Source organism: Paenibacillus sp. VCA1 (genome assembly GCF_031583795.1).
Taxonomy (GTDB): domain Bacteria; phylum Bacillota; class Bacilli; order Paenibacillales; family Paenibacillaceae; genus Paenibacillus_AQ; species Paenibacillus_AQ albilobatus.
Genome location: NZ_JAVLSX010000011.1, coordinates 113,222 through 170,892 on the forward strand (window position 1 = coordinate 113,222; position 57,671 = coordinate 170,892).

The 57,671-nt window shown below is 52.0% G+C and carries 53 protein-coding genes; 44 read left to right on the forward strand and 9 right to left on the reverse strand.

Going from position 1 to position 57,671, the window contains the following annotated elements; all coding sequences use genetic code 11:
• Positions 1-5 precede the first annotated feature (5 nt).
• Both recQ and RJP21_RS23535 read left to right on the forward strand, forming a co-directional pair.
• Positions 6-1,871, forward strand: coding sequence for a DNA helicase RecQ (gene recQ / locus RJP21_RS23530; protein ID WP_310861478.1), 1,866 nt, complete (start codon positions 6-8; stop codon positions 1,869-1,871).
• Positions 1,872-1,889: 18 nt separating this feature from the next.
• Entirely contained in the window at positions 1,890-3,671 is a 1,782-nt protein-coding gene (locus tag RJP21_RS23535; protein WP_310861479.1) for a B12-binding domain-containing radical SAM protein, read from the forward strand.
• A 105-nt stretch (positions 3,672-3,776) separates the two neighbouring features.
• Here RJP21_RS23535 and RJP21_RS23540 read toward each other — a convergent pair whose 3' ends face one another.
• The 4 genes from RJP21_RS23540 to mnmL form a co-directional block, all read right to left on the reverse strand.
• Positions 3,777-4,712, reverse strand: a complete 936-nt coding sequence (locus RJP21_RS23540; RefSeq protein ID WP_310861480.1) for an alpha/beta hydrolase — start codon at positions 4,710-4,712, stop codon at positions 3,777-3,779.
• Positions 4,713-4,800: 88 nt separating this feature from the next.
• On the reverse strand, positions 4,801-5,772 hold the full coding sequence (locus RJP21_RS23545) for a type I phosphomannose isomerase catalytic subunit (RefSeq protein WP_310861481.1): 972 nt from the start codon (positions 5,770-5,772) through the stop codon (positions 4,801-4,803).
• Positions 5,773-5,914: 142 nt separating this feature from the next.
• Positions 5,915-6,499: a tRNA 5-(aminomethyl)-2-thiouridylate-methyltransferase MnmM gene (gene mnmM / locus RJP21_RS23550; RefSeq protein WP_310861482.1), complete on the reverse strand. Its 585-nt coding sequence runs from the start codon at positions 6,497-6,499 to the stop codon at positions 5,915-5,917.
• Positions 6,500-7,453: a tRNA modification radical SAM protein MnmL/YtqA gene (gene mnmL / locus RJP21_RS23555; RefSeq protein ID WP_160042453.1), complete on the reverse strand. Its 954-nt coding sequence runs from the start codon at positions 7,451-7,453 to the stop codon at positions 6,500-6,502.
• 271 nt (positions 7,454-7,724) lie between these two features.
• Here mnmL and RJP21_RS23560 point away from each other — a divergent pair, with 271 nt between their 5' ends.
• Both RJP21_RS23560 and trmB read left to right on the forward strand, forming a co-directional pair.
• Entirely contained in the window at positions 7,725-7,913 is a 189-nt protein-coding gene (locus tag RJP21_RS23560; RefSeq protein ID WP_160042806.1) for a hypothetical protein, read from the forward strand.
• Between the two features lie 206 nt (positions 7,914-8,119).
• Positions 8,120-8,860, forward strand: coding sequence for a tRNA (guanosine(46)-N7)-methyltransferase TrmB (gene trmB / locus RJP21_RS23565; RefSeq protein ID WP_310861483.1), 741 nt, complete (start codon positions 8,120-8,122; stop codon positions 8,858-8,860).
• A gap of 265 nt (positions 8,861-9,125) precedes the next feature.
• Here trmB and RJP21_RS23570 read toward each other — a convergent pair whose 3' ends face one another.
• Positions 9,126-10,262 (reverse strand): MGDG synthase family glycosyltransferase, encoded by a 1,137-nt coding sequence (locus RJP21_RS23570; RefSeq protein WP_310861484.1) that lies wholly within the window; start codon positions 10,260-10,262, stop codon positions 9,126-9,128.
• Positions 10,263-10,314: 52 nt separating this feature from the next.
• Complete coding sequence (locus RJP21_RS23575; protein WP_310861485.1) at positions 10,315-10,842, reverse strand: phosphatase PAP2 family protein; 528 nt, start codon at positions 10,840-10,842, stop codon at positions 10,315-10,317.
• Between the two features lie 720 nt (positions 10,843-11,562).
• Between RJP21_RS23575 and RJP21_RS23580 the strand changes: the two genes are divergently transcribed.
• From RJP21_RS23580 to RJP21_RS23620, 9 genes are all read left to right on the forward strand, one after another.
• Positions 11,563-12,801, forward strand: a complete 1,239-nt coding sequence (locus RJP21_RS23580) for a glycosyltransferase family 2 protein (protein ID WP_160042445.1) — start codon at positions 11,563-11,565, stop codon at positions 12,799-12,801.
• Positions 12,802-13,071: 270 nt separating this feature from the next.
• Positions 13,072-13,569, forward strand: coding sequence for a translation initiation factor IF-3 (gene infC, locus RJP21_RS23585; protein ID WP_310861486.1), 498 nt, complete (start codon positions 13,072-13,074; stop codon positions 13,567-13,569).
• Positions 13,570-13,587: 18 nt separating this feature from the next.
• Positions 13,588-13,788, forward strand: a complete 201-nt coding sequence (gene rpmI / locus RJP21_RS23590; RefSeq protein WP_036708474.1) for a 50S ribosomal protein L35 — start codon at positions 13,588-13,590, stop codon at positions 13,786-13,788.
• A 31-nt stretch (positions 13,789-13,819) separates the two neighbouring features.
• Positions 13,820-14,179, forward strand: a complete 360-nt coding sequence (gene rplT / locus RJP21_RS23595) for a 50S ribosomal protein L20 (protein ID WP_036708477.1) — start codon at positions 13,820-13,822, stop codon at positions 14,177-14,179.
• Between the two features lie 432 nt (positions 14,180-14,611).
• A complete protein-coding gene (locus RJP21_RS23600) occupies positions 14,612-15,646 on the forward strand; it encodes a BMP family ABC transporter substrate-binding protein (protein WP_310861487.1) in 1,035 nt (344 codons plus the stop codon).
• Positions 15,647-15,767: 121 nt separating this feature from the next.
• Positions 15,768-17,303: an ABC transporter ATP-binding protein gene (locus tag RJP21_RS23605; protein WP_310861488.1), complete on the forward strand. Its 1,536-nt coding sequence runs from the start codon at positions 15,768-15,770 to the stop codon at positions 17,301-17,303.
• A complete protein-coding gene (locus RJP21_RS23610; RefSeq protein ID WP_160042429.1) occupies positions 17,303-18,382 on the forward strand; it encodes an ABC transporter permease in 1,080 nt (359 codons plus the stop codon). The genes RJP21_RS23605 and RJP21_RS23610 overlap by 1 nt, the downstream gene beginning before the upstream one ends.
• Positions 18,383-19,345: an ABC transporter permease gene (locus RJP21_RS23615; RefSeq protein ID WP_310861489.1), complete on the forward strand. Its 963-nt coding sequence runs from the start codon at positions 18,383-18,385 to the stop codon at positions 19,343-19,345. It abuts the gene before it with no gap.
• Positions 19,346-19,614: 269 nt separating this feature from the next.
• A complete protein-coding gene (locus tag RJP21_RS23620; RefSeq protein ID WP_310861490.1) occupies positions 19,615-19,926 on the forward strand; it encodes a hypothetical protein in 312 nt (103 codons plus the stop codon).
• Positions 19,927-20,011: 85 nt separating this feature from the next.
• Here RJP21_RS23620 and RJP21_RS23625 read toward each other — a convergent pair whose 3' ends face one another.
• Positions 20,012-20,458 carry a GNAT family N-acetyltransferase gene (locus tag RJP21_RS23625; RefSeq protein ID WP_373309224.1) on the reverse strand — a complete coding sequence of 149 codons (447 nt, stop codon included), beginning with the start codon at positions 20,456-20,458 and terminating at the stop codon, positions 20,012-20,014.
• A gap of 784 nt (positions 20,459-21,242) precedes the next feature.
• Between RJP21_RS23625 and ilvB the strand changes: the two genes are divergently transcribed.
• The 3 genes from ilvB (at position 21,243) to ilvC (ending at position 24,644) form a co-directional block, all read left to right on the forward strand.
• The gene (gene ilvB, locus RJP21_RS23630) at positions 21,243-22,988 is read left to right on the forward strand and encodes a biosynthetic-type acetolactate synthase large subunit (RefSeq protein ID WP_160042423.1); all 1,746 of its coding nucleotides are present in this window, start codon (positions 21,243-21,245) and stop codon (positions 22,986-22,988) included.
• Positions 22,989-22,990: 2 nt separating this feature from the next.
• Positions 22,991-23,476, forward strand: coding sequence for an acetolactate synthase small subunit (ilvN, locus tag RJP21_RS23635; protein ID WP_160042421.1), 486 nt, complete (start codon positions 22,991-22,993; stop codon positions 23,474-23,476).
• Between the two features lie 175 nt (positions 23,477-23,651).
• Positions 23,652-24,644: a ketol-acid reductoisomerase gene (gene ilvC / locus RJP21_RS23640; RefSeq protein WP_160042411.1), complete on the forward strand. Its 993-nt coding sequence runs from the start codon at positions 23,652-23,654 to the stop codon at positions 24,642-24,644.
• A gap of 129 nt (positions 24,645-24,773) precedes the next feature.
• Here ilvC and RJP21_RS23645 read toward each other — a convergent pair whose 3' ends face one another.
• On the reverse strand, positions 24,774-25,754 hold the full coding sequence (locus RJP21_RS23645) for an aldo/keto reductase (RefSeq protein ID WP_310861491.1): 981 nt from the start codon (positions 25,752-25,754) through the stop codon (positions 24,774-24,776).
• 243 nt (positions 25,755-25,997) lie between these two features.
• On the opposite strand from RJP21_RS23645, the gene leuB reads away from it, so the two are divergent.
• The 5 genes from leuB to RJP21_RS23670 all read left to right on the forward strand — a co-directional run bounded on the left by leuB (position 25,998) and on the right by RJP21_RS23670 (position 31,350).
• Positions 25,998-27,077 (forward strand): 3-isopropylmalate dehydrogenase, encoded by a 1,080-nt coding sequence (gene leuB, locus RJP21_RS23650; RefSeq protein ID WP_310861492.1) that lies wholly within the window; start codon positions 25,998-26,000, stop codon positions 27,075-27,077.
• Positions 27,078-27,459: 382 nt separating this feature from the next.
• A complete protein-coding gene (locus RJP21_RS23655) occupies positions 27,460-28,008 on the forward strand; it encodes a peroxiredoxin (protein WP_160042405.1) in 549 nt (182 codons plus the stop codon).
• 282 nt (positions 28,009-28,290) lie between these two features.
• Positions 28,291-28,698: a hypothetical protein gene (locus tag RJP21_RS23660; RefSeq protein WP_160042403.1), complete on the forward strand. Its 408-nt coding sequence runs from the start codon at positions 28,291-28,293 to the stop codon at positions 28,696-28,698.
• Positions 28,699-29,081: 383 nt separating this feature from the next.
• Entirely contained in the window at positions 29,082-30,194 is a 1,113-nt protein-coding gene (locus tag RJP21_RS23665) for an ATP-binding protein (RefSeq protein ID WP_310861493.1), read from the forward strand.
• Between the two features lie 214 nt (positions 30,195-30,408).
• The gene (locus tag RJP21_RS23670; protein WP_310861494.1) at positions 30,409-31,350 is read left to right on the forward strand and encodes a serine/threonine protein kinase; all 942 of its coding nucleotides are present in this window, start codon (positions 30,409-30,411) and stop codon (positions 31,348-31,350) included.
• Here the strand turns inward: RJP21_RS23670 and RJP21_RS23675 are convergent.
• Positions 31,313-33,418 (reverse strand): VWA domain-containing protein, encoded by a 2,106-nt coding sequence (locus RJP21_RS23675; protein WP_397386266.1) that lies wholly within the window; start codon positions 33,416-33,418, stop codon positions 31,313-31,315. The genes RJP21_RS23670 and RJP21_RS23675 overlap by 38 nt on opposite strands.
• Positions 33,419-33,812: 394 nt before the next feature.
• On the opposite strand from RJP21_RS23675, the gene RJP21_RS23680 reads away from it, so the two are divergent.
• The 23 genes from RJP21_RS23680 to RJP21_RS23790 all read left to right on the forward strand — a co-directional run bounded on the left by RJP21_RS23680 (position 33,813) and on the right by RJP21_RS23790 (position 57,215).
• Positions 33,813-35,981, forward strand: coding sequence for a transcriptional regulator (locus RJP21_RS23680; RefSeq protein ID WP_160042395.1), 2,169 nt, complete (start codon positions 33,813-33,815; stop codon positions 35,979-35,981).
• Positions 35,982-36,210: 229 nt separating this feature from the next.
• The gene (locus RJP21_RS23685; RefSeq protein WP_160042393.1) at positions 36,211-36,645 is read left to right on the forward strand and encodes a membrane-associated protease 1; all 435 of its coding nucleotides are present in this window, start codon (positions 36,211-36,213) and stop codon (positions 36,643-36,645) included.
• A gap of 60 nt (positions 36,646-36,705) precedes the next feature.
• Positions 36,706-37,227 carry a J domain-containing protein gene (locus RJP21_RS23690; protein ID WP_310861496.1) on the forward strand — a complete coding sequence of 174 codons (522 nt, stop codon included), beginning with the start codon at positions 36,706-36,708 and terminating at the stop codon, positions 37,225-37,227.
• 31 nt (positions 37,228-37,258) lie between these two features.
• A complete protein-coding gene (locus RJP21_RS23695; RefSeq protein WP_310861497.1) occupies positions 37,259-37,801 on the forward strand; it encodes an FHA domain-containing protein in 543 nt (180 codons plus the stop codon).
• Positions 37,802-37,850: 49 nt separating this feature from the next.
• The gene (locus tag RJP21_RS23700; RefSeq protein ID WP_160042389.1) at positions 37,851-38,366 is read left to right on the forward strand and encodes an FHA domain-containing protein; all 516 of its coding nucleotides are present in this window, start codon (positions 37,851-37,853) and stop codon (positions 38,364-38,366) included.
• Between the two features lie 14 nt (positions 38,367-38,380).
• Complete coding sequence (locus RJP21_RS23705) at positions 38,381-39,295, forward strand: PP2C family protein-serine/threonine phosphatase (protein ID WP_310861498.1); 915 nt, start codon at positions 38,381-38,383, stop codon at positions 39,293-39,295.
• A 77-nt stretch (positions 39,296-39,372) separates the two neighbouring features.
• A complete protein-coding gene (locus RJP21_RS23710) occupies positions 39,373-41,187 on the forward strand; it encodes a serine/threonine protein phosphatase (RefSeq protein ID WP_310861499.1) in 1,815 nt (604 codons plus the stop codon).
• Complete coding sequence (locus tag RJP21_RS23715) at positions 41,184-42,470, forward strand: normocyte-binding protein (RefSeq protein ID WP_310861500.1); 1,287 nt, start codon at positions 41,184-41,186, stop codon at positions 42,468-42,470. The genes RJP21_RS23710 and RJP21_RS23715 overlap by 4 nt, the downstream gene beginning before the upstream one ends.
• Positions 42,461-43,162 (forward strand): iron-dependent peroxidase, encoded by a 702-nt coding sequence (locus RJP21_RS23720; protein WP_310861501.1) that lies wholly within the window; start codon positions 42,461-42,463, stop codon positions 43,160-43,162. Before RJP21_RS23715 ends, RJP21_RS23720 begins: the two co-directional genes overlap by 10 nt.
• A gap of 31 nt (positions 43,163-43,193) precedes the next feature.
• A complete protein-coding gene (locus RJP21_RS23725; protein WP_310861502.1) occupies positions 43,194-45,845 on the forward strand; it encodes a molecular chaperone in 2,652 nt (883 codons plus the stop codon).
• 26 nt (positions 45,846-45,871) lie between these two features.
• Positions 45,872-46,405, forward strand: coding sequence for a hypothetical protein (locus RJP21_RS23730; RefSeq protein ID WP_310861503.1), 534 nt, complete (start codon positions 45,872-45,874; stop codon positions 46,403-46,405).
• Between the two features lie 28 nt (positions 46,406-46,433).
• Positions 46,434-46,997 (forward strand): RDD family protein, encoded by a 564-nt coding sequence (locus tag RJP21_RS23735; RefSeq protein ID WP_310861504.1) that lies wholly within the window; start codon positions 46,434-46,436, stop codon positions 46,995-46,997.
• A 62-nt stretch (positions 46,998-47,059) separates the two neighbouring features.
• A complete protein-coding gene (locus RJP21_RS23740) occupies positions 47,060-47,830 on the forward strand; it encodes a DNA and RNA helicase (protein ID WP_397386267.1) in 771 nt (256 codons plus the stop codon).
• Between the two features lie 30 nt (positions 47,831-47,860).
• The gene (locus RJP21_RS23745) at positions 47,861-48,457 is read left to right on the forward strand and encodes a hypothetical protein (RefSeq protein ID WP_310861506.1); all 597 of its coding nucleotides are present in this window, start codon (positions 47,861-47,863) and stop codon (positions 48,455-48,457) included.
• Entirely contained in the window at positions 48,454-49,866 is a 1,413-nt protein-coding gene (locus tag RJP21_RS23750; protein WP_310861507.1) for a contractile injection system protein, VgrG/Pvc8 family, read from the forward strand. The genes RJP21_RS23745 and RJP21_RS23750 overlap by 4 nt, the downstream gene beginning before the upstream one ends.
• Complete coding sequence (locus RJP21_RS23755) at positions 49,863-50,486, forward strand: hypothetical protein (RefSeq protein ID WP_310861508.1); 624 nt, start codon at positions 49,863-49,865, stop codon at positions 50,484-50,486. Before RJP21_RS23750 ends, RJP21_RS23755 begins: the two co-directional genes overlap by 4 nt.
• Positions 50,486-51,010 carry an imm11 family protein gene (locus RJP21_RS23760; protein ID WP_310861509.1) on the forward strand — a complete coding sequence of 175 codons (525 nt, stop codon included), beginning with the start codon at positions 50,486-50,488 and terminating at the stop codon, positions 51,008-51,010. Before RJP21_RS23755 ends, RJP21_RS23760 begins: the two co-directional genes overlap by 1 nt.
• A 49-nt stretch (positions 51,011-51,059) precedes the next feature.
• A complete protein-coding gene (locus RJP21_RS23765; protein WP_310861510.1) occupies positions 51,060-51,455 on the forward strand; it encodes a DUF4280 domain-containing protein in 396 nt (131 codons plus the stop codon).
• Positions 51,456-51,542: 87 nt separating this feature from the next.
• On the forward strand, positions 51,543-54,140 hold the full coding sequence (locus RJP21_RS23770; RefSeq protein ID WP_310861511.1) for a contractile injection system protein, VgrG/Pvc8 family: 2,598 nt from the start codon (positions 51,543-51,545) through the stop codon (positions 54,138-54,140).
• Between the two features lie 2 nt (positions 54,141-54,142).
• Positions 54,143-54,661 (forward strand): hypothetical protein, encoded by a 519-nt coding sequence (locus tag RJP21_RS23775; protein ID WP_310861512.1) that lies wholly within the window; start codon positions 54,143-54,145, stop codon positions 54,659-54,661.
• Between the two features lie 247 nt (positions 54,662-54,908).
• Entirely contained in the window at positions 54,909-55,919 is a 1,011-nt protein-coding gene (locus RJP21_RS23780; RefSeq protein WP_310861513.1) for a hypothetical protein, read from the forward strand.
• A 193-nt stretch (positions 55,920-56,112) separates the two neighbouring features.
• Positions 56,113-56,751 carry an HNH endonuclease gene (locus tag RJP21_RS23785; protein WP_310861545.1) on the forward strand — a complete coding sequence of 213 codons (639 nt, stop codon included), beginning with the start codon at positions 56,113-56,115 and terminating at the stop codon, positions 56,749-56,751.
• Positions 56,748-57,215 carry a DUF6985 domain-containing protein gene (locus RJP21_RS23790; protein WP_310861514.1) on the forward strand — a complete coding sequence of 156 codons (468 nt, stop codon included), beginning with the start codon at positions 56,748-56,750 and terminating at the stop codon, positions 57,213-57,215. The genes RJP21_RS23785 and RJP21_RS23790 overlap by 4 nt, the downstream gene beginning before the upstream one ends.
• Positions 57,216-57,671: the final 456 nt, after the last annotated feature.

The window sequence follows — 57,671 nt, forward strand, 5'->3', positions numbered from 1 at the left end:
AATATATGAGTGTAGAAACGATGACGATGGAACGGGCGCAGCAGCTGCTGCAAACCTATTACGGGTATCCGGATTTCCGGGAAGGCCAGAAAAAGATCGTCCTCAGTTTGCTGGAAGGAAACGACACGCTGGGCATCATGCCGACGGGCGGAGGCAAATCGATCTGCTACCAGATTCCGGCGCTGATGCTGCCGGGCCTGACGCTGGTCGTCTCGCCGCTGATCTCGCTGATGAAGGACCAGGTGGACGCGCTGACGGCGATGGGCGTTCAGGCTGCGTACATCAACAGCACGCTGAGCGGCAAGGAAGTGAACGAACGGATCCGTGCCGCCAAACGCGGGGACCTGAAGCTGCTGTACGTCGCGCCGGAGCGGCTGGAGGTGGACTGGTTCCGGGAGGAGATGAGCCTGCTGTCCATTTCCTGCGTGGCGGTGGACGAAGCGCACTGCGTGTCGCAGTGGGGGCATGATTTCCGGACGAGTTATTTGGCGGTGGCCCCGTTCGTGGAAAACCTTCCGAAGCGGCCGATGGTTGCCGCCTTTACGGCCACGGCGACGCCGGAGGTCACGGAGGACATGATCCGGCTGCTGCGCTTGGACGAGCCTGAAGTGTTCGTTACGGGACTTAGCCGGGATAATTTGGCCATGTCGGTGCTGCGGGGGGAAAACAAACGCGATTTTGTCATGAAGTATGCCGAAGCACATTCGCATCAACCCGGAATCGTATATGCCGCCACCCGCAAGGACGTGGACGATTTGTACGAACGATTGAGCAGCAACGGGCTGGCCGCGGGGAGATACCATGCCGGCATGAGCGACGAGGAACGGGCGGCAAGCCAGGAGGCTTTCCTGTACGACGATATCCGGGTCATGGTCGCGACCAATGCTTTCGGGATGGGGATCGACAAATCGAACGTGCGGTACGTCATCCATTACAATATGCCGAAAAACATGGAGGCTTACATCCAGGAGGCAGGACGCGCCGGGCGCGACGGTGAACCGAGCCAATGCATTTTGCTGTTCGGCGCCCAGGACATCATGACGCAAAAGTTTCTGATCGAGCAAAATCCGCAAGATCCGGAGCGAAAAGCCAACGACTACCGCAAGCTGCAGCAGATGGTCGATTACTGCTATACGACGCGCTGCCTGCGCAGCGCCATGCTCGATTATTTCGGGGAAAAACATGAGGACAAGCCATGCGGCATTTGCAGCTCCTGCACGGATGAACGCGAGCTGGTCGACATGACGATCGACGCCCAAAAAATATTTTCCTGCATCCACCGCATGCGCGAACGGTTTGGCGTGTCCATGGTGGCGGCCGTGCTGAAGGGCTCCCGCAACAAAAAAGTGCTTCAATACCGTTTCGATGAGCTGTCGACCTATGGCGCGATGGCGGACCGGACCGAAAAAGAAATATCGGAGATCATCAACGTGATGGCCTCGGAAGGGTATTTGTCGCTCTCCGAAGGGCAGTACCCGGTGCTTAAGCTGCAGCCGCTGGCGGCCGAAGTGCTGAAAGGGCAGCGGAAAGTGATGCAGCGCCTGCCGGCCAAAGCGGCTGCCGGGGACGCCGCAGGAGGCCGCGCCTCCGGTTCGCGGAGGGCGGACTATTCGCCATCGGCCGTCAACGAGACGGTATTCGAGCAGCTGCGCCTGATCCGGCGCGAGCTGGCCGAGAAGGAACATGTGCCGTCCTATATCATTTTCAACGACGCGACGCTTCGCGAGATGAGCGTGGTATGCCCGCAGACCGAACAAGAAATGCTGAGAGTAAAAGGCGTCGGCGAAGTGAAATTCCGCAAATACGGCAAGCCGTTTCTGGACTTCTTCAAGGAGCATGGAGACGGACGCTATGACGGCGATTATGAATAATAGAAGGAATGTGAATCCATGAAAGTCATTTTATCGACCTTAAACGCCAAATTCATCCATACTTCGCTGGCGATCCGCCTGCTGAAGGCTTACAGCGAGCATCAGTTTGATATCGAGCTGGCGGAATATACGATCAAAGATCCGGTCATGAACATCGTTTCGGATTTATTTCAGCGACGCCCCGACGTCATCGGTTTCTCCTGCTACATTTGGAACATCGAGGAGACGCTCCGGGTCATCGACATCGTCAAGAAGGTTATGCCTGAAGTGAAAATCATCCTCGGCGGTCCCGAAGTGTCCTATGACACGGGGCATTGGATGGAGCGCGCGCAAGGCGTCGATTTTATCGTGATGGGGGAAGGCGAGGAAACGTTCCACCACCTGCTGCAAGTGATCGAAGGCGACCGGAAATACCATTTTGTCTACGGTATCGCCTACCGGAAAGGGGAGGAGGTTATCATCAACCCGCCCCGCCCGAAAAGCGAGCTGAACTCGCTTCCGTCCCCGCACCGCTTTCCGGAGGACATTCCGAACCTCGGCAAACGCATCGTCTATTTCGAGACCAGCCGGGGCTGCCCGTTCCAATGCCAGTTCTGCCTGTCGAGCATCGAAAACGGGGTCCGCTATTACGACATCGAGCGGGTCAAATCGGATATCACCTATTTGATCGACAACGGCGCGAAAGTGATCAAGTTTTTGGACCGCACCTTCAACATCAACCACAGCTATGCCATGGAAATGTTCAAGTTCCTGATCGAAAATAACCGCGGCTGCATTTTCCAGTTCGAAATTACGGCCGACATCATGCGCCCCGAAGTACTGCAATTTTTGGCGGACAACGCGCCGCCCGGCATTTTTCGCTTCGAGATCGGGGTGCAGTCCACAAACGATCCGACCAACGTGCTGGTCAAACGCCGGCAAAATTTCGAGAAGCTGTCCCGAACCGTCAACATCATTAAGAACAGCGGCCGGATCGCGCAGCATCTGGACTTGATCGCCGGCCTGCCGGAGGAGGACTACGACACGTTCCGCAAAACCTTCAACGACGTGTTTGCCCTCCGCCCCGAGGAGCTGCAGCTGGGCTTCCTGAAAATGCTGCGCGGTACCGGCCTCAGACGGGACGCCGAAAAATACGATTATACTTACATGGATCAAGCTCCTTACGAGATTCTCGGCAGCCACAAGCTTCCGTTCGAAGACATCGTGCGGCTGAAAAGGCTGGAGGACGTGCTGGAGAAATATTGGAACGCGCACCGGATGGATCACACGCTGAACTATTTGATGAGACATGAGTTCGATTCGCCGTTCGATTTTTTCCAGGAGTTCGGCGATTATTGGGAAGGGCAGGGCTGGCAAAAAATCGGCCACCAGCTGGAGGATCTGTTCACGCGCCTGTGCGCGTTCCTTGCTTTCAGGGGCATCAAACGCATGGACGTGGCGCTTGGCCTGATGAAGCTGGATTATTTCCTGAACCATAAATACAAGCCGCGCAAAATTTGGTGGGACGATCCGATCGGCAAAGACGAATGGAGCGCGCTGATGCGCCGGGTGCTGGACCATCCGGAGGCGGTATCCGGCGGCTTTGCGGAGCTTGGGATCGGCGAGCGGGAGCTGCAAAAGCATGCCGTTCTGGAGGTGCTTCCGTTCAAGCTGGAAGACGTGCTTGCGGGAGGTACGGGAGATCCGCCGGCAGGAACGCTGCCCCAGCAGCTTTTGATGGTCCTGTACCAGCAGGACGACGGCGAGCAGCCGGTCCATTACACGATGGAACTGGAATCGGCCGGCTCGGCGCTAAAATGATCCGCTGACGAATAAAAAACGCTCTCGCCCATAAAGTCGAACTTTATGGAGCCGAGAGCGTTTTTGCGTATGGATCAGGAAGATCTCTTCCTACTCAAGCATCGTTTACGATCCGGCCGGGTTATGGCGGTTCAGCCAATCGAGCACGTCCGCGGTAACCTCGTTCCGGTTGATTTCGTTCAGCATTTCATGGCGTCCTTCCGGATACAGCCGGCATTCCACGTCCGCCAGGCCCAGGCTGCGATAAACCGCTTCGAGGCGGCGGACCCCCTGGCCCTTCAGGCCGACGGGATCCTGATCCCCGCTGAACAGGTAAATCGGCTTATGCTTGGAGATGCCCTGATAACCGTCCGGGTGCTGGATTTCCTGAAGCAGGGCGAAGAAATCCCGGAAAAATCTTGCCGTGCAAATAGCCCCGCAGAAGGGGTCTTCGATGTAACGGTCGACTTCTTCCGGGTCCCGCGACAACCAGTCGAACCGGGTGCGGTTAGGGGAGAAAGCCTTATTGAATCCGCCGAACACGATGGCGTTCATCATCAGGCTGCGATGCGTGTCCCCCTGCAGCAAGCGCTGCAGAGAGGCCAGCATATGGCCCGCCCGAAGCATGCCCCGCGGACCGTTGGTGCCGGACAGTATGAAACCGTCGTACCCGTCCGCTTCCGTCAAAATCACCTTTTGCACGAGAAAGGATCCCATGCTGTGCCCCATCAGGAACAAGGGAACGGAGGGATGCTGAGCTCTCGCCAGCCGACCGAGCTGGACGATATCCTGAACCATGAACTGAAAACCGTTCTCCCCGACGTCTCCAAGCCGTTCGAGCGAACCGGCGGTCAAGCCGTGTCCGCGCTGGTCATGGGCATATACGGCATATCCCTTGCCGGTCAACGCCGCGGCGAACCTGGCGTAGCGTTCCGCCGTTTCGCACATGCCGTGGGCGATCTGGAGGATGCCGACGATTTCGGCCTCCGGATCGGGAAGCCACTGATAGACATGAAGTTTCGTCCCGTGCGGGTCAGTCATCGTGAAGGTTTGCTCAACCAAACGCCATCACTCCCTCGTTATCCTAGTAGGAACCCTCAAGCGGAGGCGATATCTCCGCTTGAGGGTTTCGAATACGTCATGCTTTGGATTATTCAGGCAAATAAGAACGGAGCACCGTAGCTTTTCCTTCCAATGTATATGCGCCCAGGTTGGCCGGAAGAAGGAAACATTGGCCTGCCTTGATTTCCATGGAACCTCCGTTCCAGCCCAGCTTGCCGCTGCCATCGCATACGACCAGGATCGTAAAGCTTTCCGGCGCCGTGTTCAAATTCCAGGATCCGTCCACGATGCCTTTTTCCACGATAAAATAAGGCGATTTGGCGATTTGCAGCCATTCTCCGGCACCCAGGCCGCCCGTTTTCATCGTTGTTGCGCCGGAGCCTTCGAACGCGGTGACGTTCAAGGAATCCTCGATGTGAAGCTCGCGCGGCTTGCCGTCCAGGCCCGGACGGTCATAATCGTAAATGCGGTAGGTCGTATCCGAGTTTTGCTGGATTTCGGCCACGACGACGCCTGCGCAAAGGGCGTGCACCGTTCCGGCCGGAATGTAGAACGTGTCTCCGGCTTCGACGGATACTTCGCGCAGCGTATCCATGACGGTTCCGTTTTCGAGCGCCGCTTTCATGCTTTCGCGGGTCACGCCGTCCTTCAGGCCGTAGATGATTTTAGCGCCGGGTTTGGCGTCGAGCACGTACCACATTTCCGTTTTGCCGAGCTCGCCTTTCGGAAGGCCTTCATAGTCATCCGTCGGGTGAACCTGCACGGACAGGTTGTCGTTGCAGTCAAGAAGTTTGATCAGCAGCGGAAAACGTCCGTTTTTCTCGGAGAAGCCCTTGCTGCCGAACCATTCCTTGCCCAGCTCTTCGCGAATTTGGTCCAGGCCTTTTCCGGCAAGCTCGCCGTTGACGACGGTGGTGGTGCCGTTCGGATGATCGGCGATCATCCAGCCTTCGCCGATATGCCCTTCCGGTGGGGTCAGGCCGAAACGTTCGAGGGCGCGGCCGCCCCATACGCGTTCTTTGAATTCGGGTTGAAACAATAATGGATACGGTTGTGTCATAGCTGCATCTTCCTTTCATGGTCAATAATCTGATGATTTGGTTTTTGCCAAATCCTTTGTTGATTCAAACCGCCTGTTTTTGGATTTGAAGATCCTTTATCTATAGGTTCAGGTGCACATGTTTGGATGTGTCACTCGCGGTTTACCGCTTTTTCTCGATGGCGATGACATACGGGGCGTCGCTTCGTTGAAGCTGCCTGTACATCACCGCCTGGCACGCTTCCTGCGGCAGGCGGGAAGCCCAGGCCTCGACCGCCTCGGCTTCGGCCGCTCCCCCGTCATGGCCGGGGTAAAGCACCGCCGTGACGATCCCCTTCGGGCGAAGCAGGGCAATCGCGGCTTCCAGCGCCTCAAGCGTGCTGTCGGTTGTCGTAATGATGCGTTTGTCGGCATCCGCCGCAGGCAGATAACCCAAATTGAACATGACGGCGCCGATCCGTCCCCGAAACTCCGGGGGAATGTATTCTTTCATCAGCGCATGGCTTGCAAGAAAGAGGGAGACGGAAGCCAGGATGCCGGCCGGCTCCCGGGACAAACGTTCCTCCGCAAGCCGGAGCGCTTCCGCCTGAACGTCAAAGCCGAAGACGCTGCCTTTAGGCCCGGCTGCTTTGGCGAGGAACAGCGTATCGGCTCCCGTGCCGACCGTGGCGTCGACGGCCAGGTCGCCGGGATGCAGGCGGCCTTCGATTTGCTTTTGCGCGAAGCTGAGCACGGACAGAAATCCCATTTACGCGTTCCTCCAATATTTGCCCTGCCAGGTGTCCCGAGCTTTCAGCTCGGCGTCGATGGCGTTGAGCACGCCCCATTTGTTGAGGCTCCACATCGGGCCGATCAGCAGTTTGCGCGGCGCATCGCCCGTCAGGCGATGGACGATCATGTCCGGCGGCAGCATTTCCAAAGTGTCGACGACCAGCTTGATGTATTCGTCCTGTTCCAGGAAACGAAGCAAGCCGGCTTCGTATTGGCGCACCATCGGCGTGCCTTTCATGAGGTGAAGCAGGTGGATCTTGATTCCCTGCACGTCCATGTTCGCGACGGCGTATCCGGTTTCGAGCATCATTTCATGGGTTTCCTGCGGAAGGCCGTATATGATGTGGGCGCATACCCGGATCCCGTGCTTCCGGAGCTTGGCGACGGCGTCCACGAAGCATTTCGTATCGTGGGCGCGGTTGATCAGCTCGGAGGTGGAGTCGTGGACCGTCTGCAGCCCCATTTCGACCCACAGGTACGTCCGCCGGTTCAGCTCCGCCAAATATTCGACGACATCGTCCGGCAGGCAGTCGGGGCGGGTCGCGATGGACAAGCCGACGACGCCGGGCTGCTCCAGGATCGTTTCGTAATATTCCCGGAGCACTTCCACCGGCGCATACGTATTGGTATAGGCCTGGAAATATCCGATGTATTTGGCGTTCGGCCATTTCAGATGCTGCTTGTCCCGGATTTCATTGAATTGGGTCACAAGATCGTCCCGGCGTTTGCCGGCGAAGTCGCCCGATCCGCGCGCGCTGCAGAACGTGCAGCCGCCTCTGGCGATCGTGCCGTCCCGGTTCGGGCAGGTGAAGCCGGCGTCGAGCATGACCTTGAACACCTTTTCGTCAAACTCGCCGCGCATTTCGTAATTCCACGTATGAAATCGTTTATCTCCCCATAAAAGCGGGGAGCTGGCTGTTCTCGAATGCATTGGGGTATGTACTCCTTTTTGGCAAATCAGCAAAGGGAAAAGCCGAATGTGCCTTGCTGCTTGCTCTATTGTAGCAAAAAAATTCGGGGAAGGGTATGAGGGGGAGAGCGCCGGTCATTTTGCGCCCGGTTCGGGCATAAGATTTATTGAAATAACTTACATGAAATGTTATATTGGAAGTGGGAGTCACGCGATCCCGTTAGGGGTAAAAATCAGTACGGTTTCATAAAAGAAACAGATCTCGGCAACCATAATCCGTGAGGTGATCATGATGAGTTTTTTAACCGCAGAGGCTTCAGGAAAGGGTAAAATTGCTGTGGAGTTGACTCCGGAGGAGGCGCTTGCGTTGACGGGCGTGAAATTTAACGGAAATCCGGAGATTAAAGCGGAGGCTTACCGAAAAATTCGCAAAGCGTTCGAAAAGACATTTGATTTTCAGTATCAAGATAGGTTAGACTAACAACAAAGAATTCGTTGGACCCCAATTCCAAATAGATTTGGAAAAGGAATTCTGCGCCCCTCGGCTTTCGTGCCGGGAGGCCAGGGTTCTTTTTCTTTTTTCCGGGGATGCTCTTTACATTTGACTGTATCTTCGGCACAATATTGCAAGTAAGCTGTCCGCCAATACCTGCGCGGATATCAAAGTCATGAAAGTGGAGGTATGAAATGCGTTTACGCGGCAGAAAAGGAATCCGGGAGAATTTGGAGGCGCAGGCAGGCTTCGTGATTCTCGATCCCCGGTCCCATAAAGGAAAATGGCACGCATTATTTGGCAACGATCGTCCCATTTACGTGGAGCTCGGCATGGGAAAAGGGCAATTCATCAGCCAGATGAGCTTCCGTTATCCGGACATTAATTTTATAGGAATCGACATGTACGATGAATTGATTCGCCGGGCGAGCGAAAAAGCCCGTTTGGCCTGGTCCGAGCGCGATGTCGAAACGCCTCCGAATTTGCGGCTCGCGCTGGCGAATGTTGAATTTTTGGAGGATGTGTTCGCCGAAGGCGAAATCGAGCGGATTTTTTTGAATTTCAGCGATCCTTGGCCGAAAGCCAGACATGCCCGCCGGCGTTTGACGCATCCGCGGTTTTTGGAGAAATACCGGCGCTTGCTGAACCGCAACGGGGAGATTCATCTGAAGACCGACTCCCAGACGCTGTTTGAATTTTCGTTGAATGCGTTTGCCGATTTCGGTCTGCAAATGACGAACATCTCGCTGAACCTACACCGGGAAGGCCCCAATGAGCAGCATGTCATGACCGAATACGAAACGAAATTCCACGGTCAAGGCGTGAACATCCACCGCTGCGAGGCGATCGTCGGGGAAGACGCCCTGAAGCGGTACCAGGAACACAGGCTGGACGCTTACCGCATGCAGGACAAGCCTCAGGAGCCGCAGCAATAACGACGGTTTTGCGGTCGCTGCCGTTTCATGCGGCTTTTAATAAAGGAATACGGAGCGGGTAAACCCTGCAAAGCGGAGCGATTGGCCCTCAGGCTAAATATCCCGTTTTGCGGGGTTTTTTAAGATATAAGACTTAGTATAAGTATCGAAGCGATGGCTTCCTTATATCCCAAGAAAAATATCGGCTTAGCGCGAACTGTCTTCTGTGATAGTACGTTCGATAGATGGTTTCTTATACGCATACGCAAAAAAACGATGCCACTCTTCAAGAAGAGGGCACCGTTTTCGATTCCAGCATCTCGATGATGCTATGCGCGCTTTCCATCGGGCGGTACCTGGCGATGCTTGTCAGCTGCTCTTCCCGCCGCTGCCGGATTCCGGCCAGGTCGCCTACGAGTTTGTCCATCCATTTGACGATCGTATCCAGCGACGCGATCGGCTCGCCAAGCCCCTGTGCAGTGAAATAATGGCAGTTTTCTTCCTCCTGCCCGGGAAGGGGATGGTGGAACAGCATGGGGATGCCTTTCGCCAAGCCTTCCGAGCAGGTCATCCCGCCCGGTTTCGTGACGAGCAGGTCCGACACCTCCATCAGCTTGTCGACTTCGAGCGTAAACCCGATCAGATGGATGTTGGGATGGTTGTATCTCGGATCCTGTTCGAGCTTTTTCCGCTCTTTTTCGTTGTTGCCGAGGCAGAACAGAATCTGGACCTGATCCTTCCAGCGGATCAAAAAGTCGTTGATAACCTCGTCGTTCATGATGCCCCAGCCGCCGCCCATGACCATGACCGTCGGCATATCCTTCAGCTTGAACTTCTCGCGGATTTCGTCCTTTCCGGGATGCTCCCAGAAGTTCGGGTGAACGGGAATGCCGGTCACTTTGATTCGGGACGGCGGTACGCCTTGGTGGATCATTTTCGCCCGCACCTCTTGGGTGGAGACCAGGTAACGGTCGACCTGGGGGCTGATCCACGTTCCGTGGGCGTCATAGTCCGTGATGACCGTACACAGCAAAATTTGCTCTCCGAGCCGTTTCAGCCGCGATATAACGGCGCTCGGGATCGGATGCGTGCATACGACGATATCCGGGCGCAGCTGATGAACGACGTTTTTCGTATGCGTATAAAAAATGCGGTGCAGCGCAAGCGTCGTAAAACGGTTCAATGACTTGTTATATTGATGGCGGTACATCATGCCGACCAGCTTGGGCTGCGTAAGCACGGTTTTTTTGTATGCGGTGATGATCAAGGGCGCGACCTTTGGGTTCAAAAAGCTTCCAAGTTCAAGGACTTTCGTCTGAACATTCGGTGAGAGTTTGCGTAGACTGCTTGAGAGTGCGTACGCAGCTCGAGTATGTCCAGCACCGAAGCCTTCAGATAATAACAATACTCTTTTTTTGCTCACTCTCAATTCACCTGTTCCTGCTTTGTTTTTCCTTATATCCACCTTATCGGCTTTAAGGCCACAATGCAACCGTCGCAAAGGCCACGGACGAGCCGATGACCGCACCCGCCAGAACGTCCGAAGGATAGTGAAGGCCGATGTAAATCCGGGACAATCCTACCAGAAGGCTCAGCGGCAGAAGCGAATATACCCATTCTGCATGTCCCAATATAAGAGGAACCGCCACGGAAAAAGCAGCCGTCGTATGCCCGGAAGGAAAGGAATGATCCTTGAGCGGATTGCGGAAGGTCCGCGTTCCCGGCAGCGCCAGATGGGGCCGCAGTCTGGGGTACAGCTTCTTGGCGGCCGCGACCGGAATATGGCTGATGGCCAGGGAAACGGCGGCCTGCGCGCCGGACTTGCTCCAGGAGGGCGACCCGAGAAACCAGATCAGCACGCTGGAGGAAATCGCGAAGGTGGCTCCGCCCAGATGTGTCAAATAGTATAGCCAAAAGTCGAGAAAACGGTTGTGAAGACGTCCATTGATATATTGAAACAACCTTTTGTCGAATAATGCGCATCTCATGAACAAACGTCTCATTCCATTCCCCCGTTTAACGCCTGGTCAGGCTGTTTTTGTATCCGCGGCGGACCGGGATGTTTTCCACTTTAAGTTAATCATATTTTTTATTTGTGTCTTTTTCAAGGCGAAAGTCCTGCCTCCGGGCCGAAAGGCGAAGTTTTGACTTCACTTTACAGAACCTTTACAATGGTTCAAAAAGTAACAATACGTTTAAATGAACAGAAAGTGTGTTAAAAAGCGCTTTGGAAAATGAAGCCGGACCGCAAACTTTTCGCGCATGAATCTCGTTTATAAATATGGAATAAGGTTATCATTGGAATGGATGATTAAAAAAAGGAGGGGATCGCGAAATAAAAAAGCGGTAAACAGATGAAAATAAGAACTAACGGTCATGAAAATAAGCTTTGAGTGCGTCAGGCGGCCTGAATAACGCTTCTCTTCCGCTTTTCAGGAACAGGGGGAGTTATTGCGCTTTTGACAAAAAGCTGAAAACCGTGGAAAATCGATATGTTGTTTCAAGATGAAAACAAAAAGCTGAAAAGGTCAAAGTAAAAAAGGTGTTAGGGTCATAAACAAAAAACGAACCATAATCTACAGAGAGAAAAATGATAAGGGGTAAGAAAAAGAAAGTTCGCTAAAAAAGGGCCGCAATTCCGCGGTTTCTTTTAGAGGGAACGAGACATGCGATTGTCCAAGGGTTTACTTCTTATCACTTCGAAAAAGGGGGTTCTGAGAACCATGATAGACACCATATTTATCGCGCTGCAGGTTCTGCTTGCCGCGATCGGTGTATACCAGTTCGTGTTCTCGATTTTGGGTCTGTACAGGAAAAAGAGAAAGCAGCATTTCCCGGCAACAAAATCCTTTGCGGTACTCGTGGCCGCCCACAATGAGGAACAGGTCGTAGGGGCGCTGATGGAGAACCTGAAGCAGCTGGACTATCCGAAGGAGCTGTACGACGTTTTTGTCATTTGCGACAACTGTACGGATAATACGGCGAAGATCGTGCGGGAGCACGGCATGAGCGCCTGCGTCCGCACGAACAACAATCTTCGCGGCAAAGGTTACGCGATCGAATGGATGCTTAAAGAGCTGTGGGCGATGCCCCGCCAATACGATGCGGTCGTCATGTTCGACGCCGACAATCTGGCGGACACGAATTTCCTGAAGGAAATGAACGACGACCTGTGCTCCGGCGCCCGCGTTATCCAAGGTTACATCGACACCAAAAATCCGGAGGATTCCTGGATCACGGCCGCTTACGGCATTTCGTACTGGTACATCAACCGCTTGTGGCAGCTCTCGCGCCATAACATGAACATGGCGAACTTCCTTGGCGGGACGGGGATGTGCTTCGAAACGAACCTGCTCAAGGAAATGGGCTGGGGCGCGACAAGTTTGGTCGAAGACCTCGAGTTTACGATGCGGAGCGTCAAACGCGGCGTATATCCGAAGTTCAACTACGACGCCAAAGTGTTCGACGAAAAACCGCTGACGTTCAAAGCTTCGGCTCGGCAGCGTCTGCGCTGGATGCAGGGCCACTTTACCGTGGCACGCCGTTATTTCTTCCCTCTGCTGTGGCAGAGCATCAAGGAACGCAGTCTCGTGAAGCTGGACTTGGCTCTGTACGGGGCCAACGTATACATCGTTCTCCTGACTTTCCTGATGACGGCCATCATGTGGGTGGACAGCACGTTTTTCAACGGTCCGCATATCGCGAACCTGTACGGATACCTTCCGGTATGGCTGAGCTTTACGGCCATCGCGGCGAACGTGTTTACATTCCTGGCGGCGATGATTCTGGAAAAGGTTAATTACAAAAAGGTATACCTGTATTTGATTCTTTTCCCGATTTACCTGATTTCGTGGTACCCGATCACGTTCTGGGCGTTCTTCACGCAAAACAACAAGCAGTGGAGCCATACCGAGCATACCCGGGTGGTACGCCTCGAAGAAGTGCAGAGTAAGCAGGGGTAAAGTTTGCGATTCCATGTTGACAAAGGCTTGTCCCTTGTGGTACATTACTCAAGTACGTGAAAACCTAATGGATTTTCAAGCAGAGGCACCAGCTTCTCACCTGACCGACGAAGGTTGGCGGGTCATGATCCGATGATTTATGAATGCGAAATTTCATGAAGAATTGATCATAGGGATGCTGGTCGTTGACACCGGCATCCCTTTTATTTTGCTTTTTTGCAAAGCATCACCATTCGAATTTGGAGGTGGACGGTTATCAGTAAGGAACATATGATTAATGACGAAATTCGGGCGAAAGAGGTTCGTCTGGTCGGAGCGGATGGAGAACAAATCGGCATCAAGCCGATTCGTGAGGCTCTTCAGATGGCGGCGGATTTGAATCTTGATCTGGTGAACGTGGCGCCGCAGGCCAAGCCTCCGGTGTGCCGCATCATGGATTACGGCAAGTTCCGCTATGAGCAGCAGAAGAAAGAAAAAGAAGCCCGTAAGAATCAGAAAATCGTTGATATCAAAGAAGTATGGTTCCGAGCTAACATTGAGGAGCATGATTTCCAAACCAAGCTTCGCAATGTCGTCAAGTTTTTGAAAGACGGCGACAAGGTGAAATGCTCCGTCCGTTTCCGCGGACGTGAGATCACTCACGCCAACATCGGCCAGAAGATTCTCGAGCGCGTCAAAACGGAAGTTGCCGAAATTTCCAGCGTTGAACGCCAGCCGAAGCTGGAAGGCCGCAGTATGATTATGATTCTGGCTCCAAAAGCCCAATAGTCCTGAGGAGGAAGTACAATGCCTAAAATGAAAACACACAGCAGCTTGAAAGGCCGCTTCAAAGTAACTGGTTCCGGTAAAGTTACCCGTTACAAAGCTTACAAAAACCACTTGCTGTCCCACAAATCCAAACGCGCTAAACGCGTGCTTGCCGGCAACCCGGTTATGGCTCCAGGGGACGTAAGACGTTTGAAGCAAGGCCTGGCTAACTTGAAATAGTTAACAACACAATTTTGGGAGGTTTATTATTATGGCAAGAGTAAAAGGCGGATTCGTTGTTCGTCGTAGACATAAAAAAGTATTGAAACTTGCAAAAGGTTATTTCGGTTCCAAGCACCGCATTTTTAAAACAGCTAACGAACAAGTGATGAAGTCTTTGGTATATGCATACCGTGACCGTCGCGCTACGAAACGCAACATGCGCAGACTGTGGATCGTCCGGATCAATGCGGCTGCCCGGATGAACGGCCTGTCCTACAACAAATTGATGCACGGTCTGAAACTGGCTGGCGTGGACATCAACCGCAAAATGCTGGCTGACCTCGCCGTAAACGACATCAATGCGTTCAACTCGATCGCAACCGTTGCGAAAGAAAAAATCAACGCGTAATTACCGACAGTAACTTACACAAAATGGAAAAACCGCCGTAAAGGCGGTTTTTTTGTACCATCAAATGGAGCTTCTTTTCATTTTACTCATTCTTATGGAAGAGAAAATAACGTCGTTTAGATCGGGTTTGGGCTAAATCAAGGAGAATTGGAGGATTATGACTTCAACTTTACATAAAATTTATACAAAATATGACATAGCGCGTTATATGAGAACATATTAAAGCGCTTTCTTATTGGTTTGATTCAAAAAAAGTTTTGGATTCCGACGTAAATTTGCTGGATTTTGACGATATGAGAATGTATAATCTGAATGTAAATTGTCCAATGTTTGTTCAAGCCTTCGTCTCTGTAATTGATAGGTGGTAAATTAAATTGCGAGCAGGAGCCTGGGCAAACGAAAGACAAAATTTTTTTAGGGGGACATATAGAAATGAAAAAAATGTTCAAGCTGACGCTGATTATGCTGCTTGCATTTTCGGTCGTACTCGCGGGTTGCGGTAAAAAGAACGAAGATAAAAGCGCATCCGGCGGCGACTCTGCCGGCAGTGGAAAATCCGGCGTCAAAGTCGGCCTCGTTACCGACGTGGGCGGCGTTAACGACAAATCCTTCAACCAATCCGCTTGGGAAGCTCTGGAAGGTTTGCAGAAGGACAAAGGCATTACTGCGCAATACTTGCAAAGTAAATCCAAAGAAGACTATGTTACGAATTTGAATAAATACGTTAAAGGCAAATACGATCTGACTTGGGGCATCGGTTTCGACCTTGGCGCCGACATGAAAACCGTGGCGGACCAAAACCCTGACGCTCATCTGGCAATCATCGACGCTACTGTAGATTCTCCTAACGTTCGTTCCATCACATTTGCCGAGAACGAAGGCGCATTCCTCGTGGGCGTTGTCGCCGGCAAAATGACTAAAACCGGAAAAGTCGGCTTCGTGGGCGGCTCCGAAATCCCGGTTATCAAACGTTTTGAAGCAGGCTTCAAGGCGGGCGTGAAAGCGGCTAACCCTAACGCTGAACTCAAAATCAACTACACCGGCGCATTCGACAAGCCTGACCAAGGTAAAGCCGCTGCGGCTACGATGTACAACGACGGCGTAGACATCATTTTCCACGCTGCCGGAGCTACGGGTACCGGCGTATTTAACGAAGCGATCTCCCGCAACAAAGCAGGCGGCAGCAAAGTTTGGGTTATCGGCGTCGACAAGGACCAATCCCTTGAATTCGGCGATGACGTAACGCTGACTTCGATGGTTAAAGGCGTGACGACAGCTGTCGACAAAGTGACGAAAGAAGTTATCGACGGCCAGTTCAAAGGCGGTTCCGAGGTTCTTGGCTTGAAGGAAAACGGCGTAGGCCTTGCCGACACTTCCAGCAAAAACGTTCCTGCCGACGTGCTGAAAGATGTTGAAGATTACAAACAAAAAATCATCAGCGGCGAAATCAAGGTTCCTGAAGAATAAGATTTCGAGGCCCTGATCATCTAAGATATAAGTGTGTTTATTAAACGGCAAGGCTGGTTGATACAACTAGCCTTGTCTTACGTTTTTCGCTAAAGCCAAAATAATGATAAAGGGTGATCTCATGGATGCAGCGACCCCTGTCGTTGAGTTGAAGCAAATAACCAAGCGCTTTCCCGGCATTGTCGCCAACGACTCCATCAGCTTGAAGCTGCATAAGGGAGAAATTCATGCGTTGCTCGGTGAAAATGGCGCCGGCAAGTCGACGCTCATGAATATCGTTTTCGGATTGTATCAGCCGGACGAGGGAAGCATCGAGGTTAACGGCAAACCCGTCATCATCGACAGCCCGAATAAAGCCATTGAACTCGGCATCGGGATGGTCCACCAGCATTTCAAGCTGGTCCAGCCTTTTACCGTGACCGAAAACATCGTGCTCGGGATGGAACCTAAAAAAATGGGCATTCAACTCGACTATAAGACTTCGGTTGCCAAAATCAAAAAGCTTTCCGACCAATACGGCCTCAAAGTAAATCCAAATGCCAAAATCCAAGATATTTCGGTCGGCATGCAGCAGCGCGTCGAAATTTTGAAGACGCTTTATCGCGGCGCGGATATTCTTATTTTTGACGAACCTACCGCCGTTTTAACCCCTCAAGAGATCAACGATTTGATGGACATCATGAAACGTTTGGTCGAAGAAGGCAAATCGATTATCCTCATTACGCATAAATTGAAAGAAATCATGCAGATTTCCGATACCGTTACGATCATTCGCCGCGGCAAGGTCATCGACACCGTCAAAACGTCGGAAACGAATCCGAATGAGCTTGCCGAAAAAATGGTCGGACGCAGCGTCTCCTTCAAAGTGGACAAGAAGCCGGCTTCGCCGAAGCAGAATGTGCTCGAAGTGCAAAATTTGACGATGAAAAATAAAGAGGGCATTTCCGTGTTGAAGGGGCTCAACCTTAACGTTCGCGCAGGCGAAATTCTCGGAATTGCCGGCGTCGACGGCAACGGTCAAAGCGAGCTGATCGAAGCGATTACGGGGCTGAGTCATGCCGATGGCGGGGTCATCAAGATCAATGGCAAAGACATCACGAACAAAAGCCCGCGGTCCATTACGGAAAGCGGCGTATCCCATATACCGGAGGACCGTCATAAACACGGGCTTGTCCTTGATTTTACGATGAGCGAAAACATGGTATTGGAAACCTATTATAAGCCGCCATATAATAAGGCCGGATTTTTGAACAAAAAGGAAATCGACAAGCAGGCGAAAAGGCTGATCGAGGCGTTTGACGTCAGAACGCCGAGCATCGAGACGAAAGCCCGTTCGTTGTCCGGCGGCAACCAGCAAAAGGCGATTATAGCCCGGGAAATAGACAAGGATCCGGATCTTTTGATTGCAGCCCAGCCGACCCGCGGTCTGGACGTCGGCGCGATCGAGTTCGTGCAAAAGCAGCTGGTCGCGCAGCGCGACCAAGGCAAAGCCGTGCTGCTGATCTCTTTTGAATTGGATGAAATCATGAATGTATCCGACCGGATTGCCGTCATTTATGAAGGACAAATCGTAGGCGAAGTATTGCCTGAAGAAACCAACGATCAGGAGCTTGGCCTCATGATGGCGGGCAGCAAGATTACGGGAGGTAAGGCCTAATGAGCAAATTGTTTAAAATTTTATCCGTGGACAACCTCCTGGTACCGTTGATTGCCATTATTTTTGGCCTGATCGTCGGAGCTATTATTATGCTGATCGGCGGTTATGATCCGCTCCTAGCCTATAGTTCTCTTTTTACGACCGTCTTCGGCAACACGTACGATTTCGGGGAAGCCATCCGCGAAATCACGCCGCTGATCATGACGGGCCTCGCCGTTGCCTTCGCGTTCCGCGCGGGACTGTTTAATATCGGCGCCGAAGGACAATATATCGTCGGCATGACGGCTGCGACGGCTGTCGGCATCAAATTGTCGGGGCTGCCGATTGTCGTGCATGCGCTTGTCGCGATTATTGCCGGCGGCCTTGCCGGCGGCATTTGGGCCGGCATTACCGGTTACCTGAAAGCAAAACGCGGCGTCAACGAAGTCATTATTTCCATCATGCTGAACTGGACGGCGCTTTATTTCAGCAATTATATCGTGCGCAACTTTTTGCTTGAAAAAGGCCAGCAACGATCCGAGGAAATTAAGGACACGGCATCCATTTCGATCGCATGGCTGTCCGACGCTTTTAATAACGCCCGCATGCATTGGGGTACAATCATCGCTATTTTGGCCGCCGTTTTCTTTTTCGTCTATATGTGGAAAAGCAAACAAGGCTATGAGCTGCGTGCCGTTGGACACAACGGGCATGCTGCGCAATATGCCGGCATGAACGTGAGCAAAAATATCGTCAAAGCGATGTTTATCAGCGGCGTGTTCGCCGGATTGGGCGGCGCGTTCCAGGTGCTCGGGGTGTTCCATTACCAAGCGATTTTTACCGGCTCGCCGGGCGTCGGTTTCGACGGCATCGCGGTCGCGCTGATCGGCATGAACCATCCTTTCGGCATCCTGTTGTCCGCATCGCTGTTCGGGGTACTGACTTACGGTTCCGCGGGGATGAGCTTCGGCGCTGACGTACCGCCTGAAATTATCCGGATCGTCATCGGTTCGATCATATTCTTTATTGCCGCACAAGGCATTGTGCGCTGGGTTCTTAAGCCCTTCTATCTTAAGCGCAAGAAAGAGAAGGTGTTGTAAATGGATTGGATGACAACAATCGGCCAGCTGATTAATACGACGCTTGTTTTTTCTACCGCGCTCATCTTTGCCGCTTTGGGAGGCATCTTCTCTGAACGTTCCGGCGTCATCAACATCGGGATTGAAGGCTTTATGACCTTTGGCGCGTTTGCCGCCGGGGTGGCGGCGTTTTACGCCGAAGACGCGGGCATGGGGGCCGCTTCGCCCTATATCGGCATTTTGGCCGCATTGGTCATGGGGGCGATCGCCTCTTTGATTCATGCCGTCGCTTCGATTACGTTTAAGGCGGACCAGGTCATCAGCGGTGTCGTCATTAACTTCTTGGCCGCAGGCAGCACGCTGTACATGGTTAAACTGCTGTTCGAGGGTTCGGGCGAAACGACGCTGCTTAAGGAAGGCCTCGCGAAGGTGCCGATTCCGCTGCTGTCGAAAATTCCGATCATCGGGGAAGGATTATTCAACAACTACATCACGACTTATTTGGCGATCATTTTGGTGTTGGTGTCCTTTTACGTGCTCTACAAAACATCGTTTGGCCTTCGTCTCCGCGCCGTCGGCGAACACCCGAGCGCTGCGGATACCGTTGGCGTCAAGGTGCTGCGGATGCGCTACCTCGGCGTTATTCTGAGCGGTACTTTGGCGGCTCTCGGCGGAGCGACCATTACGCTGACGACGACCAATACGTTTTCGCATAATACCATTTCGGGTCAAGGTTTTATCGCGATCGCCGCGATGATCTTTGGCAAATGGAATCCGCTTGGCGCTTTCGGAGCGGCCGTGTTTTTCGGTTTCTCGCAAGCGATTGGGAACTACTTCCAATTGTTTGCCTGGTCCAAAGACATTCCGCAAGAGTTTATCTACATGCTCCCTTATGTGCTTACGGTGATCGTCCTTGTCGCCGCGGTCGGGAAATCTTCCGCGCCTGCCGCACTCGGGGAACCGTACGACCCGGGGAAACGATAAGGCTTCCGCCTCAAACAAAAAGGCTGCATCCATGGGATGCGGCCTTTTTTGATAATATCACAGACCCATTACTTCCTGATATTACAAGAAAAACCATCTTTAGACGCGGTCTGTCTTCTTAGGAAGTACGTCGATAAACGTTTTTCTTATTTTCATATTTTATAGGAATAGGCACCAAACTTGACGGTACACCGGGCTATGGAACAAGCGCAAAGGAAGCTTTCGGAATAGACTGCCATTGAACACACTTGGAGGAGGGATCTTAATTTATGCAACAGACTGTTACCCGTAAACAAGCGCAAAAGCTGATCGGTCAACATATAGTGGCTGTCAAAAAAGATGGCAATCTCGTTACTGGCAAGCTTCTTCGCATTTCCGGCAACCGTTTGATTCTTCAACGCAGCAAGGGTAAAAAAGTGCAAACGAAAGCAATCATTCCGCTTGTCTTGTTTGATCTTTTGGCCATCGGAACGGCTCCTTACGCCGGATTCTACGGAGGATTCGGACCTTACGGTGCTCCTGGATACGGCTATGGACCATACCCTGGAGCATATCCGGGAGCGTACGGCGGATTTTACTAAGAAAACTATCAATTTAGAAAATGATGAAAAGTATAAACATCCGGGAACGGCCGCATCGTAAAATGTTGTTACAGGTTTAGGCCGGTCAAAGCGCTTTTTCAAGTTCGTGGCATTGATTAAGGGTATGGTACCGCACCATGAAATAACCCATTTTCCGGTAAAATGATAAGCCGCTGGCGTTGCCTGCGTCAACCATCACTTTGGCCCGAGTGCACCCGCGTGACGCCGCAAATTTTTCGGCATGCACCATCAGCAGATTGCCCCATCTTTTGCGTTGTGATTCGGGTGCGACGGCCAGCATATCGATGTACAGCAGCTTGCCGTGCAGGATGAAATGGACAAATCCGAGCGGGTCGTCTTCATAGCGTTGGCAGGCGATGAGGGTGATGCCGCGGCTCAGTCTTTTCGGAACGTCTTTGCGAACGGCTTCGAGTTGAGCCGGGGACAGATGCGAGATGGGGACAAGCTGGGAATCGATTAACCGCATAATGAACGTATCGTCTTGTTTCGGTCTCCGATAACGGATCATCATGTCTGACCTCCCTTCAAGATGGGCTTCTTCGAAGATGAATTCATGTCATCATATGAGTGAAGCTTGCATACGGTGTACGCACCTCCCCGAAAGGGATTTTTCATTTTTTAGAAATATGGGTATTGACTTTTAAGTTCGAGGGAACATATAATGTGTCTAAACATTTTAACGAACATATTGCGATCGGCAATGAAGAGGACGAAGTTTAAAGGGCTCTTTTGCTCAGAGAGTGTGAGGATTTGCTGCAACCTCCACCAAAATCCCTTTTATACGAGCTCACCTCGGAGCTGTTCTCCTGAAACGCGCTAAAGCTTATTAGGGAGAATCGTAAAGTCCACGTTACGGACTTAAGGTATGGGAACGGCTGTTTTGCTTGTCTTGACCCGATCCCGATACCTGATGAGGCCGGACATCGCGAGATGTTTGGCAAATATGGGTGGTACCACGGAAGCGCAACCTTTCGTCCCTCACGCAGAAGATTTCTGCGTGACGGGCGGAAGGTTTTTTTGTTTTCCCGGTATCGGAACGAAGGAACAACGAGAACGCGCATCCCGGTATCGCTGAAAGGACCTCCCGTCGGCACGGCCTTATTTCCGTGAAAGTACGTCGACAGACGTTTTTCTTAGATGCGAATCAATTTCATAAGGTTCGAAAGGCAGCAATGAAACGATGTGTAGGCAATCAACCCGTTTTGAATCTATAGATCGTCAAAATTGAACTGCCGATGATGTTGTGAAATTGACTCATGTCACATGTATGTAAATTTTGAGGAGGAGGATGACTGATGAGCGCGCAAATTCCTGAAGTGCGGTCTACAGAACAATTACGTGAGAAATGGATGAAGTCGGAAGTCATTACCGGCTCGGAAATATTGCTTCGCAGCCTTTTGCTTGAAGGCGTCGAGTGTGTTTTCGGATATCCAGGCGGGGCAGTGCTTTACATTTACGATGCGATGTATGGATACGAGGATTTCAAACATGTGCTGACTCGTCATGAGCAGGGCGCGATTCATGCGGCCGACGGTTACGCAAGAGCCAGCGGCAAAGTCGGCGTATGTATTGCAACGTCGGGACCGGGGGCGACGAATCTGGTCACAGGAATTGCCACCGCTTATATGGATTCCGTTCCTCTGGTTGTCATTACGGGCAACGTGGCTACTTCCTTGATCGGAACCGATGCCTTCCAGGAGGCCGACATTACGGGTATCACGATGCCGATCACGAAGCACAGCTACCTGGTCAGGGACGTCAATGATCTGCCGCGGATTATCCACGAAGCCTTCCACATTGCTTCGACGGGACGCAAAGGTCCGGTCCTGATCGACATTCCGAAGGATGTTTCGGCAGCGAAGACTTTGTTTGAGCCAAGCAGTAACGCGGTAAACCTTCGCGGCTACAACCCGCGTCTGGTGCCGAACAAACTGCAGCTGGACAAATTGGTGAAGGCGATTGAGGAAGCCGAACGCCCGCTCATTTTGGCAGGAGGCGGGGTCATTTACTCCGGAGGCCATGAAGCCCTTTACGAATTCGTCAAACGGACGGAAATTCCGATCACGACGACGCTGCTTGGACTCGGCGCTTTCCCGAGCGGGCATGAGCTTTGGACCGGAATGCCGGGTATGCATGGCACATACACGTCGAACATGGCGATCCAGAAATCGGATTTGCTTATCAGCATCGGAGCGCGCTTCGATGACCGGGTAACAGGCAACCTGAACGGATTCGCCCCGCATGCCAAAATCGTGCACATCGATATCGACCCTGCCGAGATCGGCAAAAACGTCCCGACGGATATCCCGATTGTCGGCGATGTAAAAACCGTACTGGAAATGTTGATTCCGGAAGTGAAACGCGCGGACAAAGCCGATGAATGGAGAGCGTGGATCCGGCAGTCGAAAGAGGAGCAGCCGTTCAGATACGAGGACTCCGATACGGTGCTCAAACCGCAGTGGGTCATCGAAATGCTGAACGAAACGACGAACGGCGAAGCGATCGTGACGACCGACGTCGGCCAGCACCAAATGTGGGCGGCGCAATATTACAAGTTCAGCCAGCCGCGTTCGATGATCACATCCGGCGGCCTCGGAACGATGGGCTTCGGATTGCCTTCGGCGATCGGTGCTCAAATGGCCCATCCGGAACGGTTGGTCATCTCGATTAACGGGGACGGCGGAATGCAAATGTGCTCCCAGGAGCTGGCGATCTGCGCAATCAACAACATTCCGGTCAAAATCGTCATCATCAACAATCAGGTGCTCGGCATGGTGCGCCAGTGGCAGGAGCTGATTTACGACAATCGCTACAGCCATATCGACCTGGAAGGAAGTCCGGATTTCGTCAAGCTGGCTGAAGCTTACGGCGTAAAAGGCCTTCGGGCAACGAACAAGGAGGAAGCGCGCAAAGCTTGGGCGGAAGCGCTTGAAACGCCGGGACCGGTCGTTGTCGAGTTTGTGGTCAGCAAGGGTGAAAACGTGTATCCGATGGTAACTCAAGGCTCGACCATTGATCAAATGCTGATGGGAGATGCATAAATATGAGTACGAGACATACCATTGCCGTTTTAGTAAATGACCAGCCGGGCGTTTTGCAAAGAGTTTCCGGACTTTTTGGCAGACGGGGATTTAATATCGAGAGCATCACGGTAGGGCAGTCCGAAGAGCCTGGACTCTCGCGCATGGTCATCGTTACGCTTGGCGACGAGCACACCTTGGAGCAGATCGAAAAGCAGCTGTATAAGCTGATCGACGTTATTAAAGTCGTCGATCTCAGCTCTAATCCGATGGTGGCAAGGGAACTGGCCCTCATCAAGGTCAACGCCGAGCCGTCGGAGCGTCCCGAAATTATGGGCGTAGTCGAAACGTTCCGTGCGTCGGTCGTTGATATCGGCAGCCATAACCTGATGGTGCAGGTGGTTGGGGATACCACCAAAATCGACGCCATGATCGAACTTCTGAAACCTTACGGCATCCGCGAGCTTTCCCGGACCGGTGTCACCGCGATGATTCGCGGAAATGTATAATCATACACAATCGTCATTTTCATAACGCCCGCCGAAGAGCGGGGGTTTGAAGGGATCCCGAACATGTTGGCCGGCGCTTGGGATAGCAGCTCATTTGATTCCCGCCCGCTAAAGGTCTCTTGAAACACCCGCTCTTCATAAGGGTTGTTTTAAAAACAAAGGAGGACTTATAACAATGGCAGTTACGACTTATTATGAACAGGATGCAGAACTCAGCGTATTGAAAGGGAAAACGGTTGCCGTCATCGGTTACGGAAGCCAAGGCCATGCCCAGGCGCAAAACCTGCGCGACAGCGGCGTAAAAGTGATCATCGGCCTTCGCGAGGGCAAATCCTTCGATAAAGCAAAAAACGACGGTTTTGAAGTATACTCCGTTGCCGAAGCGACAAGCAAAGCGGACATCGTGCAAATCCTGATGCCGGACGAAACGCAAGCGGCGGTTTATAAAAACGACATCGAACCGAACCTGAAAAAAGGCGCGGCATTGATGTTCTCCCACGGCTTCAACATCCATTTCGGACAAATCGTGGCGCCAAAAGACGCCGACGTGCTTCTGGTCGCTCCGAAATCTCCGGGTCACATGGTTCGCCGCACGTACGTTGAAGGTTTCGGCGTGCCTGGACTGATCGCCATCGAACAGGACGCTACCGGACAAGCCAAGCAAATCGGCCTTGCTTATGCCAAAGGCATCGGTTGTACACGTGCAGGGGTTATCGAAACTTCGTTCCGCGAAGAAACCGAAACCGACCTGTTCGGCGAACAAGCCGTACTTTGCGGCGGCGTAACCGCCTTGATCAAAGCAGGCTTCGAAACGCTCGTGGAAGCGGGATATGCACCTGAAATGGCATACTTCGAGTGCTTGCATGAAATGAAGCTGATCGTCGACATGATCTATGAAGGCGGCATGGCCAACATGCGCGATTCCATCTCCAACACCGCCGAATACGGCGACTACGTGACTGGACCACGCATCGTGACCGATGAAACGAAAAAAGCGATGAAAGAAGTGCTTGCGGATATCCAACAAGGCAAATTCGCCCGCGACTTCATCTTGGAGAACCAATCCAACCGCGCATTCCTGAATGCGACCCGCCGCAACGAAGCAAACCATCCGATCGAAATCGTTGGTTCCCAGCTGCGCGAAATGATGCATTGGATCAAGAAATAATCCTATTTATACAAATATTCGGCTTATCCCCGGAAGGGGAAAGCGCATCTTTCGATTCAAAAAAAAAGCAGACCGCCGTTTGGCGGTCTGCTTTTTTTTGCCATTTAAGAGGTTCTCCGAATGTCTCCCTTACCACGCATAAGCTTCCGGAGCTTCGCCGCCCGGTCCCGGGAAAATTTCATCCAGGCGCTTCAAGACGGCTTCGTCCAGCTTCAAGTCGATCACGCGCAGCGAGCTTTCGAGCTGCTCCAGCGTACGCGGTCCGATGATCGGCGCCGTGACGGCCGGATGGGTCAACAGCCAGGCCAGCGCGACGTTATCCTGCGGTTCGCCGATTTCATTGCATAATTGCGCGAAGGCCTCCAATTGGGCGCGGTGTTTTTCGATTTTGTTCGGATTACCGCCGCTGCGGGTGCCTTCCAGCTTTTTCAGCGCATTGCGTCCCAGCATGCCGCCGTCAAGCGGGCTCCAGGGGATGACGCCGAGCCCCATCGCTTTGGCTGCGGGCAACACCTCAAGCTCCGGCAGGCGGCAGTTCAAATTATATTTATGCTGCTCAGCGACAAGTCCGAGAAAATGACGGTTTTGCGCTTTGCCTTGCGCCTCGGCGATTTGCCATCCTGCGAAGTTGCTGGAACCGACATACCCGATTTTTCCTTGCGATACGGCCAGCTCGAATGCGCCCCAAAGCTCGTCCCAAGATACGTTGCGGTCGACATGATGCATTTGGTACAACTCGATATGGTCGGTTTGCAGACGTTTCAGCGAGCCTTCCAGATGACGGCGGATTTTGTATGCGGACAAACCTTCCTTGCCGTTGGGCCCGTCGGCGGGATCATGCATATTGCCATGAACCTTGGTTGCCAGAACGACCTTTTCGCGGCGTCCCCCGCCCTGCGCAAACCAGCGGCCGATGATCGTTTCCGTAAGGCCGGCGTTTTCTCCCCAGCCGTAAATGTTTGCCGTATCGAAAAACTGGATTCCGGCATCCAGCGCGGCATCCATAATGCGGAACGCTTCCTTTTCGTCCGTCGCCGGGCCGAAATTCATCGTTCCGAGGCATAAGCGGCTGACCTTCAGACCTGATTTCCCGAGATAGGTATACTGCAAATCGTTCATCTCCTTCAGCGAAAGTTATGGTCTATACCATACCATTGTAACTGGAGAAATGAGGAATAGGAATGTGGGAAATTACGATGCGGGGCGAATCGTTTACTCGTAAAAGCCGCTTATAGGAAAATACTATAAAGGTGATAGATTCTATATCTTGGTCAATGCCCTTGGGAATGTGATACAACAGTAGGTAGAAGAACTGATCAGTGAGTGAAGGAACCAGAAGGAGTGACGGAAACCATGCCAGAAGTGAAGAAAATTGCCGTAATCAGCGGGGACGGAATTGGGCCGGAGGTCGTGGCCGAAGCCGAGAAGGTGCTGAAGCGTACGGAAGAGCTGTTTGGCTATTCGTTTGAAACGGAGCATGCTCTTTTCGGCGGGATCGCGATTGACGAGAAGGGAACGCCTTTGCCGGAGGAAACGCTTGCGGTATGTAAAAATGCCGACGCCGTGCTGCTCGGCGCCGTAGGCGGACCGAAATGGGACAGCAATCCGAAGGAATTGCGTCCGGAAACGGGATTGCTCGGAATCCGCAAAGCGCTTGGGCTGTTCTCCAATCTTCGTCCGGCGGTTGTATTCGACTGCCTGAAGGATGCTTCGACACTGAAACCGGAAGTGCTTGAAGGTACGGATTTGATGGTCGTTCGCGAATTGACCGGCGGAATTTATTTCGGCGACAAATTCAGACGCCAAGGCGAAAATGGGGAAGAAGCGGTCGACACTTGCGTGTACAACGTCGCCGAAGTGGAGCGCATTGTGCGCCAGGCGTTTGAAATCGCCCAGAAGCGCCGCAAAAAGCTTGCTTCCGTCGACAAGGCCAACGTGCTTGAAACCTCCCGTTTGTGGCGGGAAGTCGTCATTCGCGTGGCAGCGGATTATCCGGACGTTGAGCTGGAACACGTACTCGTCGACAACTGCGCAATGCAGCTGCTCCGCCGCCCGGCAAGCTTTGACGTCATCGTAACGGAAAACATGTTCGGCGACATTCTGAGCGACGAAGCGGCAATGCTGACCGGATCCATCGGCATGCTGGCATCGGCTTCGATGGGCGAAGGCGCCTTCGGCTTGTACGAGCCGGTACACGGTTCCGCGCCGGACATCGCCGGCCAGAATCTGGCGAACCCGATCGCCACGATTTTGTCGCTGGCCATGATGCTTCGCCTGACCTTCGGGTATGCGGATGCGGCGGACGCCATCGAAGCGGCGGTAACGAAGGTTTTGAACGATGGCCACCGCACCAGCGACATCGCCGTCGACAAGAGCAAAGCAATCGGCACCCGCGAGATGGGGGACCTGATCGTCGCGGCGATGCAGAAATAAATAATCCAAGCAAAACAATCCAAGCGGGCGTCACCTTAACAAAGGCGACGCCCGCTTGCCGTATGTACGGAAACCAAAAGGCGCATACTTAAAATATGTGCAAAAAAAGGGTGCAAACATCGACATATATAATAGGAAGCTTTTTGTTCAACAATTGGAGGATGAATGTTCACCAAATTGTTTAATTTATAATTATTATAAATAAATAACGAATATAATCTTGACTTTGAAAAGGGCGGATGATAACATTTTAAATGTAGGTTCCGCCGGGATCACACATACTTTGAAACAAGAAAAACTAATGTTTTTCTTTCAAATAGAATAGGCGCAAGGCTTGTCCTTCCGGCTGTTCTATAGATATCATAAAGGAGGATTTTTAAACATGGCAGAACGTTTAGTAGGTAAACCCGCTCCCGATTTCACGATGGAAACCGTACTTGGTGACGGCTCCGACTTCAGTAAAGTAAGCCTGTCCGACTACCGCGGCAAATGGCTCGTATTTTTCTTCTATCCTTTGGACTTCACATTCGTGTGCCCAACGGAAATTACGGCTCTTAGCGAAGCCGCTTCCCAATTCAAAGCGCTGGACGCTGAAATCCTGGGCGTAAGCACGGACTCCATCCACAGCCATAAAGCTTGGATCAACACGCCAACGGACGCAAACGGACTGGGCAAAATCAACTTCCCGCTCGCTTCGGACATCACGAGATCCGTTTCGAAAGACTACGGCGTATACATCGAAGAAGAAGGCGTAGCGCTGCGCGGCCTCTTCATCATCAACCCTGAAGGCGAACTGAAATATCAAGTGGTTAACCACAACGATATCGGCCGCAGCGTTGAAGAAACATTGCGCGTGCTTCAAGCTCTGCAATCCGGCGGACTTTGCGCAATGAACTGGAAACCAGGCGACAAAAACCTTGTTACCAACTAAGTTTTAAACATAGGACAAGCCCCCTTTGTTCGGCATAAGGATGCACCTTATGCCTGCAACGGGGGCTTTTTACACCTGAGCGGGCAAAAACGAACGGACTGCGCCGAAAGTGCGAGAACAAGCAAAAGCACAGTAGGCCTTTAAACCGATTTTTGCCATAAATCCGAAGCCGGAAGGCAGGAATTTAATCCAGCTGAGTCGAAGTGAAAAAAGGAATCGACATCAATATAAGCGAATACATTTATGGAGAATGCGGTGGAATCAAGAGGAGGGTGAACTGGCATGAGTTATTGCTGCGGAGCGAGTATGGTTGGAACGAAGGGAACGTTGAAGCATTACCGCACCCAGGTCCATAATGTTCCCCTGCTGTTCTGTCCCGTGTGCCACCGGGTTGAAGTTCATTATAAAGTCGAAAACGAATACGAAATTTTGGCCGAATATGCGCATGGAGACGGGACTGCGGAGATCGATTTTCAAGATTACGTCGTGGAGGATGACGAGGCGATATTCGAAAACGTCGTCAACTGCGAAAAGGAGGACCCGAAAGAAATCGTACAAAGCCAAATCGATATGGCACTGGACCTGCTGACCATCGCCAAACAGATGAAGGACGAGAAATGGGAGGGCGAATTAAAGAAAAGGCTGGCTGTGATGAGCCAGCGGAGACTGCGTCTCCAGCACAAAGCATGATATCCGATCATGTCCAAACTCTATTACGGAAGCAGCAATGCCTGATATAATAGATAAAAAAGCATCAGTACATGCGCTTCATGTATTTGATGCTTTTATTTTGGGCGAAATTTAGGTCGATTTAACTAGAAACTTGTTTTTTCGACAGTTTCTCCGATTGTGTTTTCCGTTTACCTTGTCTATGATAAAGCTATCATTTAGGTTGTACAAATTTTCCAAGTTTATCGAGAAGTTGAAGGATTTCTGTAATCGCAAGGAGAACATTGGTAATGCGGTCCGATCATATTAGAAGGTCACGTCGATCGACGTTTTCTTTTTGTTTGTCGTGTAGTTGAAGAATAGGAATGGGGGAAAACGCCTTCATTTCCGAAAGGGGGAGTATCGTGTTGGGCGATATCCAAGAGACGCTGTTACAGTCCCTGGAGGCTTTTCAATCTACGCAGCTGGTAAAAAACAAGTACGAAAACATTTTGGAGCATCTGGACAGCGGCGTCATGCTGTTTGACGGTGAAGGTGTGCTGACGTTCATTAATGTTCAAATGGCAAGGCTGCTTGAAGTTTCCCGCAAATCCTTGACGGGATGTACGATCGTGCAGATTTTGCGCCATCCGCAGCTGAGCCGGTACAAAAAGAAAAAGATATTGCGGATTTACCGCGAAACCCTGATCCATCGCAAAAAATATCACGAGCTGACGGACGAGTCCGGAAGACAATGGCTGCTGACGGTCACCGACGGTGATCAAATGGATGGCGATTATTTGTTTAGCGTTAAAGACGTGTCGGATTTCAAGCAGATCGAGCAGACGGCTTACCGCAACGACAAGCTGGCCATGTTAGGCAAAATATCCGCCTCCATTGCCCATGAAATCCGGAATCCGCTGACAGCCATTCGCGGCTTTATCCAGCTTCTCCGTCCTCATCTGATTAAACTGGGGAAGGACGAATATGCCCGCATTATTTTGACCGAAATCGATCGAGCCAATGATATCATATACGAATTCCTGAATTCGTCGAAGCCGTCCGCTCCGCAAACCACCGTTATTTCCGTCTCTTCGCTGCTGAAGGAAGTCGTTCTGCTGACCGAAAGCGAGGCGCTGATGAAGGGGTGCCAAGTGATCCTGCACGACGACATGCAGCCGCTGCACATCTCGGTAGACGTAAAGCAGATCAAACAGGTGATTTTGAACATCGTCAAAAATGCGATGGATGCCATCGATCCGTTGGGCGGCCAAAACGGAGGGCTTATTGAAATTCAGGCGCACCGGGACAACAAAAACGTACATATATGCATTTCCGATAACGGCAGGGGAATGGACCATAACACGCTTTCCCATCTTTTTGACCCGTTTTTCACGACCAAAGAAAGCGGGACAGGCCTCGGCTTGTCGGTTAGTTATCGGATCATCAAAAACCATAAAGGTTATATCGCCGTCAACAGCACCGTGGGCCAAGGCACGGAATTTATCATTTCGCTGCCGATCGTGGAAGTGGTGTAACGGCACACAGACGAAAATACGCCTGTTCCTTCGCCGCACGGTTGAGGGGACGGGCTTTTTTTGCTCAGCATGGTTTGCCGGGCGTAGGTTTGGCCGTGAAAGACATGTGCAGGAATCTTTTCCAGCACTTCAAAATTTAAGTTTTCAAGCAAAAATACGATATTAATAGTATAAGGGTTTGTTTAAAAACAAGAAGCAAAGCGGAGGGGGAAAGGTGGACATTTCATTGAACGGAAACGACCTGAAACGGAACTCGATCGTGGGCGGAAAAGCATTCGGCTCAAGCTTCGCATACCGGATCCGCAAAACGCTGGCATCCAGCGAGCTATCGATCGTCTATGCGGCGCGGAACGATGAAGAGGGAACCCGCTGCATCATTAAGGAGTTTTTTCCGAAAGCGTGGGTGCGAAGAGGAAAAGACGGCGTCAGCGTGCGGCGCAAAGCAGGGATGGCGGAGGAGAAATACGGCCTGCTGTGGAACGCTTTCCTCAACGAAGGGGAACTGCTTGAAAAAAGCCGGCATCCGGGTGTAGTCCGCTGTCTGGACCGTTTTGAGCAAAACGGCACGGCCTACATCGTCACGGAATACCTCGAAGGGGTGACGCTGGACCGTTACATAGCGGATTTAAGCGAGGAAGCGGACCCGGAGTTCCTGTACAAAACGATGATCCCGCTTATCGAAGCGCTGGAGCATATTCACCGGAACGGCGTTATTCACCGGGATGTAAAGCCAGGCAATATTATGATCGGCAAGGATGGAAGCGTGAAGCTGCTTGATTTTGGCTCGGCCATTTCCGTACATGAGCAAAACGGCGGATACCCGATCTTTACGACTGCGGGATATTCGCCGCTGGAATTGTATTCGGAAAAATCCCGCCAAGGGCCTATAAGCGATATTTACAGCTTGTCGGCGGTGCTTTATTTTTGCTGCCAAAAAAACGCGCCGACCGATGTCCGCAAAAGACTGTTCGACGAGCAGCTGGAGCGGCTGGGGACAGGATTGCGGCGTTCCTGGCCGTTCCTGTCGCCCATCGTGAAGCGCGGCCTTGCCGTTTCGCAGGACAAGCGCTGCGCTTCGCTCCGATGGTTCAAAGCCGCCCTGGCCATGGAGTACGCGACTAGCCCGTCTTTTCGCCGGAAACGCCGGTCCGGATAAAAATATTGGTGCTCGGCTTGATCGCTTTGTAGCGGATCTCGATTTCCGTGATGCCGTCCTCGAATGTAATGTACAGCTTGTCGTTATATTCGAGGATTTCTTTTTTGTTCGCTTTCAGCGGCGTCCGGTTCCGCACGAGCGCACAGCGCGTCGTATGCTTGACGATCAGCCTGCCGTTTTTGGCGGCGGTAAACACGATGTGCTCCGCTTCCGGAAGCGGCTCGTTGACGTCGAGGCTTTGGAACAATTCCATCAGGCTGACCTTGCGTTTGGCAAAGGAAGTCAGCGGCCAGTATTTGACCGGAATTTCGCTGCCGCTGGCCGTCGCCAGAAAATATCCTTCGAGCTTGCCGGTTAAAGCCGGTTTTGGACGAAGCCAAAAGTACAGGGCGGTACCCAGAACCAGCAGCAGGGCTGCGCCGGCCAGGCTCCACTTCAGTACGGTATACTTCGATTGGACATGGATCGTCAGTACGGCGGTTGCTTGTCCGCCTTCCGGGTCGGTCGCCGTTAACGTTACGGCCGATTGTCCGGTATGGAGCGGGGAGAGCATGAGCTTGCCGCCGCTGAGCTCCGCTTTTATTTTGGAGCCGTCCTCTTTTGCGTCCTGAATCCCATACGTCAAAGGATCCCCGTTAGGGTCCGTAAACAGATCGTCTAAAAGAACTTCCGTTTTGCCGTCTTCTTTCGTAAGCTGCAGCTGTTGTTTTCCATGGACCTCCGGGGCAAGATTTACGATCTTTTGCGATTGTGCCGGGCCATGCCGGTAAAAGCTTGGACCGTCCATTTCGACATGCCACTCGTATGTTCCCGATTTCGGGAACGCGTATTCCGCATAAAACCGGGTCCCCTCGTTTTTCATCTCCACTTCCGACACTTTTTTGGAAGCAAGCTCCTTCACGACCAGTTTGGTTTTGAGCGACGCGTACACTTCGGCGTCTCCAAGACGCTGGTTGTTGTCCGAACGGACGAGAAACGCCTCGATTCCGGCAGGCTTGCCTTTGATCGCTTCTTTTTCGGTCAGAGCCGCTTTCGCCTCCAGCGCATAACTTCCAAGCAGATTGATCTTGATCAGATCGCCCGGCGTTCCGCGGAACTTGAGCTTGGCGGTTCCTTTTTGCGGCTGCGAAATTTTGATCAGCGTGTAACTCGCCGACTTGAACATACGGATGTTCTCCGAGTTGTAGAACAGCTGCGACTCTTTCAGCGGATGTTCGGACAGCAAAATCATGTTGGCCTCATCCATGCTGGAGTTTGGAATGTCCACCTGAATCTCCTGAAGATTTCCCGTCGCCGTGACGCCGGCCACCGGCATCAGCACCGAACGCATTTCTTTCGCAAAGATCCGGTTGAAAATTTCCGGCAAATCGTCGGCGCTGCTTGTAATGTAAAACGTTCCGCCGGTCTCGCTCGCGATCCGTTTCAGTTCGTCGGTGTTTACGGTACCGTCGTGATTCAGGCCGATCGTGTAGATCGGAAACCCTGACTTCTTGGCCTGAGCGATCGCGCTGCCCACGTCCTTGGCGGAATCCGCCTTTGTCCGCTTCTGCTGGAACGGCCCGAAATCCGTTTCGCCGTCCGACAACAAAATCATAAACGGCTTTCGGCCTATATTCTGGTTATCCTGCTGGCCGGATGAAAGCAGCTTGCTTCCCGTGAGCAGGCCCAATCCAAGGTCGGTATAACCGCTGCGCCGGAGCCCGTTGATGCTGCTTTTGATTTCGTTTTTCTTGGCGGCAACGGAAATCGCGGTCAGGGGCTTGGAAGCCACGATTTGATGATTGTAGGCGACGAATCCGACCCGCGTCCGGCTCGCATCGCTAATATCCATAAACAGTCGAATCACTTCCCCGGCGGACCGGTTCGGGTCGGCATGGTTCATGGAATAGCTGGTATCAAGCACGAACATGGCGTCAAAAGCCTCCGGCGGCGCCTTCTGGACAGATTCGGCGGACGCCTGGCGGCCGTCATAAAAAACGGATGTGCAACACGCAAAAACTAAAATCAGGAGTTTAGTCCTAAGCAAACCGATTTTTGAACCACTTTTTCCGTTCTTATTGCGCAACATCTCTGAATATCCACCTCGCGAACTAAAATGTGACATATTTGGATGATTGGTCCCATTTCCTCGTGTATCCCACATATATCGGATGAACCTGATCGATTTTGAATAATATTCCAAAAAATAGGACTAAAATTGGGGGTTTTTTACTTAAAGGGCTTTTTTGTAGGCCGTTTGTCCCTGTCTCAGGAATAAGTGCTAGATATTGACAATTATTGCGGGCACTGTTTAATATAACCCCAACAGGCCCGAGTTCCGAAGCTGGGTCTCAAGGGCAGTTTTTTAGCCGGGCGTATAGTCATGGTGAACTGGCTGCCGCCGGCTGGAATAGCGGGATGTTCGTCACGTTTGCGTCCGTGCCGGCCGCATCCGTCATACCAACGGGAGGGGAAATAGCGAAGTGGACATTATCAATCAGACCAATCGAACGATGCTGTTTGAGGAAATCAATCCGGAAAAGCTCGATTTGATCACGATTGTCGGTGACGTCAAAGGCATCGACAGTCTCAGCGACGACAAAATCAAGGAAATCAACGCCCATCTGCTTGTGCGCAGCTTCGACGAATTTTTGAACAAGTTTTCGCCGACGGTGTACTCCTTTTTTAACGCGGCAAACCAGAAAGTGGTGTACACGCTGAAGAAGCCGGAGGGCATCGCCGAGGAGGCGATCTCGGAAATCCGGATCGACCAGAACAACGACTTCCTGAAAATGCTGTTTACGCTGATCGATACGAAGCGAAGCCAGGGCATGACCAACGTGGATTTCAAATTCGAGCATTTGCTCGACATGATTTCCCCGAAAAAGGTCATGGACGATATCCGCCAGGTGCGGAAGGAAATCCATTATTTGTACGGCCAATACGAAAAGCTGGATGACGAAGATCCGAAAAAGCTGGACATGGGCGATAAGCTGAACGCGATGTTCGAGGAGGCCAGCGCCAACTACAACAACGTGATGGCGATGCTGCCGCTGGCGATCGAGGATATCAAAACGCGGCTGCTGCTCGGAAGTTCGAACGAAGAGCGCGACGCCGAAACGGTTCAAGTCGGGATGCTGACGATCGGCGAAAGCGGGGAGCTAAAAATCATCGAAGCGCCGAAAAGCGAAAGCACCGAGCTCGTGCTGCTTGACGACAACAGTTCCAGCGACCTGGCGCTCGTGTTCGAGGAGGATTACAACTCCATCACGGAAACTCCGTCGGGTTACGTCAAGGATTTGGTTGTGCGTACGTTTAGCCCGCTGCCGGCGGTACGCAATGAAGTCAACGTGGAAGTCGAGGTTCAGAACTACAATACATATCTCGAATTTTACAAAACGGCCAAAGACGATTTCGTGAAGACGGTCAAACCGCTTGTGGAGAAAATCCTCGGCGTGAAAATGTACTTCGACCAATACGCCGTCAAAAACAAAGGGATGGCCCCGTCGCTGCTCATTACGAACAACAAGCTCGACATGACGGTGAAAAGCGCCAACATTCCACGCCTGGAAACGTATTTGAACACGGTCAACGCCAAAAACGACTTTACCGATACGATCTGGTTCGGCATCGTGCCTTCGGTGGAGCTGGAGAGCGCCGGCAAAGTCAAGGTGACCCGCGAACGCTTCAAAGGCAACGAAAAGGTGATCAAGCAGGACGGCAACACAATGGAGTCCTTAACGATGCTGCTTCAAGTCATCAAGGATTTCAAGGTCCAGCTGTTCTTCAACTTCGAATCCGGCGAAGAGACGACGTTCAGCAGCATGGCGACGGCCGGCATCGACAAATACATCGACAAATGCGCGCCGCTGCTGCGCAAGGAATACAGCGAATACGCGGTGCCGTGCGTGCCGAACTTCACGATCATCCCGAAAGAGAAGTCCGGGGTCATCATCGACAGCCGGATGATTCAGACGGAGAACGGGGCCCAACTGTCCCGCGAAAAGGAAGACATCCTGAAGCTGTGGATCGAAGGCGTATACGTCGGAGCGGCTTACGTCGCGGCAGGCATCGTTTCCGCTTACCAATGCCCTGAATACTTGAAGGAATCCTTCCGCAACACGAGCAAGGAGTTCCCGGGCGTGCGCTTCGACATCGAAGCGGGCGACAACAGCCTGCGCGCCGTCACGACGATGGCCAAAGAAATTACCGGTTTCACCAATACGATCAAAGATTCGATCAACCGTAAAAACTTCGGATTTATCTTCTCTTCCGAAAATGCCCAGCTGCAAGGCAAGGACATCCGCCGGATTACCGTGTACAAAGCGAGAAGCCTGGCGGCGTCGGAAGACGGATTTGATTCTATATACAAAACGCTGGTCAGCACTTATATCGAGCGCATTTTGCGCTTCCAGACCAATGACTTCAAGCATGAGAACATCATCAAGTTTTTCAGCAACAATCCAAGCAGCCAGAAGAGCCTGTGGCTCGCCAAACGGGGGTTCATCAACTCGATCATTTACGACGGCGACGACATGAACTACATCATCGACGAGAAAAACAATTTGTGCCATATCGATCTGATCTACAACGGCAACGTGAAGAACCTCGAAGTCATGATCACGAAAGGCACGAGCCCGGTCAAAGCTTGATCGCAAAGCTTAAAGCTAAAGGCAGGCTGCGGGAACCGGCGGCCGAGGATGGACGTGTTATGCGCATCCATGCCATTCGTCCGGTTCCGTTACGCATGATGCAGGCAATCGCCTGAAATGTCAGCTGTATGTGGGGGGACGGGCCTTCACGGCCTGTCCCATTACATAAATTCCGGGCATGATCCCATGCCCGGGCCATATTACACCTATTTTTGAGGAGGAAGCACTTATGGGATTCAGATTGAAAGTAGAAGGCGCAGAAACAATCGAGCTTGGTTTGGACAACATCCAAAAAGTCGTTTACGACACCGATACGCCGGATGATTCCAACGCAAGATCCACGGATGTGGGCTCCACGCTGAGAATTATCGGTAAAATCATCACCGCTACCGACGGCGACAAGGCCGACGACACGCTGAAATTGGCGCTGTGGTCCCTCGTTCCCGCCGAAAAAGCGGACTGCTACCGCAAGCTGACGCTGGAAGTGATCGCAGCGAACCAGGTGGTGCGCGAGGTCGTATTCCCGAACGCTTTTGTGGTCGATTACAAAGAAACGTTTGGAGACACCGAAGGCGTGGGCCAATTCGAGCTTTACGTCAAACAAAAACGCGACAAAACCGAGCTTGCCAAGCTCAACGGCGGATATCCCGTCAACGATATCTAATGATTCCAGCGGGCCGAATCCGGCCCGCGGCAGACAAATCTCAAGGGGCCTCCCGGCCTCTTGGGATTTCCTGTACTTTGCCTGAGGGCCGTGAAGCCTGAAGGCATTACTGGCGAAAGCGGGGAAAACAGCGTGGCGGATTATTACGAAATACTCGGCGTGGCCCGTCAGGCGGGAGCGGCCGAGATCAAGCAGGCTTACCGCAAGCTGGCCAAACGCTGCCATCCGGACGTCAATCCCGGAGATCCGGAAGCGGCGCGCAGGTTCAAGCAAATCGTCGAAGCGTACGAAACGCTGAGCGATGAGACCAAACGCGCGGCCTATGACGACCGGCTGGTCCGGGGAAAGCGTTCCGCACACGAGCGGAAGACGGGACCGGAGGAACGCAGCGGGACGGGCGCCAAAGCGGCGCAAGGAGGTCATTTTGATCCTGCCCGGGTGCAGGAGCAGTTCGCGCAGTTTTTTGGCATGTCGCCCAAAGGGCAAAAAGACGCAACGGACAAAAAAGGGAATGCAAAAGAGCGGAATCCGATGGATACGTCCGCCATGTTCGAGCAATTTTTCGGTTATCGCAAAAAATAAATGATTCAAACGCCAAACGGGGGTAACGGATGTGAAAACGGAGAAATCCGGATCGATTGTACTGATAGATCTGTTGATATACGGGATATTGGCCGGTACGGTGCTGTATGCCCTGATCCGCCCGTTTCATTACATACTGCAAATGTTCATCGTCGCGGCAGCAGCCGGGATGGCCTGCGTGCTGATCTGGACAGGAGGCCGCCGACCGGGAAGCATGGCCCGGAAAGGATCGGCGGAAATCGCCAAAATCGTCCTGCTGGACGATGACGGGGAACGCGTGAAGGAATGGTTCGTCAAAGGCGAAATCTCGGTTTTGATCGGAAAAAGCACAAGCCAAGGCGAGGTTGACATAGATTTATCGGACTGTGAATATGCGTCGCTGATCAGTCCGGAACACGCGGTGTTGAACCGCGTCGGCAGCGAGTGGTTTATCGAGGATGCGGATTCGAACAGCGGGACGGGCATCCGCAAGGCAGGGCGCAGCGATGCAAGCAGGTTGGTCGTCGAGGAGCCGGAGCGGCTCGGCGCAGGGGACATGATCTTTATCGCGAATACGCGGCTGCTGGTCAAATGACCCGGCTTTGTAGTATAGATCTCAATACATACGGGGGAATGAGTTTACGATGAGCTTGACGAGATGCCTGAATGGACACATGTTCAGTACGAGAAAACACGGCAATACGTGCCCGTACTGCAATACGACGCTGGAGAAGCCCGCGCGCAGCGAAACGGCTCGGCCTCAGGCGGCGGATATGGACGAAAAGACGATGCCCTATTTGGGGGAGACGACCGGCATACAGCCGGTGACGGGCTGGCTGGTTTGCGTCGAAGGGCCGCAAATGGGCCAGGATTACCGCATCATGGCCGAAAAAAATTTCATCGGCCGCGCGGAAGAAATGCATATCCGCATCATCGGCGATAACGGGGTATCCCGGCGCAACCACGCGGTTATCGTCTACGATCCGAAAAAACGCAATTTTTATTTGCTTCCCGGGGACGCCTCGGGACTCGCTTACCATAACAACGAAGCGGTCTATTCTCCCGTCGAGCTGAACGCCTACGATCTGATCCAGCTCGGGCGCAGCAAATTCGTATTCGTGCCGCTCTGCGGACCCCACTTCGAGTGGGATAACGGTTAAGGCGGGATATCGGCATGGGAAACTGGGATTTTATCGACAAGTACGGCGTGCTGATGGCGGCGGCCCTGCTGGTTGCCGTATTGTACGCGGCGCGGCTCATGCTTCAGAGGCGGCCGGCACCGGCGCCGGCGCTGCAGGCGGCAGAGGATTGGGCTTTCGAGGAGGCGGGCGACGAATATGCCCCTCCATCGGCGGTTCCGGAGGTTGAGATCGGCAATGCGCAGACCATCGGACGCAGGGCGGAACAGGACGATTATTTCGCAAGCGCGGCCACCCGGGTAGGAACGATGGCGGTCATCGCCGACGGGATCAGCGGACTTTCCAACGGCCGCATGTCCAGCACGCTCGCGGTGACGACGTTTACCCGGGAATTTTTGAAGGTCGAGGACCCGCGCGAAATTCCCGATTTTTTCGGCAAAGCGGCGTTTGTCAGCAATCGGGCGATTATGGAGCAGCTGGGCGGCGAAAACGGCGGAACGACGCTTGTTGCGGTCGTCATATGCGGAAGAAGGCTGCATTGGGGCGCCGTCGGGGACAGCCTGCTGATTCTGTTTCGGGATGGGGAGCTCATGCCGGTGAACTCCAAGCATACGCTGCAGACGATGCTGGAGGAGCGTTATTTATCCGGCGAAATCAGCAAGGAGGACATCGAGCAGAACCCGATGCGCAATCAGCTGACCAACTATTTGGGATACGGCGGTTTTAAAAGCATGGAAATCGGCGAGCCGGTGTATTTGGAGCCCGGGGATACAGTCGTGTTATGCAGCGACGGCGTGGTGGATGCGCTGACGGAAGTCGAGCTGGAGGAAATTTTGATGCGGAAGCTGCCGCCGCAGGAGACCGCCGAACACATCATCGAAGGCGTTGAGCGGAAAGGCTTCAAACATCAGGATAACGCCACCGTCATGATTTTGCGGAAAAGGGATTAATCCGGTCTGCCTGGCGGGAAATCCGGAAGGCCGGATGTGGATAACACGCAGCAGGAAACGGGGAAACGGAGGAGCGCATGAGGAAGGAGAACAGCGATTTTCAGACCGCTTTCGTCTCCGAAGCGGGGTCGTTTGTGGACAACAGGGATTATTTTGCCTTCGTGGAGCTGGATGACATGGCTTGTTACGTCATTGCGGACGGCCTCGATCAGGACCGGGAGCTGCGGAGCGCCGAAATGGCGGTCAGCGCGATTCTGGAAAGCTTCATGGAGAAGCCTTCGTTGTCCAAAAGGAGCATCCGGCGTTATTTGGAGACGGCCCATGAATGGCTCAAATTCGAAAGCCGGCGCGTCCGGCTGAAAGCGAGCGTGCTTGTGGTTGTAACGAACTACACGAAAATGGTGTGGGCATCCTGCGGGAATGCGCGGCTCTACCATTTTCGCGGCGGAAGGCTGAATTTAAGATCGACGGATCAAAGCTTGTCCCAATTGTTGCTGGAGAACGGCAAACTGTCTGAAGACCGGATATCAAGCCATGAGGAACGGGGCAATCTGCTGAATTATATGGGAAAGCCGGATCATTTCGATCCTTTTATATCGAAAAAAACGCCGCTTGCCGACGGTGACGTGCTTCTGCTCTGCACGCCTGGCGTTTGGGAGCAGGTGGAGCTGCCGGAGATGCTGGATGCGCTGGCGGAATCCAGCGACCCGGCCGCCCTGACGGATACGCTGGAGGAGATTGTGCTCAGCAAGCAGCGGCAGACGGTGAGCAATTACACCGCGGCTGCGGTATATGCCAACAAAACCTTTGCAGAGAAGCCGAAAAACCGCAAAAAATGGATTCTCCGCATGGCGGTCGTTCTGGTGACGCTGATGCTCGCCGGGGGCGGCGTCTGGTATATGAAAGCGAAGCAGGCGCAGACATTGGCCCAAACAGCGATGCAGATGGCCGAATACGAGCAAAGCGGCGACGAATACGCATCCGCGGGCGATTATGCGAAAGCGCTCAAAGCCTACAGCGAGGCGAAAAATGCGGCCAGCAAGCTGAAGGACAAGCTGCATTTCCAGCTGCTTCGCGGCAAGCAGCAAGTGGCGCAGGCCGTCACCGACGGGGACGGATATGTGAAGGACGGCAGCTATGATATGGCTGTGAACAGCTATACGAAAGCGCTCAAGGATGCGGGGAAATACAAGCCGTTCAAGCCGGAGGACATCCAGGCGAAAATCGACCGCAGCGGCAAAATCGCCGAGCTGGCCGAAATCATCAAGGACGGGGACAAAAAGGTTCAAGCCCAGGATTACAGCGGCGCGCTCAAAACTTACGAAAAAGCGAAAAATGCGGCGATCGAAGCCGGCTATGAGAGCGGGCAAAAGCAAATCGAAAAGAAAATGGCCGAAACTCAGGAAAAGATCGACGGCATTGAGCGCGAAACCAAAACGCTGCAGGCCGACAACCTAGAGAAAAAAGGCGACCGCAGCATGGCCGCCATGGATTACGCCGGGGCGATCGAGGCCTACGGCCTGGCGCAGGAAATCTATCAGGAGATCGACAAGCTGGAGCGGGTCCTGGCAATGGAGCGGAAAATTTCCAAAGCGGATGAAAAGCTGCATCCGGTCGTTCCGGCCGGGGACGGACCGGGCGCCGGAACAGCCGCGGCAGGCTTCCCGTCCGGGGCGGATGACTGGGGGAGCTACGAACCCGAAACGCCCCCGGCCGTGCCGACGGGGAAAAAAGATACCGTTCAGACTCCGGCGCCGCCTCAAGAAGGAAGCGGGGCGGTCTCGGGGGCGAGTAGTAGCGGTACGGAGAAAGGAACCGCTAAAGACGATGGCGGCTCATCCAGCGAAAATGGACAGACGGATACCGAAACGGAAGGAGGGGCTTCTTCATGAAGGAACTCATCATGGACCGGCTGGGCAAAATGGAGGATTTGCAGCAGCGCCGGCTGCTGCGGAACCTAATGAGCGGCGTGTTTCTGAACCTCGTGGAATATCAGGAGGAGCTGAACCGCCGGCTGGAGCGGCGGGTGTTCGAGGAAGTGGGCATTCACGATACCAAACATGATATTTACGTATCCATGTGCAGACGGGAAGAGTGGGATCCTTTGCATGATTATTTGCATCCCATGATTCCCGCGGATACGGAGCCGGGCCGGATCGATCTGGGAGAAATCGTGCAGAGCCTCAAGGAAGGCGGCGAAGTCCGGCTGTTTTCGTTGTTTCTGGAATGCAGCTATCCGCGGATTCAAGAGCTTCTCTACAGCGGCAGAACGTTCCGCGGCAGCCTGAAGACAGGCCGGGGCCAGTATGGGATCGAGGTCAAGCTGGAGAAGGACATGACCTATATCAAAGAAATCGAAAAGCTGTATCATGTGTTTCTGAATAACGGACTGCCTTGGAAAACGGTGAATCATCCCTATGCCTACAAATTCGTTAAAGCGGTGCTGACCCGGATCGACGGGGAGCTTGCGGAGGACGAGGAGGTTCTGGAAATATCGGTGCATCTGGAGGAATACGAACCTTACAAAAGAACCGATCTTGTTCCGCTGTGGAATATCCAGCGTCTGGAGCTGAAAACCGGAGGGTTTCCGGTGCCGGCGGCCGACCGCGTCAACTATGAGCATGTGCTGCCGCTGCTCAAAACCGGACTTCAGCACGGCTATTTGGTGGAGGTCAACGATGACAGCATCCGTTACATCAAACGTTCCGCGGAAGAGATAACGGTCGTTTCGCCGCGTGAAAAGTCGGATACGTGGCAGGTGCTTAAAGTAGCCAGCCCTTTCAATTCCGGAATGAGCCGGCCCGGTTATCCGCTGATGTCCAACCGCCAGAGGGAGGATTTTATCAGCAGGTACGGTCATCAGCAGGGGCAAATCGTTCGCTCCAAAGGCGAAATCGTGCGGATCGTCCATTCATTTGCCGCCTCGGAGGGGCTTACGCTGGCGGATGTGGAAATTCGCCCTGCGGACGGCAGCCAGGCCATCACCTACGAGCTCAACCGTTTCATCACAGATGAAGTCCGGGTGGACAACGGAAAATGGCGGATGTGCCTGAAATTCAAGCGGACGGATAGGGATTCGCAGCCGGATTATTTGGCCGAAGATTTGCTCAGCTTCCTCGTTTCCCAGGTGCAGATGTCGTTCCCGGAATACCGCTGCGAAGGAGAATGGGCTTGAATTACATATGGGATTTGCTTGTGCAGGCGCAGGAAGCCGGCATCGGCAAGCACAACATTACGTTTTTGCCGGCGAAGGTGTATTCGCCCTACATGGAACTGAGCCTGAAGGAACTGAATGCGGCCAAAGGCCAGCATGACGTCGAGGTGGAGATCAATCCGCATTACCGGTTTCCCGACATGTTCCGCGATTTGCTCGATATCAACCTGACGGAAGACGAAGAGTTCCGCTTGGTTTTGTTCGATATTTTGATTCATTTTCTGGCGGAGCTCGATTTGATGCAGGGCATGAACAAACGCGAGTTTTATATCCGTTTCGTGCTGCGGGATTTGGAAGCCGGGGCGTTCGGCAGCCGGGTGAAGGAGCTGATCGGCCTGTTTGATCCGGAAGAACGGGAGCTGATCGTTTGCGCCATTTTGCGGATGTACGATACCGGGGAAACGCTGAATCTTCTGCGCAGCACGGTCAGCCGGATTTTCAAACGTTCGACCATTTACGTCAACAACGAGGACAAGGACGAAATGCTGTTTTATATCGGACAAAAGCAAACGGAACTCGCTGCCCGCAAGCTGGAGCTGCTGATGGAGCTTTTTCTGCCGGTCCGTTACCGGACCGAGGTGTACTGGGATTGCCATGTCGGCATTATCGACGCGGAAGACACGATGATCCTGGACCGGATCGCGATGTATTAAGACGCCCTGAGAATGGGAGGAGGAATGTAACATGAGGGGATTCAAACTGTATACCGATTCCACCGGCCAGGAGCGGGTGCGCGGGAAGGTCCGTTACACGCGGGACGAGCTGAACGAGATGACGACATTCCAGCTGCGGAACATCTGTTATCGCGAACGCCTGGTCGAAGGATTGAGTCACGGGCTTGACCGCGAAGAGACGATCCGCGTCATCCTGAAATATTTGGGCGCGGACGAGCGGATGTTCATCGGCCGTTTCTGTGAAGGCGGATTCGAACGGGTGAGCGTCATCCTCCGCAAATATTTTCAAGCCCCGCTGGGAGGGGACGGAGGCATCAGCGTTCCGGCCCGCATCGTCGTTTACCCCGGCATTGCGGTGGACAAGGCGGACGGGTACAAAGTGCAGGCGCCGGCCGGGTTCGCGGAAGGGAATGCGCTGCTGGTGAACGACCGGATGGAGCTGTGCGGCATTTTTAATCTTTGCAAGGACGAGGCGGCCGCATCGGGCGGCTATTACTTGGCCGCGCATCACGGCGTCGAGTGGAAACGTACGGCCAACAGGCAGTACAGCCTGCTGTTCCTCCGCAAACGGGATTCGGAATACGTGTTCAAAACCTATTATCAAGAGCAGGCTCTGCCGCCTATACATATTCAATATTACAAAATCCCGCTGGCCGACTTGGACATCCGCGAGCTGCAGGAGACGGATGCCGTGCTGGCGATCGACTTCGGCACATCGAACACGACGGCGGGGGCTTTTTTATATCCCGGATACGCCAAAACCTCGGGCGGACAAGATGTGCTAGGCGGTCAAATCCGGATCAATGAAATCAATTTCGTGAAGTTTCCGGATCCGGTCTATCAAACGCCCGATTGGACGGAAGCGCTGCCGACGGCGGTCAGCGTCGCGGATTGCTCCGATCCTTCATCCGTCAGCTACCAGTTCGGGTACGAGGCCCTGCTCCAAATCCGCCGGAGCAGCTACAGCAGCCGGGCGACCGTCTTTCAAGGGCTGAAGCGCTGGGTGACCGATTTCAGGAAACAGGTCGAGGTCATGGACAGCGAAGGGAATACCGCGACCGTGTCCCGGAGCGAAGTGCTTCGCGCTTATATCAAATACGTGATCCGGATGGCCGAGCACCAGTTCAAGTGCAAGTTCAAAAACCTGTATTTCACCAGCCCGGTGAAGATGAAAGCCCCGTTCCTGGACATGTTCGCGGAGCTGCTGCCGGAATACCGGATCGAGCAGGAGGACGCCCTGGATGAAGGGATGGCGGTATTGTACAACACGATTGCGGACGGAATCGAGCGAAACAGCTTTATGGAAGGCGTCGATTATCATGCGCTTGTCATCGACTGCGGGGGAGGGACGACGGACTTGTCCTCCTGCCGTTTCCGGATCGAGGACGGGCATATGTCGTACCGGATTGAGCTGGACGCGACGTACGAAAACGGGGATACCCATTTTGGCGGCAACAACATTACATACCGGATTATGCAGTTTATGAAAATCGCGTTCGCCGATTATTATGCAGGCGGCAAACACCGGGTCACCGATATCGATGATCTGATCGACATCCCCGGCAACGACCTGTTCCGTGAGGTGGACGAGCAGGGCGTCGAAGCGGTTTATTCCAAGCTGGAGCGCCGTTACCGCGAGGCCGAGGCGGTCATTCCTACGGCCTTCGCCCATTACGAGAACCGCTCCCGCGACGAATATTTGCGGGTGCGCAGCAATTTTTATTTTCTCTGGGAGATCGCCGAGGGGATGAAGGAGCAATTTTTCCGGAAAACCGGCATTTTGCGGAACCGTTTCCTCGCGGAGCAAGGCGGGGGATCTGACAACGATCTGCAGATCACGCCGATGGAACGCTGGTTTCTATCGGTGTTTCGCGGCGGCGTCCTGAAGGATGAGTACGAAATTCCCGACGTCGTATTCAACATCAAGGAAATTACGCAGCTCATCAAAGCGGATATTTACGAGGTGGTCCGCAAATTTCTGGACGGGTTCTACCGGAGCGGCGTGCTGGGAGAATATTCGATCATCAAGCTGACCGGCCAGTCCTGCCGGATCGACGTATTCCGGGAGGCCTTGAAGGAATTCGTGCCGGGACGCAGCATCGAATTCCGGCAGAAGCCGATGGAAGGCCGGGTACCTGAGCTGAAGCTGGCCTGCCTTCGCGGGGCCATCCGTTATTTGAACGCCAGAAAATCCGGCATGATCGAAACGAGCATAACAAAACAGGCGGCGGCCATTCCGTATACGGTCAGCTCGCATACCCATGACCGCCGGGAGCTTGCGCTGATCAGCAGCCTGGAACGAAGCAACCTCGTGCTGGGCTTCATCTCGCGGCCGTTCCAGACGCGGGAGGTCGAGTTCCTCTTGCGCGGCAGCGACGGCAGCCTCCGTCATAGTTACGTGTACCATAACCGGACCGATCAATATAAGCCGGTGCAATACGTCGATATCCAGGCCGCCTATGGCGATAAAATCCCGCAGGATGACACCGACTCCATCGTCAACGGGGAGACGAAATATTTCGTCTTTGCGGATGACAACCATTGGGGCTTTCACGTTCTGCCGATCGCGCGCCTGGACGAGGGGCTTCTGTTAGGACGCAAAGCGCTGTTTCCGTTCGAAAGCGACCGGTCGGAGCTGGATTTTTTTGACGGGACGAGATAGCCGTAGAAGAAAGAGGAGAAATAACCATGAATTGGCGTTTAATGACGATCTTGGTCAAAAAAATTTTGGGAACACCTTTTAAACCGGCAAAACGGGGTGCTTCGGGCGAGTTGGTTTTTAAGAAACCGGTACTTTGGATCGTTCTTGTCATTGGCGGATGCCTTGCAGGTTGGTTAGCGCTTGTGATGTCGCTAATGACCGAAAGTTCGCCTGATGAGGAACAGCTCGTCTATTTGTTGGCTGTAATCGCTGTCGGCTTCACTTTATTCTTGCCGGGTGTTTTGAGCTTTAAAGCAGAGGCAGGGGAGTCCTCCATCAAGGTGAGACGTTGGAATGGCAGACGAATGCTGAAATATGAAGAGATTACAAGCGTGGAGCATACCCGGTTTTTCGGAGGACAGTTCATTTTGAAAAGTCCTCGGGGAACGATCCGCCTTTCTGAACACATGACCGGAATCGCCGAATTGATATCGCTGCTGAGCGCCCGGATCGGAGATCAAAGCTGCACTCAGGCAAACGTGGCTTTGGCGAAAAGGAAGGCGGATTTTGAAAGTTATTAGGATATGAAATTTATAGAACCGAGGAAGGATGAATGAAAACGTGTATGCAGGCTTTTGGTGCCGATGGGTTTCCAGTCTATTGGACGAGATCGCCATTATCATTATTTTGATTCTGATGAACTTGTTTGGGATACTTATAAATTTTGCATTTCTGAAGTATATCGAGATCACTGGTAAGTATGAATGGGCTGGACTATTTGAATTCATACGTCATCTTAATTTACCGATATGGAGGATTTTCTTAATACGATATTTGTATTACGCCTTTATGGAAGCATCCAAATGGCAGGCGACTTTAGGGAAGATGGCTCTTGGGGTCATAGTCATAGATCAGAACCATCAGAGGATCTCCTTCCTCCGGGCAACCGGCAGGTTTTGGAGCAAGTACCTTTCTGTACTCACTGTTTTTATAGGGTATATGATGGCAGGTTTCACCAAACGGAAGCAGGCACTGCATGACCTGATCGCCAAAACCTATGTCGTCAACAAGCGAGATTTAGAAATGAATCATCAAAGAGACTTGACGGGCTTCGACCCATTCGGTTTTAGCGGCAGTTCAAATGGCGGGATGTTGCCAAACTCTCAAGGATAAAAGATTGTTTTCTGTATCGAATTTTGAAGGATGAGGGTCAAGGCCTGAGAGGAGGGATGCCATTGTTCACCCATATCGCACCGAAATTCAACAAAGGCCGGATCTTAAAAACGGCGATGCTGGAAAATTTGCGGGATTTCCCGCGTGAATTTACCGACGTCTATTACCGGGATTATACGGACGGCATCGTGACGGGGGCGGGCATCTCGGTTAGGACGGATTCGCTGACCGTTGCACCCGGGATCGTCAAGCACCAAGGCCGAATATACATCATGAAACAGCCGGCGGCCCTTTCGTATATGGCAACGGGACGGGAGAGCGCGGTCAAAATCCGTTTTCAGGAGGGCCGGGAGGACAGCGATTGGCAAGAGTTCCGCAGCGAGATTGTGCTGGATCAACAGCTGGAGACGCGCTCCTCCGAAATGGAGCTTTGCCGCTTCAAGCTGAAGGACGGCGCAAGGCTGCGCCAGGACTATCAAAATTTTCAGGACATGGCCACCGAATATAACACCGTCAATGTGCTGCATGTAAGCATCGCGTCCTTTGGCAAAAGCACCTTGTCCCCTGTCATCATGCGGCGTTTTGCGGAGGAAATGCTGGGGAGGGGAGGCGCCGATCCGCAGGACATGGTGTTCGCCATGATGTGCCTGAACGAAGGCACCGTCAGCCGGGACGTTATTTTGCATTACATCGCAAGACGTCTCGGCATCGCCTACAAAGATTACAGCAACGTGGAAATACATAAGTATTTAGCCCGGATACTCGAACATGCCCGCGGCAGCAGCCGGATGGGGATGGGCCTGGGCGCAAGCCAGAGGATGATAGTGGATTAAATCTGCAAAACGGCAGAGGAGGAGACCGCAATGTCATTTATGGATGAGAAAATTGCGCAATTTCTTAACGAAGCGGAGCAAGCCATGAGCCCGAATTCGATTTGCGACGGACCTGTCAAAATCGGCGGCAGGTACTTCGAATTTACGGAGCAAGCCTTCTACGAGGACAAGCTGAAGGTATTTCTGCCGAAGGATTTTGAAGAGATGCCGCAGCAGGCGCGTTCCGTGAAATACCCCTATGAGCAGCGGCCGGAAATTATTCAAAGCGACGCGTCAGGCAGCACCAACTTCACGTTCAACCGGATCGACCATGAGCTTCAGGACGAAATGGTTGAAGAGCTGACCAGCGGCATGAAAATGATGATCCAAAAGTCCAATCCTTCCCACGTGTTTTACGAGAGCGGGGTTGAAGTGGTGAACGGCAAGCCGATCGGCTTTTTTGAATTCAAAAGCATCGTGTTTGACGGTTCCCTATTTAATATCATGTACTTTTTGGAGCTGGAAGGCCGAATTTTGATGGGAACCTTCTGCTGCCGTTATGAGGAATATGCCGATTGGAGGGACATTGCGTACCAGGTCATTCGAACCGTCACGGTCATTCAGGAAGAGAAGGAGGATCAGGCATGAGCCAAACCATCTATTCATCTGCGGACATTTCGGTATCCCATTATCGTTTTGAACGGATTACGGATTTGCGTCTGGTCAAGCAGGTGGGAGAGCACGTCAAGCTTTCGATCAGCGGGGTCGTGTCCGAAGAAATGCTGGACAAATATGTGGAACAGGTCGAAGCCGACGATACGATTCGGGTCACGGTGCGCGATAAAGACAAGGTAATCACCTTGTTTCAAGGCGTCATTACCAACATGTCCGTCCAAGCCGTACGCGATGTCAGAACGATGACAATCGAAGCTCATAGTTCCACGATCACCATGGATTTTCGCAAGGAAAGCCGATCATTCCAAAACGAGCATATGCCGTATAGCCAGTTGTTCAAACGGGTGATGGCGAGTTACCCCAAATCGGATATGATCGATGAAGCTTCGCACGGCAAAAACATCGGAGGGCTGATCGTTCAATACCAGGAAACGGACTGGGCCTTCATTAAACGTCTGGCTTCCCACTTCCATGCGCCCCTCATTCCGATGAGTTCAGGCGAAGGCGTGAAATTTTTTATCGGTATTCCTGACCTGGGCGAACCCCGTGAGCTGCGCGAACACAATTATACGATCCACAAAAACCTGAAAGAGTATAAGACGAAATCGGAAAACGGCGTGGACGGCATCCATGAGCACAACAGCATCAGCTATTCCGTCACAAGCCATCAATGGCTGGAACTCGGAAGCGCGGTGAAATTTCAACGAAGCACCATGTACGTGAGCAGGGTGGAGACGAAGCTGGAGCATGACCTCTTGATTCATCAGTATGAGCTGAAAGACCGCAAAGGTTTGATGTGCCCGGTGCAGTACCGCTATGAGCTGGCCGGAACCTCGCTGTTCGGGAAAATACTGGATGTGGCCAAGGACAAAGTCAAGCTGGGCTTAAGCATCGACCAGGATCAGCCCGTACATGAAGCGATGTGGTTCCCATATTCGACCGTGTATTCCTCGCCGGATGGAAGCGGGTGGTACTGCATGCCGGAGGTTGGCGATGAAGTCCGTTTATATTTTCCGGATGAACAGGAAAAACACGCCTTTGCCGCCAGCTCCGTCGATAAGGAATCGGCGGATCCGCAAAAACGCAGCGACCCGTCGGTCAAAAGCATCAGCACGAAATACGGGAAACAGATCGTGTTTAAACCCGGTTCCGTCGAAATCATCGGCGGCGGCCAGTTGTTAATGAAGCTCACCGATGACGGGGGGATTGAAATCAACAGCGACAAAAAAATCTCCTTATCCGCGATGGAAGACATCGAAATTACCGGCGGGGCCAAAATCATGATTCAAGGCGATACGGGCGTAGAACTGGTGCAAGGCGGCGCCTCGATGCGGATCGAGGACGAGGTGACCATGAGCGGAGGCCGGGTGAATATCGAATGAGTTCTGTCATGGATCGGGATGCGGCGTTAGGGGATTTTCTTGAAAAATATGTGCTCGAGCGCTGGCAGGAGGATCTTGCGGCGATGGGCGAGCATTATGAAAAGAATCAGGCGGAAATCGAGGCAGGGTTTTTAAAAGCGGTGGACACGGCCTGCATGCAGGCCGTCCATCTTCAGGAGCAGCAGCTTAAGGGGGATATCCAGTATATCTATCTGTCTTTATTGAGGACGAGTATCATGGAACATCAGGCCGTTTATCGGATTGATGTTTTGGACGAACGCTGGTTTCTCGATCCCTCGGAGTGTGCCGTGCAGTGGCAGGCCGATTTTATATTCGATCCGTTATTTCAGAGAATCGCTGCGCTTGACAACGTGAAATCGAACTACGCGCGTAAAATCTCCGCCATGGACGTGGAGCGGATTTTGCAAATCGAAGCGTACAGATACCATCTGTTTGCGATTGAATTCATGCGGGGACTGGTGCCTTCAATCCTGGAAGGCGAGGGGTTTCTGCGAATGGGCAAAAAGCCGACGCTTTGCATTTTGGCGGGAGAATTCAGGGATCAGAGCGAGATTTTGTTCCAGGCCGGGGGCGGCGGGGATGAAGCGGGGGGAGAATGATGGACTATTTTATTCTGCAGCAGGATGAGCGGTATACGAATATTCCCGTGTTGCAAGATCTCCGGCAAAAAATCGATATCCGGCACATGAACCGGCTGCGCGCCCACCATCTGGCGGATACGACGATTTTTCATGTGAAGGCGGACGCCGATGCGGACTATTTGGATTTGCTGGCCAGCCAGCTTTTTTTGGTGTCGGAGCGTTTCAGGCCCGTCATCGAGATGTACGAACCGGCGTGCATATTCAAGCACATTCCGCTGATGGACCTTGCACACGGCAAGCAGCATCTGTATTACCTGCCGATTTTTGATGAAGTCGAAGCGTTAAGTCCGAATAGCGAATTCAATTTGGATCGCAGTGTGATTAAAAAAGCGGTTTTACAAAAAGAAAAAGTGGCGGGCAAACGCATTTTTCGAGTGCAGGAAAGCGAGCAGCCGCTGATCATCGTCCGTTTGGACGTGGCGGAAAGCTTGCTGCGCCGGGATTTGACGGGGATCCGCCTGAAACGGGCAGCGATGGAATGAGACACGGAATGGGGGATTATAACGGAATTTTGAAAGGAGCCTGGAGAGCATGGACAAGCAGTTTTACGTCGTGCGGGGAGCCGACATCTTTTGCGATTGCGGGTCGCATTCAAGAAAGCTGAATTTGCCTGAAAGTCACGGCTCGTACGTCAACGGCAAACCGATGATGAATGAACTCGATTGCGTACCGGAAGTCAACATTTCGAAGTTCGGAATTTGCACTCATCCGAGTAATGAGAGCGGAGAAACGATCTATCTGATCTCGATGGACGGCCAGCAAATTCAAGGCAAACCTTGCCTGCCGAAATTGCTCGGCTCATCCTGGTCCAAAACCAAAACGAAGGTCAAAGTAGACGGACAGGCCGCTCTGACGACCGAATCGGAATTGTATTGCGCTTTGGGCGGCACAATCAAATTCGCCAGCAATGGGCAGCAGGAAGAGTAGCGGGTCCGAAGTGATTTTAAAATAAACGAGCATAAGCGGAGGGTAGCGGACAGCATGAGAGATTATGCGAACGGAGGCTGACGGGCAGTGATAGGTTACGAGCAATTAAGGATCGTATCCCCTTACCGGTTGAAAAGCATTGAGGACGTCGAGCTGAATTGGGCGCCAAACGAGCATGGGAAGCTGATCGTACGCGGGCTTGTGGACGAGAAGGATCAAACAAATGCCGTGCTGAAGGCAACCGCCGATGACGCCATTCAGGTCCTTGAACAAGGAACGACCGGTGAACATACGATCTTTCGAGGGATCATTTCCAGCGTGAGGACGATTCACCGCAGCGGCGTATACCAGCTCGAAATTGAAGCAAGTTCGGGCACGTCTTTGCTGGATGTACGGAAGAAGAGGCGTTCCTTCCAGGATCCCAACATGACGTACGGAGCTTTGGTAAAGCAAGTCTTAAGCTCTTACGACGGTTCGGACGTTATTCATCTCGTTGGAAAAGAAGAGCGAATCGGCGAGCCGATCGTGCAGTATGACGAGACCGATTGGGAGCTGCTGAAACGGATCGCAAGCCATTTTCAAACCGTGATCATAAGTGATATATTGGAAGCAAAGCCAAGAATATATATCGGCGTTCCGAAAGGAAACCGCATCCAGCTGCCCGAAAACATACCGTATACGGCAAGCAAAAACCTGATGGCCTACCGGCAGGCAGGCGAAGCATCGTCCGGGCTGCATCACACCGATTTTTTCAATTATGAGATTCGCAGCGGGACGCGATACAGCATCGGGGATGAAGTACGGTTTCGGGACAAAACGATGGTCATCGGCGAAGTGAAAGCTGCCATGACCCAAGGGGATTTTTTATACACATACCGATTGGCCCGTAAAGAAGGCATTCGACAGAACCGGATACATAACCAAAAACTCATCGGCATCACAATTAACGGGGAAGTTCTGGATGTCAAGGGCGAGAAAGTAAAACTGCATCTAGATATCGACAAGGAACAGTCCAAGTCTGCAGCATATTGGTTTCCGTTCGCCCCACCGACGGGAAACGTCATGTACTGCATGCCGAAGGTTGGGACCAACGCCAGCTTGTATTTTCCAGACGACGCCGGGGGCAAAGCGAAAGTTACCGGCTGCGTGCGGACCAACGGGGACAGCTGCCAGAAAACAGGGAACCCGAACAACCGGTATTTTGGAACGGAGCACGGAAGCGAGCTCGAAATGACGCCGACCGCGATTAACATCGCAAGCGGAAGCCCCGAGCCGCTGAAGATCACCTTCGATGACGAGACGGGTGTGACGTTGACCAGCCATAAGAAGCTGAGTATCAATGCAGGGCAGGATATTTCGCTGTACACCCCGAAAAAGATCGTCATCAAGGCGCCGAACCTCATCGTAGCCAAAAAGCTGAGCAAGCTGAGCGGATTTACGATCGAAAGCGAATACCACTTCCTCGGAGACCAGATCAACAAAAACGGATCCGACCGGACAAGCTATCCGAAATATGATGACGAGCCCGCGACATGGACGCCGCCGCAACCGGAACCTAAGCCGAAGTTCAAGTGGGGGAAATTGTTTGGAATTGTAGCCGCTGCCGTAGCGGTCGTTGCTTTAGTAGCCGTTTCCGTAGCGACATTTGGTGCAGGAGCAGTATTGGCTGCAGCAGCTTTTGGAGCAGCATGTGGGGCTATTGGAGCTGTTGCAAGCACGGCTGCCAGTGATATTGCACGGGGAGAAATGAGCAGTGGTTGGGACTACTTAAAAAGCGCCCTTATAGGTGGGGGAGTAGGAGCCATAAGCGGCGCGATCTTCGGCCCGTTCGGAGGGTCATTGACTTCATCGCTGATGCCTGCAACAACAAGCCAAGTAACGGCCCAACTGGCAACCGGAGTAGGGATTGGATTTGCCGGTGGATATACGGATTATACAACGACAGAGTTAATCAACGGCCGCACGCCTACTTTAAGCGGTGCACTAAACGCAGGAATGACCGGAGGATTATTCGCCGGAGCATTTTCAGCCCTCAGCGGCCCGGTATCGAAATTTTTGTCGAGGGCATTTCAAAAGGGTAAGACATATGATCCGTATACTGGTCCTAAACCTGATTCTTCAAAGAGCCAAAAGAGCAAAGGTGGTCCGGGAGTGGACCGGCCTATTGATGAATTTGATGATACTCTATTCTACAAAAATGTTGAAGAGAGTAGGGCTAGGGCGACAGTTGAACCTAAATTACCTTCTGATAAAGAATTAAATGATGCTGTTAATGAATGGTCCAAAATGCAGAAAAATCTAGCTCCTTCAAAAAGAAAATTGGATAATTTTAATACAGCTTCAGTAGCTTATGACGCAGGAACAGGAAAATATTATTATGGAATGAATAAAGGTGTGCAGCTTAGTGGAGATGTAAAAAACCCTATGTTATTTGGAAGCAAAGACCAAGCAGGGATATTGCCAAAAGCTTCTCTTAATGACTACGCTATAGGAAATTGTGCAGAAGTAGACGCAGTGAATCAAGCTCTTAATAATGGTGCTAATATGGGTGATTTGTATTTATACACCATTAAAACAACTTCAAATGAGTTTGGAGTTGCAAAAATAGCTTGTGAAAACTGTACGTTTACGTTTAAAGGAAATGTTGCTGATGCACTAACAGGATGGTTAAAAGGAGGACAATGAATATGGAAAAATTTAAAAATATTTCATTTAGAGGTAGAGTTGCATATGGAATTAGCTGTTTTGAGAACGCACTTATAGCCTTAAAATATGATCTTAATGATTGGAAGTTCATTTTAAACTACTTATGGGATTTTACAAGCATACAGTATTTAGATGACTGGAATGATATAGTAGTTGAATTAATTCCTGAGAATTTACTGGAATTTAAAACTTATGAGGAGGAAGAGTTTGAGCGGCTGAGTAAAGAGGAGTTCATATATTTATATAACTTATATCAAAATGTTGATAAATCAATAGATATTTTGATACGTAATATCTATGAACTTGGTATCAGTCATGCTTATACTGTAATCGAAGGATATGGTGAAAGCAGTCTGAAATCTTTGGATAGAATTATTAAATTCATGATAGAAAACAAATTTCCCTTACCGAGTCTTGATCCCTTCTTGAGTTTTTCTATCGAGGAAAATAGAGGATGGGGTAATAAGTTTGACGGAAAATCATTATCTAAAATCCTGTAACATAGAGCAGCTACCCAATGGGGTATGGCAAAAGTTTTGTGTAGATTTGGTTTATAACCCTAACGATAAGATCGTTCAACTGACAAATAAACTTCGAAAAGGCTTATTTCCACTTGAAAAATGGGTAGGAGTAAGCCTTTTTTTATGCCCTAAATAGTCATCCGAAGGATGCGCAGAATGAATCGATTGAAGTCAGGAGCGATGGTTTGTGATTTGATGGTGGCAGTTTAATTAACGAATCGGCTGCGTGCGGACCAACGGGGACAGCTGCCAGAAAACAGGCAATCCGAACAACCGGTATTTTGGAACGGAGCACGGAAGCGAGCTCGAAATGACGCCGACCGCGATTAACATCGCAAGCGGAAGCCCCGAGCCGCTGAAGATTACCTTCGATGACGATACGGGCGTGACGCTGACCAGCCATAAGAAGCTGAGTATCAATGCAGGGCAGGATATTTCGCTGTACACCCCGAAAAAGATCGTCATCAAGGCACCGAACCTCATCGTAGCCAAAAAGCTGAGCAAGCTGAGCGGATTTACCATCGAAAGCGAATACCATTTCCTGGGTGACCAGATCAACAAAAACGGATCCGACCGGACAAGCTATCCGAAATATGACGATGAGCCCGCGACATGGACGCCGCCGCAACCGGAACCTAAGCCGAAGTTCAAGTGGGGGAAGTTGTTTAAAAACGTGCTTGCCGGACTGGCGGTAGTCGCTGCAGTAACCGCCGTGGCGGTTTTGTGCGTCGCGACATTAGGCGCGGGAGCGGTTGTCATTGGCGCCGTTGCCGCGGGGGCGGCCATATCAGGTACCGCGGCCGTGGCCAGCATGGCGGTATCGGACGTGATGCGCGGCGAAGTCAGCGATATGGGCGACTATATGATGTCGGCGTTCCGAGAGTCGACCATAGGAGCGATATCGGGGGCGGTATTTGCCCCGTTTGGAACCATGGCCACGATCGGCGGCAAAATGGGCATGGGTGCAGCGACCAATGCCTTTGAAAGCGTCATCCGCCAAGGCATGGAAGGAAACGGATTCAGCTTCAAGACGCTGGTCATGGATGCAGGAATAGGTGCCGTGACTGCGGGCGTGCTGGATTCCCGGATTGCGAAGGCGACCGGAAGAGCCATTAAACAAGGAACCAAGGCTGTTGGAAACACGATTGCCCAAGGCGTCAAGGCAACAGGAGGGGCTATCAAGCAAGGAGCCAAAGCCCGGAGAAGGCTCCAAACAAGCGGCTGCTTGGATAAGTAACGGAGCCAAAAAGGCAGAAAAGCAATTTAATGAGCAACGTAAAAGATTGGCAGAGGCAGGAAGCACCTTGGCTTCGCGTTTTGAAAGACCAATGGCCTTTGCGGATGGACCTGGTGGAAGTTTTAGCTTGTCAAAGGTTGAGCCGACGCCTGAACCAAAACTAAATGATAGACAGTTGAATTATAGACAGGCCATGGCTGAAGCTGAGGCTAGGGCTGGAGCAGGGGGGAAACCTCTGGGTAAGATTGATGATACTCCGCCAGCCTTCAAGCAAACTAAATTTGCCAGTTCTTATGAAGCAAGACTTAATCAAACACCTGCACCTGAAAATCCAAAAGTTGGTTTTGAAGGAATTAGGGGCGAATCTAAGTGTACTATTAAGCCGCCACCTGATCCTGAAGTACAAAAAGTATTAGATGAGGCTGGCATTGATGGTATACAATATAAAAATGCTGTACCTGACTTTTCACCTGTAGCAAAAGCGCAAGTAGAAATCGACTATATGCTAGGCGGAAAAGGAACTTATGGAGGAAAAGCTAGAAGGGAAAATTTCATTCAATCAGATTCAAAATTGGCTGAGCAACTCAATAATTCTCCTGAATTAGCACGCCAATTCGGAATGGAGTCTGGTAAAATTAGTGCCAGGGATATAAAGATTTATCGTGAAAAAAACAACTTAACATGGCATGAATTAAATGACGTAAAAACAATGCAACTTGTGCCAACAAATATAAACAGTACGTTTGGACATCTTGGCGGTGTTGGAGAGATTAATGCAGGGGCATTTGAACCTGGAGGTTTTGCCAATAAACAAAAGGAGATCATAAAATGAAAAAGAATGATCCAATCTTTGGTGATCTAGAGTATAACTATAGCTGGTCTAAGGATACCACTATTCTTTTTTTCGGAAGAGAAACTGAGATTACATTAATGATTGATGGCGAAGAAGATGGAAAATTTGATGAAGAACAGTACGCGGCATACCAAGCTTTAATGAAGAGTTGGGAGCAATTACATGAAAATTTCCTTGAACCAATTTTAAAATATTATCAACAAAAGCGACATGAACTGGGTTACGATATCGCTTTGAATGAAAATTATCCCTTAGTCGAAACAGCCGACCAAATTCTTGAGATGATTGTTCTAGATGGAATCGTGGTTCCATATGGAGATATAAGAGAAGGTCGAGATATTGGTATACTTTTTAATTGCACATGGGACCAGGAAAATGGACTGGGACTTCGTTTATTGAATGAAGAGGTGATTGATGTAGGATACCAGGATATTGTTATTTAGTAGCAAAGTAAGCCACTCAGTGCACCATGCACCGTCCATTAAGCGGGCGGGAGATAACGAAGCTAGGCAAATTATTCATGACCCTGCTATGATTGAACCGAATCAGAATATCATCCAATGGTATGACGGCGGGGGGGGGGGGGATAATCTAATCGAGTTTATTCGGATTAATCTATCATTCAAATATAACATGTAACCCATGCAAATACCCATATAAGAAATTCGCATTTCGGTTTTGCGCACATTAATGCTTAATTTTATAACCTGAGCGCTATACAGGTCGATTATGGTAAGTTACCATGTCTGACCTGTTTTTATTATCTGGAGTTTTTATTTAGCTATAACTGTAGAATACACCTGCGTCGGTAGGACCAATGTAAAGGAATTTGATCCACACATTTATCAATTGTCCAATGTTTTGCCGATAAAAATGTTGTAGCCCTACCGTATCGGAGG

Excerpts from the sequence above, each read along its gene's own strand:
- mnmM (WP_310861482.1), bottom strand. The coding sequence starts at position 6,499 with ATGGGATTTCTGTCCGTGCTCAGCTTCGCGCAAAAGCAAATCGAAGGC.
- RJP21_RS23660 (WP_160042403.1), top strand. The coding sequence starts at position 28,291 with ATGAGTTATTGCTGCGGAGCGAGTATGGTTGGAACGAAGGGAACGTTG.
- RJP21_RS23765 (WP_310861510.1), top strand. The coding sequence starts at position 51,060 with ATGGACAAGCAGTTTTACGTCGTGCGGGGAGCCGACATCTTTTGCGAT.
- RJP21_RS23715 (WP_310861500.1), top strand. The coding sequence starts at position 41,184 with ATGAAGGAACTCATCATGGACCGGCTGGGCAAAATGGAGGATTTGCAG.
- RJP21_RS23705 (WP_310861498.1), top strand. The coding sequence starts at position 38,381 with ATGGGAAACTGGGATTTTATCGACAAGTACGGCGTGCTGATGGCGGCG.
- RJP21_RS23600 (WP_310861487.1), top strand. The coding sequence starts at position 14,612 with ATGAAAAAAATGTTCAAGCTGACGCTGATTATGCTGCTTGCATTTTCG.
- RJP21_RS23610 (WP_160042429.1), top strand. The coding sequence starts at position 17,303 with ATGAGCAAATTGTTTAAAATTTTATCCGTGGACAACCTCCTGGTACCG.
- trmB (WP_310861483.1), top strand. The coding sequence starts at position 8,120 with ATGCGTTTACGCGGCAGAAAAGGAATCCGGGAGAATTTGGAGGCGCAG.
- RJP21_RS23615 (WP_310861489.1), top strand. The coding sequence starts at position 18,383 with ATGGATTGGATGACAACAATCGGCCAGCTGATTAATACGACGCTTGTT.
- RJP21_RS23725 (WP_310861502.1), top strand. The coding sequence starts at position 43,194 with ATGAGGGGATTCAAACTGTATACCGATTCCACCGGCCAGGAGCGGGTG.
- RJP21_RS23755 (WP_310861508.1), top strand. The coding sequence starts at position 49,863 with ATGAGTTCTGTCATGGATCGGGATGCGGCGTTAGGGGATTTTCTTGAA.
- mnmL (WP_160042453.1), bottom strand. The coding sequence starts at position 7,453 with ATGCATTCGAGAACAGCCAGCTCCCCGCTTTTATGGGGAGATAAACGA.
- RJP21_RS23750 (WP_310861507.1), top strand. The coding sequence starts at position 48,454 with ATGAGCCAAACCATCTATTCATCTGCGGACATTTCGGTATCCCATTAT.
- RJP21_RS23730 (WP_310861503.1), top strand. The coding sequence starts at position 45,872 with ATGAATTGGCGTTTAATGACGATCTTGGTCAAAAAAATTTTGGGAACA.
- RJP21_RS23790 (WP_310861514.1), top strand. The coding sequence starts at position 56,748 with ATGAAAAAGAATGATCCAATCTTTGGTGATCTAGAGTATAACTATAGC.
- ilvN (WP_160042421.1), top strand. The coding sequence starts at position 22,991 with ATGAGTACGAGACATACCATTGCCGTTTTAGTAAATGACCAGCCGGGC.
- RJP21_RS23710 (WP_310861499.1), top strand. The coding sequence starts at position 39,373 with ATGAGGAAGGAGAACAGCGATTTTCAGACCGCTTTCGTCTCCGAAGCG.
- RJP21_RS23605 (WP_310861488.1), top strand. The coding sequence starts at position 15,768 with ATGGATGCAGCGACCCCTGTCGTTGAGTTGAAGCAAATAACCAAGCGC.
- RJP21_RS23735 (WP_310861504.1), top strand. The coding sequence starts at position 46,434 with ATGAATGAAAACGTGTATGCAGGCTTTTGGTGCCGATGGGTTTCCAGT.
- RJP21_RS23560 (WP_160042806.1), top strand. The coding sequence starts at position 7,725 with ATGAGTTTTTTAACCGCAGAGGCTTCAGGAAAGGGTAAAATTGCTGTG.
- RJP21_RS23575 (WP_310861485.1), bottom strand. The coding sequence starts at position 10,842 with ATGAGACGTTTGTTCATGAGATGCGCATTATTCGACAAAAGGTTGTTT.
- RJP21_RS23580 (WP_160042445.1), top strand. The coding sequence starts at position 11,563 with ATGATAGACACCATATTTATCGCGCTGCAGGTTCTGCTTGCCGCGATC.
- RJP21_RS23775 (WP_310861512.1), top strand. The coding sequence starts at position 54,143 with ATGGAAAAATTTAAAAATATTTCATTTAGAGGTAGAGTTGCATATGGA.
- RJP21_RS23675 (WP_397386266.1), bottom strand. The coding sequence starts at position 33,418 with ATGTTGCGCAATAAGAACGGAAAAAGTGGTTCAAAAATCGGTTTGCTT.
- RJP21_RS23785 (WP_310861545.1), top strand. The coding sequence starts at position 56,113 with ATGGCTGAAGCTGAGGCTAGGGCTGGAGCAGGGGGGAAACCTCTGGGT.
- RJP21_RS23685 (WP_160042393.1), top strand. The coding sequence starts at position 36,211 with ATGGGATTCAGATTGAAAGTAGAAGGCGCAGAAACAATCGAGCTTGGT.
- RJP21_RS23745 (WP_310861506.1), top strand. The coding sequence starts at position 47,861 with ATGTCATTTATGGATGAGAAAATTGCGCAATTTCTTAACGAAGCGGAG.
- ilvB (WP_160042423.1), top strand. The coding sequence starts at position 21,243 with ATGAGCGCGCAAATTCCTGAAGTGCGGTCTACAGAACAATTACGTGAG.
- leuB (WP_310861492.1), top strand. The coding sequence starts at position 25,998 with ATGCCAGAAGTGAAGAAAATTGCCGTAATCAGCGGGGACGGAATTGGG.
- RJP21_RS23535 (WP_310861479.1), top strand. The coding sequence starts at position 1,890 with ATGAAAGTCATTTTATCGACCTTAAACGCCAAATTCATCCATACTTCG.
- RJP21_RS23700 (WP_160042389.1), top strand. The coding sequence starts at position 37,851 with ATGAGCTTGACGAGATGCCTGAATGGACACATGTTCAGTACGAGAAAA.
- RJP21_RS23655 (WP_160042405.1), top strand. The coding sequence starts at position 27,460 with ATGGCAGAACGTTTAGTAGGTAAACCCGCTCCCGATTTCACGATGGAA.
- recQ (WP_310861478.1), top strand. The coding sequence starts at position 6 with ATGAGTGTAGAAACGATGACGATGGAACGGGCGCAGCAGCTGCTGCAA.
- RJP21_RS23545 (WP_310861481.1), bottom strand. The coding sequence starts at position 5,772 with ATGACACAACCGTATCCATTATTGTTTCAACCCGAATTCAAAGAACGC.
- RJP21_RS23720 (WP_310861501.1), top strand. The coding sequence starts at position 42,461 with ATGGGCTTGAATTACATATGGGATTTGCTTGTGCAGGCGCAGGAAGCC.
- rpmI (WP_036708474.1), top strand. The coding sequence starts at position 13,588 with ATGCCTAAAATGAAAACACACAGCAGCTTGAAAGGCCGCTTCAAAGTA.
- infC (WP_310861486.1), top strand. The coding sequence starts at position 13,072 with ATGATTAATGACGAAATTCGGGCGAAAGAGGTTCGTCTGGTCGGAGCG.
- rplT (WP_036708477.1), top strand. The coding sequence starts at position 13,820 with ATGGCAAGAGTAAAAGGCGGATTCGTTGTTCGTCGTAGACATAAAAAA.
- RJP21_RS23760 (WP_310861509.1), top strand. The coding sequence starts at position 50,486 with ATGGACTATTTTATTCTGCAGCAGGATGAGCGGTATACGAATATTCCC.
- ilvC (WP_160042411.1), top strand. The coding sequence starts at position 23,652 with ATGGCAGTTACGACTTATTATGAACAGGATGCAGAACTCAGCGTATTG.
- RJP21_RS23625 (WP_373309224.1), bottom strand. The coding sequence starts at position 20,458 with ATGATGATCCGTTATCGGAGACCGAAACAAGACGATACGTTCATTATG.
- RJP21_RS23620 (WP_310861490.1), top strand. The coding sequence starts at position 19,615 with ATGCAACAGACTGTTACCCGTAAACAAGCGCAAAAGCTGATCGGTCAA.